This window comes from Halomonas sp. AOP7-B1-5, assembly GCF_052353045.1.
GTDB classification, from domain to species: domain Bacteria; phylum Pseudomonadota; class Gammaproteobacteria; order Pseudomonadales; family Halomonadaceae; genus Vreelandella; species Vreelandella colorata.
Genome location: NZ_JBQTDC010000001.1, coordinates 229,716 through 272,929 on the forward strand (window position 1 = coordinate 229,716; position 43,214 = coordinate 272,929).

A 43,214-nucleotide genomic window follows, 5' to 3' on the forward strand; every position below is an offset into this window, starting at 1 on the left:
AGCAGCTTAGTCAACTTGCCTGGAAAGCTTGCGGGAACAGCGGAAAGACTAGTATCCCCGGCCACGTCGTAACCGCTATCACCCGTATTGGAAATCACCCAGCGAGCCGTCTGAATAAAGTGACGTTCTAATGCCTCCCAGTCGTCTTGTGCCACAAGGCAGCCAGCGACACTGCTAACGGAAAGGTGCTCCTCAACGGGTACACCATTACGCAAACCCTTAATATGCAGCGGATAGCTATCCTGATGAGCTAGCGCATTTGCCTTGGCTTTGCCTTCAGGGCGCGCGGACGTCTGCACCACAAGCACCGCTTCACGGCTTCCTTCCTCCGCGATAGCGGAGCTTGCAAAGGCAGCGACGTGGCCGAGTAAAAACCGACTAGTACCGAACTGAACAATGCTCGCCTGGGAGAGAGGCTGCCTCACAATGACACCCCCCTCTTCCAGGGAATAAAGTCCAACTGAGCAAGACGTGCAGCCTTCGATATATAACGTCCAGACGCGGTTTCAATACAGAGCGTTAGCAATTCATCGGCCAATTGGGCAATGCTCGCTTCGCCGCGGATGACCGGCCCAGCATCGAAGTCGATCACATCGCTCATGCGGCTTGCGAGTTCGCTATTGCTTGAAATCTTAATCACAGGCGCCACAGGGTTGCCGGTTGGCGTCCCTAGACCTGTGGTAAATAGCACCAGGTTAGCGCCTGACCCCACCAGGCCGGTAGTCGACTCTACGTCGTTACCCGGCGTACATAGCAGGTTAAGCCCCTTACGCGTCATCGGCTCGGTGTAATCGAGCACATCAACCACGGGACTGTCTCCTCCTTTTTTGGCAGCGCCCGCTGACTTCATGGCATCGGTAATCAGGCCATCACGCACATTGCCAGGTGAGGGGTTCATGGAGAAGTCAGCGCCCACCGCGTGGGCATGACGCTGATAAGCAGCCATTAATGCGGTAAAGCGTTCAGCCACCTGCGGGTTACGACAGCGCGCCAACAGCTCGTGCTCCACACCACACAGCTCGGGGAACTCACTTAGAATACCGCTACCGCCCAGTGCCACCAGGCGATCCACAGCGGCACCTACCACGGGGTTTGCGGAAAGCCCGGAAAAGCCGTCTGAGCCGCCACATTCAACGCCCAGGGTAAGTTCAGAAAGCGGCGCTGGCTGCCGAGTCACTTGATTGGCCTGCTTGAGACCATCAAAAATCGCTGTCAATGCGTCACGAATCAGCACCTCTTCGCTTTCAGACCGCTGCTGTTCGAAGTAGCTGACTGGCTTGTAGCCGCTTGGGTCACGTTTTGCAATGGCCTCTTGCAACATGGTGATCTGTGCTTTCTGGCAGCCCAGGCTAAGCACCGTTGCGCCAGCAACATTGGGATGACAGATATAGCCTGCGAGCAGTTCACATAGCGCGTCAGCATCGCCGTCTGTGCCACCGCAGCCTTGCTGATGAACCAGAAAGCGCACGCCATCAACATTAGGAAACAGACGCTCCCCCGCAGGAGCCGCTGACTCGGCAATGTCTTGCCCATGTAACAGCTGTCTGGCCATGCGCTTATAATCATAAAAGGGGTCATCGCCCAAGGCATCGGCGACACACTGGCGCAATACTTCGATATTGCGGTTTTCACAAAAAACCAAAGGCACCACTAGCCAAACGTTGGCCGTTCCTACCTTGCCATCCGGGCGATGGTAGCCAGCAAATGTCGTCTTCTCGAACGCAGTTACCTCAGGTGGCTGCCAAGCTTTTTGCCTAGTCTCCGTGGATAGTTCGTCCGTTGCATGCACCACGTTTTCGGTCGTAATAGCGCCACCCGCCGCAATGGGCTGTGTTGCTTTGCCCACCCTTACGCCGTACATGGTGACAACATCGCCAGCCGCCATATCGCTTAGCGCAAACTTATGCTTGTGGCGAACGAAGCCAGGCAGCGTGATGTTAACGCCTTGATCCTCGATCACTGCGCCTGCTGGCAAGTCGGTCAAAGCAACTCGAACATTATCCAGTGCGTGAACACGCAGCGTGAGATGGGGCGTTTGAGTTGTAATCAGATCACTCACGGATGCGCTTCCTCAGTATCGATGGAAATCATCGCCTTGATGACCTGATTGGCGGGGTCACACCACTGAGGCATTTTTAAAGGAACATCGGCAAGCGCCGCCCGGTGAGTAATCATCGCATCGGCGTTGATAGCACCACTCTCCATTAGTGACACCACGCAATCAAAGTCTTCACGCGTGGCATTGCGGCTACCCATCAGCGTCAGTTCTTTTTTATGGAAGTCAGGATCGTTAAAGGTAATATCAGCTTTCACTACGCTAACCAACACATAGCGCCCACCATGGCCTGCAAGATCAAACCCCGCCTGCATGGCGCGGGGATTACCGGTGGCATCGAACACCACATCCGCTAACGCTCCATCATTTAGTGTGCTGATCAGGGCCGCCACCTCAACATCTTGTGGGTTCGCGACAGCATCGGCCCCCAGCACATCACGGCAAAACGCTAATCGCGAGGCATTGGTGTCCACCATCAATGTGCGTGCGCCTCGGCTTTTCGCTACCTGAAGAACACCCATGCCAATCGGGCCTGCCCCGACAATCACCGCAAGCTCACCCGCTTGCAGCGCGCTACGTCTTACCGCATGGGCGCCAATCGCCATGCACTCTACCAACGCAAGCTGATCGATAGAGAGAGTTTCGGAAACTATCAGGTGCGTAGTGGGAACAGCCAAGTACTCCGCCATTCCACCATCTTTATGCACCCCAATGACCTGCATACTCTGGCAGCAGTTTGTCTTGCCCTGCTGGCAGGCGCGGCACTCGCCGCAATGTAAATAAGGAATAACGTAGACCTGCTTGCCCAGCAGATGCTGAGCTGGGCTATCCGCCACCTCAACGACCTCTCCTGCGAGTTCATGACCAAGCACGCGTGGATATTCAAAATAGGGCTGATTGCCTCCATAGGCATGGATATCCGTGCCGCAGATGCCAATGCGCCGAATGCGTACCAGGGCATGCCCTGCCGGGCACTCAGGCTTAGCGTAGTGACGCAGTTCAAGGTGATGCGGCTTTGAACAAACAAGCGCTTGCATTAATGTGCTCCTTTCCGCCAAGCACAGGCCACTATCGAACCAGCCTGACAGGTGCTTTGGTCTATTGGTCAGTCCTTTGGAGGTATAAAAATCCCTTCAAGGCCTGCTGCTCTCGGTAAATGAGGTATTAGCGGCGAATAGAGCCGCCAATACCTATTTTCTTACGGTTTATATTTCCACTATCTATATTTCCACTATCTATATTTCTACTATCTACAATTCTACTATCTAAATTTTCTATGCCTGAACTACGCGCTGGGTCTGCTCGCCCAAGCCATCAATGCCTAAACGCATGCGCTGGCCGTCCCGTAGATATACTTGGGGCTGCTGGCCCATGCCGACACCGGGAGGTGTGCCGGTTGAAATGACGTCGCCCGGCTGCAGGCTCATAAAGCGGCTTAGGTAACTGATTAAAAAAGGCACTTGGTACACCATGGTCTGGGTGCTGCCATCCTGATAACGCTTGCCATCCACTTCAAGCCACATGCCCAATTGGTGCGGGTCCGCCACTTCGTCACGGGTTACCAGCCAAGGGCCTAACGGGCCAAACGTATCGCAGCCTTTGCCTTTATCCCAAGTGCCGCTGCGCTCAAGCTGGAACGCGCGCTCAGAGACATCATTCACAACACAGTAGCCCGCCACATGAGACATGGCGTCGGCCTCGTCGATGTAACGACCGCCCTTGCCGATGATGACACCAAGTTCTACTTCCCAGTCGGTCTTTTCCGAGCCGCGGGGAATTTCCACATCATCGTTAGGCCCGCAGATAGCGCTGGTCCATTTATTGAAAATGACCGGCTCAGGCGGCACTTCAGCACCGGTTTCAGCGGCGTGATCCGAGTAGTTGAGGCCAATGCAGATAAACTTGCCTACGCGAGCCACACAGGGGCCCAAGCGAACATCATCAGCTACTTCCGGCAACGTTGTTAAATCCATATCGCGTAGCTGCTGCAACTGGCTGTCGCTCAATACGTCGCCCGCGATATCATCAACGATAGAGGAGAGATCGCGTACCTTTCCCTGGCTATCCACAATGCCTGGCTTTTCCTGACCCGGCTGTCCAAAACGTAATAGTTTCATATTGTTATACCTCCTAAAGTAATCAGTTAGCCCAGCCGCCATCAATCAACTGTGCGGTACCCGTAATGAACTGTGATTCATCGCTGGCCAGAAAGGCGGCCAATGCCGCCACTTCCTCTACCCGCCCTAGCCTGCCCATCGGTTGACGCGCAATAAAAGATGCCAGCACGTCAGCTTCGCTGCGCCCTTCTCGACCAGCCTGCTCTGCAATACGCTGTTTCAACGAGGGAGACTCGACGGTACCTGGGCAAATGGCATTGCAGCGAACACCCTGGGTCATAAAGTCGGCGGCTACCGACTTGGTAAGACCGATAACCGCCGCTTTGGAGGCCCCGTAAGCACAGCGGTTGGCAACGCCTTTAACGCTTGATGCCAGAGACGCCATATTGATAATGCTGCCCCCGCCGTTTGATAACATGCCGGGTAAAAAAGCCTGGAGCGTATAAAACATGGAAGTGACGTTCAGATCCATTGACCGCTGCCAGGTCGCCTCGTCGCACTCAAGTACCGTGCCACCCGGCACCATCCCCGCACAGTTAAACAGTATGTCCAAGTCTGGCAGCGTAGCGGCCAATTCGTTGATTGCCTGACTATCCGTTACATCCAGGCAATAGGCTTCAACGCCCGGCATATCTTGCAAGGTAGAAATATCAATATCGGTGGCGAATACACGTGCGCCTTCGGCAACAAATCGCTCGACGCTTGCACGCCCAATGCCGTTCGCGGCGGCGGTGATTAATGCAGTTTTATTTTTAAGTCTCATGCGATGTCACTTCCCTAATAGCGATGGCACGCCTCTGGAAATCGTGGGAACATACTTAGGGTCAGGTCGTCCAGATATACAATGGCCTGACCAATGAATCGAGTATGAGCGAGAGATATTGACCCTGGCAATCCTCAAAAAGGCCAATCATGGACTTTTTGGGATGAACTTTAGTCGCAATGAATATTGATCGAGAATATTAAAGATACGGATAGGAACGACCAAGAATGCCCATTCAAGCCATCCGCTCACAACGACTTTATCGCCAGATCGCTGACCAGTTGCAGCAGTTGATCAATAATGGAGAGTTCCCCCCTGGAACCCTTCTTCCACCCGAGCGCGAGCTTGCACAATCCCTTGGCGTCAGCCGGGCGTCAGTAAGAGAAGCCTTGATTGCTTTGGAAGTGGTTGGTCAGGTTGCCGTGCGCGTCGGGCACGGTGTCGTTGTACTTGAGTCCCAATCAGTGCCTTTGGAGCCGGTGATGCGTGCAGCGGCACGTACAGAGCCGTGGGCACTGGATCCAGAATTCGAGAGTGAAATCGAGCTTAACCTAGACGAAGAAATCCCTCCGTTTTCTCTTCTTCAGACACGCCGTTATCTAGAGCCGGAAATTGCGGCGTTAGCGGCTATGAATGCGACCGATGACGAGATAAAGTCAATCCGACTAGCCCTTGAGCGCAATTTCTTTGATAACGCCAACGGTAGACGTAACTGTGCGGGAGACCGGTTACTGCATATCCGTATAGCAGAAGCATCAAACAATGCCGCTTACGCGCTTATCATCAAGCATCTGCTTGGTCACCAGTATGGCGCTATGTTCCGTCGTCTTCAGGATCTATACATGGAAACGGATATGCCAAAGCGCTCCCAGGGCGATCACGAGCAAATCGTTAACGCGATTGAAAATCGTGATCCGGCCGCTGCTCGCCATGCAATGGAAGCCCATTTAGACCATGTTCTAAATGTTTTCTTTGCCGAGTAATGCTCGATTAAAAATAAGCATTAACGGCCTGATTTACTTGCCCCATAAACCCGGAAACGCCGGTTATCGGCAAGTGCTCCAAAGCTTCCAAAGGCGTCCGTCAGAACATCTGGATAAGGCAAAAACACATTCGCCACAATGACCAACCGCCCACGGTTGGCAAGATGCTCCGGTGCCTGGCGAATCAGGCGTTGACTAGGCCCGTAGCTAACATCTCGCTCCTGGTGAAACGGCGGGTTGCTGATAATAAAATCAAAGGTCTGGCTTTCCAGCGCGCTATACACATCGCTTTGCAAAACGTGCCCATCGACCTGATTGGCCTCCAGCGTGCGGCGCGTCGCCTCAACGGCAAAGGCGCTGACATCCACCGCGGTTACCGCGTGGCCCCGCTTGGCAAGCCAGGCGCTGATAATGCCATCGCCACAGCCCATATCAAGAACACGCTGAGGCGTTTTGGGCAGCTCTTTTTCCAGGCATTCCAATAGCAGCAGCGTGCCTTCATCTACCTTGCCATGCCCAAAGACGCCAGGGTGGCTGACAAGCGTTAAGCCCAATGCCTCAAAGCGCTGCCAGGCGTCTTGCAGAGTGTTCTCAAGTGCGACGGTGCGTGTGGCAAACAGCGAACAGCGCCGCGCATTATCGCGCTTGTCACAGATCATCCCCCGCTCTGCGAGTACTTTCGGCACGCGTTTCACGCCGCCACTATGCTCGCCGACAATCTCAATAGCCGTACCCGCCGGCAAAACGCTGCATAGCCACTCAAGCCACCAAATGCCTAGTTGATGCGCCTTGGGCCAGAACAAGACTATCTCGCCGTGGGTAACGGCATTTTCAGGCAGCGCGAAAGGGCTATAGGCCTGTTTGCCTACCGCTTGCCACTCGCTTAGCACACCAAGATCACCGCTGATAACGCCTGAGGATTGCGCGATTAACCAGGCATCAGCCGGTGGCGCTACGACCATCAGTGCCGTGTAGTCATCCTGCTGGCGTTCCAGCAGTTGGCAGGCAGGAGTTTGAGCACTCATTGGGAAGTCTCCGGCTTGATCAACGTATAAAGTAAATAACGACCCAGCCGCCAGTGCGGGTCTTGTTGGCAGTGCTTTTTTTCAAGCGCCAGCAGCGTTTCACGCTCTTTGTCGCTGGCGGGTGGCTGGCGCAGGTAATCCTGAAACACGCGGATGCCCGCGACGCTTGCCACTTCAAGACTGTTTTCCGCTCCCCACTCAACTACCTCAGCGTGGGTTACCGGCGAAATAGGCGTTAAGCGCTGTCGCTTGCCCTTGCCTTCCAGGCGATCACTTAACGCCTTTTCCAGATTGCCCTTCACTGCATTGGAGAAGCGCAGCGCATCGCGATTGAATACCATCAGGCTTAACTGGCCACCGAGCGCAAGCAGGCTGGCCAAGTGAGCTATCGCTGAGCGCGGGTCGCCCAGCCATTCAAGCACCGCGTGGCAGGTAATCAAAGGCCAGGGCCCCGGCGCTTGCTGGCCTAAATCCTGTAGCGGGGCGTGCACGTAGGCCATCGCCTCGCAAGGCAACCGCTTAGCTTCACTGTGCCAGTGCCTGGCATAGGTGAGCATATCCAGAGAAGGCTCCGCCATGGTGACCGGGTGCTGGCGTTCGGCAAACCAGGCAGCCTGCTGGCCTAACCCGCCGCCGATATCCAGCACCGGCTGCTGGGTTAGCTCAAGCATTTGCGGCAATAGATAATCCAGCATCGCCAAGCGCAGCTCGCCGCGGGGCGCCTGATAGAGCGAGCGTGAAAATTTGTCGACCAGACCGTCGAAGTAGCGGTCCCCTGCGTCGGTTAATTCATAGGTTGGATGCATGCATAAGGCCAGGCGGCGTATTGAAGCCGCGTAGTTTAACCTGACTAAGAGCGGAACGCTTGCCGTGGTAATTGGTGCTGCCAGACATCTTGCAGCTCTAAGGCAGCGGCTAGCTGTAAGAGCTGTTTATCTTCACCAAACCGCCCGACTATTTGCACGCCCACCGGCAGCCCGTTGGCGGCAGTATGCAAAGGCACGGACATGGCGGGCTGGCCCGTCAAATTGGCTAATTGCGTGAACGGTGTGCGGCCAAGTGCATCCACTGCCAATCGTTTTAATAAGCCTGCCTTTAACGCCAGCGACGATGCCCCTGGAACCGCCAACACAGACATTAAGCGTTCACGTGCCGCTGATGGATAAAGTTCGCCAATTTTAGGCGCGGCATCGGCGGTTACCGGCATCACCAGCGCGTCAAAGCGTTGATGAAAATGGCTCATCTGTTCAGCGGCCACGTGCCAATAGCGTTTGGCCAGCTCGTAATCCTGCGCCAAAAGTTTGCCGCCCAACCGGCCGATAGCGCGTGTGGCAGGCTCGATCGCCAAGCGTCGAACCGGCACGCCAGTCTGTTGGCTAATCCAGCGAAGGTCCGCCGCTAAATGGCCAAGGTAAAGCGTCAGGTAGCTATCCGCCAAAGCTTCTCCATCTACAGGCGGGTCGCACCACTCCACCTCATGGCCCATGTCCGTTAACGCGGCGGCCGCTTTATCAACCGCTGCGTTGATCTCCGGATTCAACTGCGTGCCCAAACCACGGCTTAAGGGATCACCAAGCGACACGGCAATACGTAACCGTTTAGGCGGAGCAGCCAGCGCCGCCACATAACCCGTTTCACGGGGCACCGGGTAAGGACCAGAAGGCGCCAAGCCGTTCACCTGCTCCAATAGTGCCGCGCTATCGCGCACGCTGCGGGTCACTGCATGCTCAATAACCGCGCCTTGCCATACTTCACTATGGCCAGGAGCAAGGGGCACCCGGCCACGAGTAGGCTTAAACCCAAATAGCCCGCAATAGCTAGCAGGGATACGGATCGAACCACCGCCGTCTCCGGCTAACGCCAGAGGTACTATTCCGCTAGCCACGGCGACAGCGGCACCACCGCTTGAACCGCCGGGCGAATACCCTGCTCGCCAGGGGTTAACCGGGTGCGGAAAGGCCTTAGGTTCGGTTATTCCCATCAACCCCAATTCAGGTGTCGCCGTTTGCCCAACGATTACCAGGCCTGCGGCTCTTGAGCGCTGGATAAGCAAAGCGTCCTCTTTGGGACACCACTGCGATAGCGCGGCACTGCCGAAAGCCAATGGCTCTCCGGCCAGCCCCATCAACAGGTCTTTACTCAAGGTGGGCACGCCGCTAAAGAGCGCGTCATCGGAGACGTCCCTGCTTTCCTTCAGGGCTTTCTCAAAACGCGTTCTGACGACTGCATGCAGAATAGGATTCAGCGTTTCAATGGCGGTAAAGGCAGCCTCTAAAACGTTTTCCCGACTCACCTCACGACGGCGGATCAGCTCGGCCAAGCCAGTGGCATCGTACTGCTGGTACTCATGTAGCTGCATTGCGTGCGCCTTTTATGCTTTTCCCCCAGCCTAGCAGAGGGCTTTAATTAATTTTTCTTAACGCTCTCATTTTCTCTGCCCTTTCTCACTGAGCCTTAAGGCGTATTGCCTTTAAATTCAAAACTCACTATGTTGGAAAACAGATTGGGAACGTTCCCATTTTAATTGTTAAACGGATTACTCAACGGATTTCCCCATGCCCGTTACCTCATCTCGCACCACGCTTATTGAAGTCGCCAAATTGGCGGGCACTTCTAAAACCAGCGTATCGCGTTTTTTTGGCCCAGAGCGCGAACGGCTAACGCCCAAGCTTCAAACGCGCATTGCCGAAGCCGCTAATACCTTGGGCTATCAGCCCAACTTAATGGCACGGGGTCTTAAAGGCGGTGGTTCACGCTTATTGGGGATGCTGGTAGCCGACATCCGTAACCCTTTTTCAGTAGCCGTTGTTCACGGCGTGGAACAGGCTGCTCGCGCAAGCGGCTATTCGTTGATTGTCTGCAATACTGATAACGACCCAAAACAAGAGCAACAGCATTTACGCCTGCTGTCGGCCTATCAGGTAGAGGGCTTGATTATTAATGCTTCCGGGCAGCCTGAAGCACAGCTACAGGCAATAATGCGCAGCGGGGTGCCACTGGTACTGCTTGACCGCGATATTCACCAGCTAGACGCCGCGGTGATTGGGCTTGATAACGCCTTGGCCATTGATATGGCGCTGGAGCATTTGGTGGAGCAGGGGTATCGATCGATTCTCTACGCCAGTGAGTCACCTGATTACGCCAGCGCCCGCCAAGAGCGGCTGCAGCGCTTTACTCAACAGACAGCAACTTTAGGTATAAACGGCCAGACGTTGATACTGAACAATGCCGTGGATCACACACAAACGTTAAACGCATTTGCCAGGCGTTCTGCTTCAGCCCCGGGAGCCGTGCTGTGTGCTAACGGCAGCGTTACGCTCGCCATGACGCGCAGTTTTCAAAAGCTGGGTATCGCCATAGGCCCGACCGGTTTAATGGGCATTGATGAGCTGGCGTGGTGTGAGCTGATAACCCCCGGCATCACTACACTGGCCCAGCCTACTGATGATATCGGCCAGGCGGCGGTCAGCTGTTTGCTCAACCAGCTTAATGGCCTAGCGCAGACATCGCCCACACGCTACCGCCACATACCGCGCTTGCAGGTCCGCGGCAGCACGACCCAAAACACGTTTAAACAAGAGAATAACGCTATGCCACATGCACCAACCTCCTCCCCCCAGATACTCACCTTTGGCGAAGCCATGGCCATGTTAGTGGCCGATTTACCAGGCGACCTGGTTGACGTAGATCGTTTTCATCGCCGTTTGGCAGGCGCTGACAATAACGTCGCCATTGGCCTCTCACGCCTGGGTTTTCACGTTGGCTGGTTGAGCCGGTTAGGCAGCGACAGCCAGGGCCGCTTTATTCAGCAGGCCTTAAAAGCCGAAGGTATCGATGACCGATATATTCACCTTGATGCGCACCACCCCACCGGTCTGATGTTCAAGGAGCGCGCCGAGGGCGGTGCCGACCCACGGGTTGAGTATTTCAGGCGCGGCAGTGCCGCCAGCCACTTGAGCGTGGAAGACGCCGCTGCCATCGACTTTCAGTCGCTCACTCATCTGCATGCTACCGGCATTACCCCCGCGCTTTCTGAAAGCGCCCTGGAACTAACCCGCCACGTGATGCAGAAGGCGCGCGAAAGCGGCGCCAGTATTTCCTTCGACCCCAACTTGCGCCCGTCACTTTGGCCCAGCGAAGCCGTCATGCGTGATACCTTGAATGAGCTGGCAAGTCTTGCTGACTGGGTACTGCCGGGGCTTTCTGAAGGGCGGCTTTTGACCGGCTGCGATACACCTGAAGCGATTGCCGATTTTTATCTCGCTCGAGGTGCCAAGGCCGTTATCATCAAGCTGGGGCCAGAAGGCAGCTATTACCGTGGCACTCTGGGCGGCACGCTGGAAAGCCTTCTGGCACCCGGCCAGCCGGTCGCTAAAGTTGTTGATACGGTCGGTGCAGGCGATGGCTTTGCGGTGGGCGTGATTAGCGCTTTGCTGGATGGCCGTACGCCGCAACAGGCGCTTGATCGCGGTAATCTGGTAGGTGCTCAGGCCATCCAGGTCGTTGGCGATATGGAAGGCTTGCCAACCCGGGATAAGCTTCGTGAGCTTGAACAGTAGAATCTGTTAATGTTTCATTTAATAAAAATATCAACACAACAGGAGACAAAATGAAAAAGAATATCATGGTAATGGGTCGACTCAGTGACTCTCAGCAGGAAGAGCTAGCACAGCACTTTACGTTACTTGAGCATTCAGGCTCACTGGATCTGACCCAGCCGGGTGTGGCTGAGGTACTTGCCAAAGCGCATGGCATTATCGGCTCCGGGCTACCCGTCACCCCCGAGCTGCTGGACGCCGCGCCCGCGCTTGAAGTTATTTCGACCGTCTCTGTGGGTTACGACAGCATCCCCGTGGATGAGCTAACCAAGCGCGGCATCATGCTGTGCAACACCCCAGATGTACTTACCGAAACAACGGCTGATATTGGCTTTGCGCTTATCATGGCGGCTGGCCGACGCGTGATCGAGCTTGCGGAAGTGGTCAAACAAGGCAAATGGAAGTCCAGTATCGGTCCTGATTTATTCGCCAACGATGTACACGGCAAAACGCTCGGCATGGTCGGATTTGGCCGTATCGGTGCGGCGATTGCTCGACGCGGCGCGCTGGGCTTTGGCATGCCGATTCTCTACTCAAACGCCTCACCGAAGGCTGAGCTTGAAAAAGAGCTGGGCGCAAAACGCTGTGAACTAGACACGCTTTTAGCAGAATCCGATTATGTATGTATTACCGTGCCCCTCACTCAGGAAACGGAAAAGCTGATTGGCAAGCGTGAGTTCTCGTTGATGAAGCCCTCAGCGGTTTTCGTCAATATTGCGCGCGGTAAAGTGGTTGATGAGGCAGCCCTGATCGAGGCCTTGGAAAACGACACGATTCGAGCGGCCGGTCTTGACGTATTCGAGCAGGAACCCCTTCCCACCTCATCACCGCTTCCCCATATGCATAACGTGGTCGCGCTACCGCATATTGCCTCAGCCACCCATGAAACCCGCGAGGCAATGGCCCAACGCGCCGTGGATAATATTCGTTTAGCGCTTCAAGGTGAGCGTCCGATCAACGTCGTTAACGAAACGGTGCTTAATGCATAATCCGCCCGCGGCATCTGCACCGCTTTGCCTGCTGTTTGATTGCGATGGCACGCTCGTCGACAGCGAAATTCTACTCGCCGAGGTGCTTGGGGAAGTCTTGCCTGAGTTCGGCTTGCCGTTTTCAGCCCGGCAATACATGGAAGAATTTCGCGGCATTCGCTTTTACACCATTGTCCAAATGCTTGAAGAGCGTTTTGGCGTGTTGGTAGAAGATCAATTTCCGATACTGGAGGCTCAAATGCGCGCCCGCATGGAGGCGCGCATGCGCGCAGAGCTTGAGCCGATAGCGGGCATTCCTGAGGCACTGGCAGCCTTAAGCGCCTACCCCAAGGCGGTGGTATCCAACGGGCCAGAGCACAAGATTCGCTGCGCGCTGGAAAGCACGCGCTTAACGCCGCATTTTGGAGAGCAAATCTTTAGCGCTTACACGCTGAACGTGTGGAAGCCCGACCCTGCACTTTACCTTCAGGCAGCCTCGGCAATGGGCTACGCCCCCGAGCAATGTATCGTGATCGACGATGCGGCGGTGGGCATAGAAGCAGGCTTGGCGGCGGGCATGCACGTTATCCATATCAACCACTTTCCCGCAGAGGAAACCACGCCTGAAGGCGCGATTGGTATACAGCATGCTCACGAACTACCTGACGTGATTTCCCGCCTTGATACACCAGTCACTAGTTAGCACAACACGTAAGGCGCTGATACAGCCTCCTTGTTGGTATACACAGCAGTTGAAGGGAGCGAGACGATGAAACTATTTTCGCTGCACGGCCAGGTCGCCATGGTGACCGGCTGCAATAAAGGCCTGGGGCAAGGTATTGCCCTGGCGCTGGCTCAAGCAGGCGCGGATATTGTCGGTGTTAGCCGACGCCCTGCCGATGATACAAAGCACCAGGTCGAAGCGCTGGGGCAGCGCTTTTACGCGGTTGAGGCGGAGCTTGGCCAGCATGCGCCAAGCGAGATTGTAAGCCAGGCCATCACACAAGCAGGCAAGCTGGATATCCTGGTCAACAATGCTGGCATTATCCGCCGGGCACCGGCCATTGAGTTTTCTGAAGAAGACTGGGACGCAGTGCTAGACGTTAACTTAAAGGCCGCGTTCTTTCTGGCTCAACACGTTGCCAAGCATCTTATTGAGCGCAAAGCGCCCGGCAAAATTGTCAATATCGCCTCACTGCTCTCTTTCCAAGGCGGCATTCGCGTCCCCTCTTACACCGCCAGCAAAAGCGGGCTTCAAGGCCTCACTCGCCTACTAGCCAACGAGTGGGCCGCCCACGATATCAACGTAAATGCGATCGCCCCTGGGTACATGGCAACCGATAACACCCAAGCGCTGCGCGACGACCCCCAACGTCATGACGAAATACTCGGCCGTATTCCGGCTGGCCGATGGGGAACGCCTGACGACTTGGCGGGCGCTGTCATCTTTTTGTGCTCTGACGCAGCCCGCTACGTTCATGGCCACACGCTAGCCGTGGATGGTGGTTGGCTTGCGCGCTAGAAGCAGGTAGTCAAATGCTCTTTAACGTTTAAGTCATTATCGACTAATAACAGCTGGCGCCATTTATCGAACGTTAAACAGGGGTGAGAGGCGCCAAACGCAACGATATCACCCACCTCAACATCCTGAGCCTCTTTGGGAAGCCTCACGAACGTGTGCTGATCCATGATATTCGTCACTTCCCAACCAGTCACCGACAACAGTTGCTCTGGGGTACCGGCTTCCCTGTAGCGACGCAGGGGAATGGGTAACTGATCATGGCCGATATCGCGCTTGCCTAATGCGATGATGGCAAGCCCCGGTTCAGGAAGCGACTGTACCTGTGCAAAGACCTCCAGGGCAGGCTCAAGGCCTTCCGGCAAATCAGGTCGACGAGCAAGCACGGCGGATTGCGCCTCACGATACAGCCCATGGTCGTGAACTACGTAACACCCTGGGCGTAATACGGCTGTAAATTGATCTTGAAGCGGCGCTCCTTCAAAAGCTTCTGCAATCACGTCATACCAGGCAGAACCCGATGCCGTGACAATGGGCTCAGGCTCTGAAAAGCGCTTTGCTGCCTCAAGCTCTACCGCCACATCTACTAGATATTTAGCGTAAGCACGAATACCGGCTTCTGGATCAGCGCCGTGCACGACGCCTTCATAGCCTTCCAACCCCGCCAAGGACAGCGCGGGTTCTTCAGCAATAGCCTCGGCCAGAGAGAGTATCTGTTGCTGGGTACGGCAGCCGCACCTTCCACCTGGAACACCTACCTCAATCAAAACCGGTAAGATCAGGCCTCGCTGGGCAAAAAAGCGCCCAAGCTGGCGTACGTTTTCCTGGCTGTCTACGACACAGTAAAACGTTGCACCTTGTTCTATCAGGCTAGCGACAATGGCCATATTCGCCTGCCCCACCAACTGGTTAGCCATCAATAGCCGGGTAATCCCATGAGCAAAAGCTGCGCGGCACTGTGGTGCCGTCGCCAAGGTAATCCCCCATGCCCCCGCCTGAATCTGACGATGAAAAAGCGCTGGCGTCATAGTGGTTTTACCATGAGGCGCCAAGCGGGCGCCGTGGGCTTCGGCAAAACGCTGCATCCACGCCACGTTATGCAGAAGCGGGCCTTCATGCACCACGGCGGCAGGCAGACTGACGCCCCCCAACAGGTTAGGGCCTAACTCCACACTGCCTTTATCTACTGCTGACGCCATTGATTGCATGTACCCATCTCCTGGAGTTTTAAGCGCATTTAATCATATCAGAACAGGTGCCCGAGCCAACTCTTGCGAACACTGGAGCACCCTCTACACTTCGCTAATTGCTAGCCATTAGTGCGCAAATAGCCCCGCTGATTTAACTCATCAGCGGGGCTATTCTATTGTGAAGAGAAATACATGGAAGAGTAATGGGTTATCTAGCAGTTAACTGCCCCACCGCCTGCTCTACACCGAGTAATTCGGTCAGGCCTCGCATACACCCATAAAACGGGTAATTAAATCACTTCCCTCCCGGACGTTCCGTATTGAGCAATCTCAACTTCGCGCAAAGGAGCCGAACGCGAAGTCGACTGGAACTGGACTATCGATAATATGGATGGGGCCTTCGAGTTGGCCGTCATCCGACTTGATACGAAACACCACGATGGTGTCCGAGTTCTGATTGCCTACGTAAAGGAAAGTGCCCGAAGGCTCGATGTTCATACCTCGCGGGATCTGCCCTTGGCTCTGAACCCACCCTGCTGAGGTCAACTGCCCTGATTCGGGATCAACCTTGAACATGGCGATGCTATCCATCCCGCGATTGGTAGCGTAGACCCAACGCCCGCTCGGGTGAATCTTAATTCCCGCCGTCGTATTCGTTCCCGTCGGTACTTCACCTGGATTATTAGGATTGAATGAAGGGCGGGTGAAAGTGGTATCTTGCGGTAAAGTCGATATCGATTGGAGCCATATAAATGCTCCCCGGCGTGGCTCGAAATCGAATACATCAATGGTGGAAGAAAGCTCGTTGATTACGTAGGCTCGATTATCGTCAGGATGAAATACCAAGTGGCGGCAGCCACTGCCGGATGGCACGTGGGCCTGGGGCACAGGTCCCGGCATTAGTTTGCCAGTAGCTAGTTCGAGTTCCCAAGCAAGAATCGAATCTCCGCCCAAATCTATGCCGAAAACATGCTGAGCACCGGGGTTGGACAGCATCATATGGGCGTGTGGGCCTTCCTGTCGAACAGGGTCGGGCCCACTTCCATTGCCTGACGCCTGAAACTGGTCGCTCATGGGTTCAATTTCACCCTCATCACCGAGCGGGAATACAGAAAAAGTACCCGTGCCGTAATTGGCCGCAAATAGATAACGTCCGGAGGGGTGAACGGCACAGTAGCAAGGCCAAGTGCCTTGAGTCGAGCGTGTATTGATCAGCGTTAGTCGCCCACTCCGCTCATCAATTTCATAAGCACTGATACGTCCTAACGGCGCTCCTTTGTCGTCCTCGCCAAGCTCATTGACACAGTAGATGTATCGTTTTGACGGCGCCATTGCCAAGTAAGACGGATTGTCGGCCTTTACCGTCTGGACGGGACTCAGATTGCCGGTTTCAAGATTCATCTTGTAGACATAAATGCCTTCGGCCTGACTTGGAATAACGCCACCGGGCGCCGTATTTGGTGACGAATAAGTGCCGACGTATAAATACTGCTCATTGGCGGGCGAACCCATCGAGTCCGAGTTCTGTGCGAAGGCGCCATGTGCCGTTGCTACCCAGGCTGCGCTGACACCAATGGCTTGCAAGAACGAGCGCCTAGAGAGTTTGGAGTTGTGCTCTGGAATACCCGAGCTTTGTTTTTGTTGTTGCAGATCTTTTTTTATTTTCATTTTTGATGACTCCATTGAACAGTAATCAGACACTACCTTGGCTAGCCGTACGTTTTATTAGAGAAATCAGTTTCGCCAAGCCATAGCCAACTCTACGGAGATAAGCGACGAATCGCGAACTCCACGCCACGCAGTTCGGCAAGCCCACGCATACGGCCATAAAGTGGATAGCCCGGCGCGGTTTTACGCTGCTGATCGTCGAGAATATGGTGGCCGTGGTCGGGGCGTAACGGCAAACGCGCCCCGCCCTGTTTTTCACGGCGACGCTCTTCTTCGACCAGTGCCTGGATAACGCCGACCATATCAACGTTACCTTCCAGGTGCGGCGCTTCGTGGAACGAACGTGGGTCCGCCTCGCGCTTTGTAGCACGCAGGTGGATAAAGTGAATATGCGGAGCAAAGTGGCGAGCCATGGCAACCAGGTCGTTGTCTTCACGAACACCATAAGAGCCGGTGCAAAACGTTAGGCCATTGGCCGGGCTGGGCACATGCTCCACCACCCACTGTGCATCCTCATGAGTTGACACCACTCGCGGCAAGCCCAGAAGCGGCCGGGGTGGATCATCCGGGTGGATCGCCATACGAATGCCGACTTCTTCAGCCACTGGAATAATCGCCTGTAAAAAGTAGCCAAGATTTTCGCGCAGCTTTTCCGCATCAATCTCGGCATACTCCGCCAGCACATCCCGAAACTGTTCCAGCGTATAGTGCTCTTCAGCCCCTGGCAGTCCGGCGATCAGTGTGGTCACCAGCTTGTCACGGGCGGACTGATCAAGCGTCTCCAGGTAGCGTTGCGCCATATGCTTATCCGCTTCGCTATACTCAGCCTCGGCCCCTGGCCGCTTAAGAATAAAGAGATCAAAAGCAGCAAACGCGGTGTGATCAAAGCGCAGCGCCAGCGCGCCGTCCGGCAGTACATGGACGAGATCCGTGCGCGTCCAGTCGAGCACCGGCATAAAGTTGTAGCATACCGTGTCGATGCCACAGGCCGCCAAATTACGTAGCGTTTGGCAGTATGTGGCAATCAATGCATCGCGCTCGGGCAGGCCCTGCTTTATCGCTTCATGGACCGGAACACTCTCAACTACCGACCAGCTTAACCCAGCGGCCTCAATCATGGCCTTGCGCGCTTGAATCGCCTCGACCGGCCATACCTTATCGTTGGGTATTTCATGCAGCGCCGTCACAATACCAGTCGCGCCGGCCTGCCGGATTTCTTCAAGACGTATGACATCGTTAGGGCCAAACCAGCGCCAGGTATGTTCCATAGATAACTCCCTATTCTTCGATGCCTAGCGCTGCGAGCGCGGCGTTTAACCCGCTTTGCGTCAAGGCGCGATAAGCTGCTAGCACATCGTCAACAAATGACTGATTCGCCGCCAACGCAGATGGCACAATTTCATCAATGGCTAAAAAGGCGTTTACCAGCGCGACCGGGTGACCACCGTGAGTCTGGTGCAGCTCCGCAAACTGTTTGGCCATAGGGTCATCAACGGTATAGGGCTGGCCGTTTAGCGCTTGACCATCGGTATAACGAATCCATGCGGCCATGCCCAGCGCCACGCAGGGAGACGCCAGCCCGGTGCTAGCCCGCTCAAGCGCTCCGCTTAACCAGCGCTGGGGTAGCTTCTGGCTACCGTCCATGGCAATTTGCTGAAGCCGGTGGCGCAAGCTGTCATTGGCAAATCGCGCCAGCAGTGAATCCGCGTAGGCCGTCAAGTCAGTACCTTCGGGCATTTCAAGCGTGGGCGCGGCCTCTTCAAGCATATAGCGGCGCAATAGCGCACGCAGCGGCGTATGGCCCACACCGTCGAAGACCGTTTCAATGCCTTCTAGTGCACCAAGATAAGCAAGCAGTGAGTGGCTGCCGTTGAGCATACGCAGCTTCATGGTTTCAAACGGCGCTACATCGCTTACCATCTCGACGCCTTCAGCTTCCCAGCCAGGTCTTCCCAGCGGAAAGTGGTCTTCAACCACCCACTGTGAAAACGCCTCGCCCACCACGGCATTGGGGTCGTTGACGCCAAGCTTAGCAAGGCGCTCGAAGTCAGCGTCGGTCATCGCAGGCACGATGCGGTCGACCATCGAGCTCGGAAACGCCACCTGCTCTGCGATCCATTCAGCCAGCGCGGCACTGCGCTGTTCAGCAAGGCGCACAACCGCCATTCGGGTGCGCTGTCCGTTATGGGGCATATTGTCACAAGAAAGTACCGCAAACGGCTCGATACCCGCCGCATGACGTCTTGCCAGTGCTTCTACCAATAACCCAGGCGCCGTACGCGGCTGCTGAGGGGAGGCAATGTCACCCGAAACCATCGGGTCATCTACCCTTAGCTCGCCACTGGCCGGATTGAGAAAGTAGCCTTTTTCCGTCACGGTCAGGGTGACGATACGCGTACTCGGCGCCGCCAGACGGTCAAGCAGCGCATCTCTATCCCGCCCCCAGTTGCCCGAAGCATCGCGGCCTGAGAACAACGTTTCTTCAATCACGCCGATCTCGCGCAGCGTCAGCGTCTGACTATCGGCATATTCCGCCACCTGATAGCGGTAACCCGCCTTGCGCAGGTTATCTACCAAATCAACACTTGAGCGTAAATTGGCGCTACATACGCCCCACTCGCCATCGCCTGTGCGCTGGCGATAGCGCTCAAGATAAACCGCTTGGTGAGCACGGTGAAATGCGCCCAAGCCAAGGTGGACGATACCGATCTGACCGCTTTGCGACACGGCCTCAATACGTTGCACACTCATACCTAGTTACTCCCCATCAGCAGATTAGGCAGCCACAGCGAAATAGCTGGTACGTAGGTCACCAGCATAAGTACTGCCAGGTTGCACAGCAGGAAAGGCACGATTGCGCGGGCAACCGTCAGCATAGGCAGCTTGCCAATACCGGCCACCACAAACAGACATACGCCCACAGGCGGTGTAGTCAGACCGATCATCAGGTTGAGCACCGCGATTACGGCAAAGTGCACCGGATCCACGCCGACACCTGTGGCCACCCCCACCAGCGCGGGGAAGAGAATGATCAGCGCGGCGATGGTTTCCATAAAGGCGCCAACGAACAGCAGGATCAGGTTGAGAATCAGCAGCACGATCAGCGGGTTTTCGCTGATGGAGAGAATCAGCGTGGCGATCATCTGGGGTATCTGCTCGCTGGTCAGGATCCAGCCGAACAGGTTGGCCAGGCCCACCATCAGCAAAAGCGCTGACGAGGTCAGAACGGTGTCCACCAGAATGCCCGGAAGCTTGCGCCAGGTAAGCCCCTTGTAGACATACATGCCTACCACCAAGGCGTAAAGACTGGCCACAATCGAAGCTTCGGTAGGCGTAAAGAAGCCGCCGATGATGCCGTAAAGAATGATCACGGTCATCAACAGTGCCCAGAAGGCTGTTTTCGCTTCACGCAGAAGCTGCAGGACCGGCACCCGTTTCTCTTTTGGATAGCCCCGGCGCACGGCGAGAATGTACACCGTGATCATCATGGCCAAGCCCATCAAAAGGCCGGGGACCGCGCCTGCCAGAAACATCCGTCCAACCGAAATACCGCTTAACGAGCCTGCAATAATCATCGGCACGCTGGGAGGAATAATCGGCCCAACGGTAGATGAGGCGGCGGTAACGGCAGCGGCAAACGGCTTGTCGTAACCCGAGCGCGCCATGCCGGGAATCATCACCGAGCCGATACTCGCCGAGTCCGCCACGGCGGTGCCGGAAATACCGCCAAAAATCATTGAGCCGCCCACGTTGGCAAGGCCCAGGCCGCCGCGAATATGTCCAAGCAAGGCATTGGAGAAGCGCACGATGTGCTCGGTAATATTGCCCACGTTCATCAAGTTACCGGCCAGCACGAAGCCCGGAATACACAGCAGAACGAAGGTGTCGATGCCCGCGTACATGCGCTGGGGCACGATGGTCAGCGAAATGCCTTCCATCAGTAGATACGACATTGAAGCGATACCGAGCGCAAAGGCGATAGGCATGCCCACCAACAGTAGTATCAGGAAAACGCTGAATAAAATAATGACTTCCATGCTTACGACTCCTGTTCACGAGAGGCAGAGGAGCGACACATTGCGATGATTCCCTCAAGACATCCCAGTACGCTATAAACCAGGAGCAGCGCAAAGGTGACTACTGTTGAGAAAAAGATGTACAGCATGGGCACCCGCAGTGTGGGGGATGTCTGCCAAGTGCCGTTCTGGGCGTACTGCCAGGCATAAGGCAGCACCAGAAAAGCAAACACGCCGATCATCAGACAGATCAGCGCTTGAAACGCCGCTTTCATGCGCGGGCCAAGCATATGATGGAAAAGCTCGACGCTGATATTACGGTGTTGGCGCATGACTACCCCAACCGACAGCGCCACCATATAGATAAACAGATAGCGCGAGAGCTCTTCGGTCCAGGCGATGGAAAACGGCAGGAATAACCGTGAACTCACCTGCAGCAGCACCGTAGCGGCAATCGCGACCAGCGCCAGTACTGAAAGAGTAAGAAAACAGGCATCCACCCAGCCTATCAGGCGCCCGATGGGGCCTTGCAGCTTGGGCACCGCCGACATCGAATCCAGACTCTCCAACGCTTCTTGTTCAAGCGCTTTTTGATCCGAGCTCATAAACGTATCCTCATGGGACAGACTGCTCTTGCAGACAGAACTTGCAAACTGAGAATGGGCTGGCACGCGGCCAGCCCATTCTCACTACCAACCGTCTTACAGGTCTTGAATGGCGTCGAAGATTTCACGCTGTTCAGGTGTCAGGGCTTCCAGCACCGCCGGACGGGCCGCTTCAGCGAAGGCATCCACGTCTACTTCGATGAATTCCATGCCACGCTCTTGAAGGGCTTGCTCCAGGCGCTCCTGGTCTTCTACAAACAGCTCGGACTCGTAAGCCTGCATGGTATCAGCCGCGTCGCGCACTACCTGCTGAAGCTCTTCAGGCATTTTTTCAAGCTGATTACGGCCAATCACCACGTAGATCCAGCTGCGCACGTGACCGGTCATGTTCACGTAGTCCTGAACCTCATTGAAGCTGGCGCTTTCGATCAGGCTCAGCGGGTTTTCCTGACCTTCCAGGGTGTTCTGTTGAAGCGCGGTAAACACTTCGCTGAACGCCATTGGGGTAGGACGTGCGCCCATCGCCTGCCAGGTATCTACAAACAGCGGCACGTTAGGCACGCGCAAGCGTAAGCCGTCCAGGTCATCCGGCGTGCGGATAGGTCGATTGGATGTCAGCTCGCGAGGGCCACGTTCAAACCAGGCTAGCGGCACCAGATTGGTACGCTCGATGATCTGCTCTTCAATCTCGGCACCGACCTCGCCGTTAACGACGGCATGCAGATGCTCAGAATCCCGGAAGGCATAAGGCACGGCCATCATGGCCGCCTTGGGCGCCCAGTTTTGCAGGCTCTCGCCGGTAATCGTCATGTCCGCTGTGCCCAACTGAATGCTGTTGATCACATCCATTTCATTACCCAACTGCTCGCTGGGGTAAAGGCGAACTTCAATGCGTCCGTCAGAGTTGGCTTCCACCTCCTCCTTGAACTTCTCGGCGGCCTGGTGCCAGATGTTCTGCTCGTTGGCAAGATGCCCAAAACGCAGCGTGTAGTCGGCGGCCAGCGCCGATTGCGCGCTGAATACCATCGTTGCAAGTACTGCACTGGTTAACAGTTTCTTAATCATTTTATCGCTCCTGCACTTCTGCATTGTTGGTTGTTAGTGCGTGTGGTTAAGATGAGTTGGCGTGTCCTTCAGGGATTGATTTGGATCAACACCTTACGGGCTTCTTCAGGACGGTGATCAAGCATATCGATGGCGCCGGGCATCTCGCTTAGCGGCAGTCGATGGCTAACCAGCGCCAGAGGGTCCAGCTTGCCGCTTGCCATGAGCGCAAGCACCTCCGGAAACTTACGATTGTTGAGCCGCGAGCCAACCAGGGTCAGCTCTTTCTTGATCACTTCAAGCTGTATCAAATCGCTTGGCTGGACGCTGAAACCGAGCAGGCCGATGCGCCCGGCGGGCGATGCCAGGCGCAACATCTGAGGCAATAGCGCCGGCACGCAGGCGGCATCAGCAATCAGCGGCACGCCCTCGCCTTCGGTCAGTGCCAGAATCTCTTTTTCGACATCCTGAGTGCGGCTATTGAGCACGTGGGTCGCCCCCAGCTCCTTGGCCGCGGCCAGGCGCTCGTCGATCACGTCGGTAACGATAATCTCGTCGATGCCCATGGCGCGGGCCATCTGCAGGATAGTCATGCCGATCATACCGGCGCCTAGAATCAGAAGCCGATCACCGCGGTGCGGCTGCATGCGGTCCAGCACGTTCGCGGCGATGGTGTAAGGCTCCACCAGTGCGGCGGCGTCAAGCGCAATATGCTCGGGCACCTGGTGCACGTTGGCTGCCGGCACACAGACGAACTCCTCAAAACCGCCGTTACGGTGCACGCCGATCACTTCCAGAGCGCTACATACGTTGGGTCGATTAATGCGACACGGATAGCAGGTGCCGCAACTGATGACCGGGTCGACACAGACGCGATCGCCGACGCTTACATCCGCTACGCCCTCGCCCAGCGCCTCGATGACGCCAGCAAACTCGTGACCGGTGATGCGTGGAAAGCGTACGAAAGCGTTATCGCCGTGAATGATATGCATGTCGGAACCACAGATTCCGGCAAACGCTACGCGTACCAGTACCTCGCCCGCCGCCGGGGAGGGAATTTCAACCTCGGCAACCTTAAAATCGTGAGGCGCGTTGACCTGAAATGCTTGCATGGATGCGAAACTCCTTACCCGTTCTTTAGGTCACCAATGCCAGAGGGTGCCATCTTCCAACCGATTGACCGGCAGACTGGCGCGCTTGTAGGGGTACTGTTTGGCAAGCTCTTCGTCGATATCCACGCCGTGCCCCGGCGTTTCACCGACGATAAAGTGGCCATCCTCAAAACGATAATCGTGAGGAAACACTTCGTTAGTCGCGCTGGTGTGAGGCATGTATTCCTGAATACCAAAGTTAGGTACCCAGGTATCAAAATGGATAGCCGACCCCAAGCAAACCGGGGAGAGATCCGTTGGCCCGTGGAAACCGGTCCGCACATGATAAAGGCCGGCTAAATCAGCAATGCGGCGCACATGAGTGATACCGCCTGCGTGAGTGAGCGTGGCGCGAATATAGTCGATCCACTGGTTTTCAATCAGCGCTTTGGCGTCATGTATGCTATTGAACACTTCACCCACGGCCAGCGGTGTGGTGGTGTGCTGGCGTATAAGCCCAAACGCTTCCTGGTTTTCAGCAGGGACACAGTCCTCAAGCCAGAAAAGATGATAAGGCTCAACTTCCTTGCCCAGGCGGGCGGCTTCAATGGGCGTCAGACGATGGTGTACATCGTGCAGAATATGCAGGTCATCACCGAAGCGCTCGCGTACGGCGGCAAACAGTTTGGGCACGTGGTTTAGATATTTGCTGGTGCTCCACACATGCTCGGCGGGCAAATCGGCATCCGCAGGCTCGTAGGGCTCGCCATCTTTCTTGGCCACACCATAAATGCTCGCAATGCCGGGTACGCCTGCCTGCACACGCACGGCTTTGTAGCCTTCATCCACATGGCGGGCGACTTCTTCAAGACACGACTCGATATCGCGTCCCGTCGCGTGGCCATACACCATCACGCGCTCGCGGCTCTTACCGCCCAGCAGTTGATAGAGCGGCATACCCGCGAGTTTCGCTTTAATATCCCAAAGCGCCATGTCGACAGCGGCAATCGCGCTCATGGTAACCGGGCCACGACGCCAGTAAGCGCCACGATACAAGTAATGCCAAATATCTTCGATACGCTGCGGGTCACGGCCAATCAAGGCAGGAATGACGTGCTCATCAAGGTAGGCCACTACGGCCATTTCACGGCCATTGAGCGTGGCATCCCCGATACCGTAAGTTCCTTCGTCAGTCACAATCTTTAAGGTGACGAAATTGCGCCCCGGCGAGGTGACAATAGTATAGGCATGTTCGATTTTCATGGAGTTGCCTCCTCAATGAGGGATACCGTTTCCTGAGTATCGAACATCTCGGGAAACCGCTTTACTAAATCGGGTAGCGAAACAAAAATCTCACGCAGATGGCGCCGCATGGCCTGCTCGGCCATTGCTATATCGCGGTCTTCAATGGCAGACACAATATGGGCGTGCTGGTCGATCAAACGGGCGATGGGGGTGGTATCAGGAACGCTTAAGTAGCGTACGCGGTCCATCTGAGCTCTTACCTCTTCAATGACTTTCCAGGCGGCCTGCTGCCCAACTGCCAGCGACAACGTCTTGTGAAAACGCTCATCCAGCCGGTAAAAGCGAATGGTGTCGTGAGGCTCAATGCAGCGGCGCTGGCGCTCAAGTAAGTCATGCAGCTCTGTGAGCACATCCGGCGCAAGCCCCTTGGCCGTTGCCTGGCGCACCACGGCCACCTCCACCGCTTCACGTACAAAACGTGCTTCCAGCACCGCGCCTTGGGATATCTTGACAACATAGGTGCCACGCTGAGGCCTGACTTCGACAAGTCCCGCCTCCGAAAGACGGATAAAAGCTTCACGTACCGGCTGGCGGCTGACCGAAAAAGCATCCGCTACTTCTTTTTCAGAAAGCGCTTTGCCCGGGGGCAGCACCATCTGAATGATGGACTGGCGCAATACCTGGTAAAGACGCTGACGAACCGACTCGGTCTCCGACGTCTCCTGCCATAGCGCCTGTAGCGTAATATTGATATTGCTCATTTGCAGCAGCCTGAATTAAGGGGGCCTGTCGCCCTAACTGATATGACTAGTATGGTAGTATGGCAACGCAAACAAAAGCCCTTTAAACCTATACTTTGGTTGCAGGTGAATCACCATGAAACGTCCGCTTTACTCAGGCTCAAATTATAAAAAAGCCCTAAACATTCATGATTTAGAACGTATCGCCAAGAAAAAACTGCCGAACTTTGTATTCGAATATGTTTATGGCGGCAGCGATGATGAACATACGCTGCGTCATAATCGCGCCGTGTTCGATCAATATCTGTTTGAACCTAAAACGATGACTAACGTAGGTGCACGCGATTTAAGCACGACATTGTTTGGCCGCTCTTACCAAATGCCATTGGCGATTGGGCCAACGGGCTTTAACGGCATGCTGACGCGTGATGGGGATTTAAAACTAGCCTATGCCGCCCGTGATGCCGGCATTCCTTTCGTGCTAAGCAGCGTTTCAACTACACGCCTTGAAGACATCGCTGCCATCGAAGGGCTTACCGCCTGGATGCAGATCTATTTTTATCGTGACCGCGACTTTGTTAAATCGATGATACAGCGCTGTGTTGATGCAGGCTTTGAGGCCATCGTTGTAACGACAGACAGCGCAATTTACGGGAATCGCGAATGGGATGTACGCAATTTTAGCCGCCCCATGAAACCCTCCCTGCCCAACCTGCTTCACCTACTCACCAAACCAGGCTGGATGAGCGATGTGCTGATACCCGATGGCCTGCCTACGTTTAAAAACCTGGATGATTTGCTGCCACCCGATAAACGTAACGCTCAAGGTGCTTCACAGATAATTGGCCCGCAGCTAGACCCATCGCTCAACTGGGAAGACATCGCCTGGCTCCGTGATTTATGGCCAGGCAAGATCATTCTAAAGGGAATTATATCGCCGGAAGAAGCTGAACAGGCCGTACGGTTGGGTATCGATGGCATCGTACTTTCCAACCACGGTGGACGACAGCTTAATCACTCGCTCTCACCCATGGATACACTGGCCGAGGTTAAAGCTTTTACAGGCGAGCGCTGTCATTTATTCGTGGATAGCGGCTTTCGACGCGGCACCGATATTATAAAAGCGTTGGCGCTAGGAGCAGACGCCGTGTGGCTTGGAAGAGCCACGCTTTATGGTTTAGCGGCTGGTGGTCAGGCGGGTACGCAGCATGCGCTTAATCTACTGCGAGGAGAAGTAGACAGGACCTTGGGCCTGTTAGGGTTCACTACTATCCAGGATTTAACCTCTGCTTGCTTGAGCAAACGTAAACTTTGAGTTTATTCATCTATTCAAGATTGCAAGAGCGCCGCTGGACGACCGCTCTTGCCTTTAAAATCAGGTTACTTAAATATCCACTAAGTCGCCTACTTGGACGTTAGACCTATTTTTAAAAGCGCTTCAGAAAATAACAACAAACAAAATCATTGAATTTAAAACAAGTTAAACATTATTTAATCTTCTGCAAACATCTAACCCAGCCCCTATTATTAACTGACTTATAGAATGAAAAACTAGCCCCTTATTATTTTATAAACGGCGCCCGGCTTAAGGACGTATATTTAACAGGAGAGGTTTACTATGAGCATACAGAATTTTAAAGAGTGCATTGAAGCCTGCAATATATGTGCGGTCTATTGCGATAATTGCGCTACTTCCTGCCTTCAGGAACCCACTCTTGGCAACATGGCGGAATGCATTCGCCTGGATATACAGTGCGCACAAATTTGTCGCCTGGCCGTCGCCTTTATGGCCCAAGGCAGCGAGTATGCTCAGGACATCTGTCAGCTGTGTGCGGATATCTGTCAAAAGTGCGGCGACGAATGTGGGCAACATGAAGCTGATCATTGCCAGGAATGCGCTCAAGCGTGCCACCGCTGCGCCAGTCTATGTGCATCAATGGTGGCCTAAACCGAAATCTCAGCCAGAACCCACATACCGTTCTGCTTTAGCAATTAAGTTGAAAAACAGTTCAATACGCCTAACTTATGAGGTGAGCAGGGCTTGAGCGAACCCATGCTCACTTTTTTTATAGGTTTTATTTATTAGCTATTATATAGATTCCCTCTTAACGGAAGCGGCTTAACGATGCAAAGCAAGGACAGCTTTATAACATTCGTTTTTCGGCCCAGCAGACTGATCATTTTGGCGGTGTTAGCTTTGGCCGGTTGCCGTTACCCGGTCAATATTGAGCGCCCCATGGCAGATATGCAGGGCGGCGAGCTGAACATTGGTCTTTCTGAGAATCCACCTTGGGTCATTAATACCGACCAGGGTCCGGCCGGGCTGGAAGTCGAAATAATCCAGGCGCTTGCGGAAAATATGGACGCCACCATCAACTGGCACTGGGATAGCGAGGGCAATCTGTTAGCAGCGCTATCTCACTACCAGCTGGACTTGGTGATCGGTGGCCTTACCCAGGATTCAAATGTAAGCGCGCTCGCCGCGCCCACTAAGGCTTACTATAAGAGCCGCTATTTAGTCGGCGTGCCCGAGGGCACCCCAATACCCAGCAACCTGGAAGGTGTTGAGGTGACCGTTCCGGTTGTTAACCATATCGCTCGCGCGCTTAAAAAAGAGGGTGCAATCCCTCGCCCTACCCCAGACCTTGGCACTCAAAATGAAGCGGTCGCCAACCCATCATGGTGGCTTCATGCGCATAACTACCAAATAGGCGACTGGGAAATCGCGACCGATCAACATGTCATGGCGCTGCCCAAAGGCGAAAATGCCTGGATGCTTGCCGTGCAACGGCATTTAAATAGCTACCCTGATATTGAACAACGCCTTCAACGCCTGGAGGCAGGCCGATGAAAATACGCAAGCTATATCACCTGCCACCGGATAAGCAGCAGGATCTCAACTATCTCATTCGCCTTGAATGGTGGAATTTAGCATTTCGTATTTCCATTGTATCGGTGCTCGCGCTGGTACTGGGAAACAGCCAGGCAATGAAAGTCGCGTGGCTGGAAGACATGCTGTCGCTCATTCCGCCTATTGCCTTCTTGTTGGCCGTGCGGTTTCGCAAACGTCCGCCTAATGAGACATACCCCTATGGGTATCAACGCGCCACTATTATTGCCTTTTTATGCACGGCAACTGCGCTAAGCGCGATGGGACTGTTTCTACTGGGTGATTCGTTGCTTAAGCTTGTCCATCAGGAACACCCGAGTATCGGCGCCATTACCTTGTTTGGTGAAACGATATGGATGGGTTGGGTGATGGTTGGCGTGCTGATTTACAGCGTTATTCCACCTGTCATTATCGGGCGCTTACAGACCAAAGCCGCGGCAAAAGTGCATGAGAAGACCGTGTTTGCCGATGGGAAGATGAGCAAAGCCGACTGGATGACAGGGATGGCTGCCATCGTTGGTGTACTGGGTGTGGGAGCCGGCTTTTGGTGGGCGGACGCAGCGGCTGCGGCCATTATCGCCCTGGATGTTACCAAGGATGGTATTACCAATTTAAAAGAAGCCGTAGGCGACCTACTTGACCGCCGCCCTCACTTTACCTCTCGCGAAAAACCGGAATACATGGAAGAAGCGCTGGAAGCCGAGCTTCGGGCCATGCCCTGGGTAGCCGCCGCCTCAGTACGCTTACGCGAAGAAGGCCCAATCTTCAGCGGAGAAGCCTTTGTAACCCCGCATAGTAACGATGACCTGGCGCGCCATCTTAAAGAGGCCTCACAGCACCTTAATAATTACGACTGGCGTATTTATGAAGTCGTCGTTACTGCCTGGCCTAATGAGGAACACATACCTTCTCCTGCCAACGCCACCCCGCCATAAACCAATATGGCCGACTAACGTCGTTATAAATGATCGAAAGGACGCTCTATATGACAGAAAGCACACTGGCTGGCGTGATAGGCGTTCTTCTTGTTGCGCTGGCCAATTTTGATGCCATTCGTACCACGCTTTCCGCCTCTCACTCAGGGCCCGTCACCAATCGCTTGATTAGTGGTGTTTGGTCGATACTGCTATTGATTCATCGAACCCGGCGCTGTCATTGGTTACTCGCCGCCGCGGGCCCATGGATAACGATCGGGCTTCTTTTAGTCTGGGTAATAACGTTATGGCTGGGCTGGCTATTGGTTTTCTGTGGCGGGTCAGATGCTGTTGTGAATGCCAACACCCAGGCATCGGCCAGTTTGGTCGAACGTATCTACTTTACCGGTTATACCCTTACCACACTGGGCTATGGCGATTTTGTGCCGGGTAATGATCGCTGGCGCCTGGTCCCCACCTTGGCAGCAGCCAATGGCTTTTTCCTGTTTACGCTGTCGATTACTTACATGCTTAATATCGTTTCTAACGTTACCCAAAAACGTCACTTAGCGCTGTCTATCAGTGCGCTAGGCGAAAGCCCGCTAGAAGTTCTTAACACCACCCATGACAATGGGAAATTTACCAGCTTAAGCCAGCAGCTATCGCCTATTCAGCAAACTATCAGCACACTTGGCCAACAGCACCTCGCCTACCCTATTCTTCACTATTACCACGCGGGCAGTAGCCAGAAATCACTCCCGTTAGCGTTAGCGCGGCTTTATCAGGCGCTCATACTGGCAACCATCGCCAATCCTGACCTTAGCGCTGCCACCCACACTCAGTTCACTATAACGCTGCGCGTCATCGATCAATTTCTTGATACGTTGGATAGTGCGTTCATCCACGCCGCACCGCATTTGCCGCCTTTTCCAGCTCTTGAGGCCTACAAGACCTTACCGGGATTCGATGCATCACAAAAACAGATGCAGGAGGGATTAAGCGATCACTCTCAAAAAGTACTGCTCGCCTATATTCAGAAGGATGGCTGGGAGTGGGAAGATATCTGGCAGTTAGCCGAAGAGAAAAGTGCCTCATAAATTCGAGGCCGCCCCCCTCACACTAAGCTACATGTGAAAGGGGCGGTTTGGCTAAGCGGCGTTTAGCGCTTTGGCCGGGCCGAAATGCTCAAAGTGACGATGGGTCTCCGCGACACCCAAAAGCTCCAGACTCTGGTTGATCGCCGCCATGAAACCATGGGGGCCAACGAAGTAGCAGCGGCTGTTAGGTGCTAGATACTTGGCCAGCACGGCTTCATTTATCCGGCCCTGATGGTCCCCCTGGCTGCCCTGTTCAAGCACGGTAACTGCGGTCAACTGATCAGGGTTGGCGGCGGCCAGCTCATCAATAGTTTTGGCAAACGCACGGCTATCCATATCGATAGCCGCATGCAGGTAGGTAACCTGGCGACCCTGGCTAAGCGCCTGTTTGGCAATCGGCAACAGCGGTGTCTGGCCGATGCCGCCGCTGATCAAGAGCAGAGGCTCGTCACCTTTCTTGAGGGTCAACTCACCGGCAGGGGGTAATAGTTCGATCACATCACCTACCGTCAGCTGGTCATGGAAAAAGCGGCTGGCCACACCGTGCGGTTCACGCTTGATGGATAACCGGTAGGAGCGGCCGTTGGGCACATCAGAAAGACTGTAATGGCGGGACGCTTGTACGCCGTCGATATTCAGCTTCACCCCGATGTACTGCCCCGGCGAATAGTCGGCCACCGGGCCACCATCTTCAGGCTCCAGAATGAACGAGCGGATAACACGGCTCTCCTGATGCGTAGCGGCAATACGAAAACGCCGCGTGCCCCGCCAGCCGCCGGGCAGCTGTTCAAACTCCTGGTAACGCTTGGCTTCCAGGTCGATGAGAAGATCGGCAAGCTCTTGATAAAGCGCGCCCCAGGCATCGGCCACCTCTGCCGTCACGGCGTCGCCAAGCACCTCACAGATGGCAACCAGCAGGCACTCGCCCACGATCGGGTAGTGCTCGGGCTGGATATCCAGCGACACATGCTTGTTCACCACGGTTTCCATGATCTGGCGCGCCGTTTGCGGATTCTGGCGCACGCCCACATAGGCAAGAATCGAGGCCGCCAGCGCGCGCGGTTGCCCACCGTCTTTCTGGTGTGTCTGGTTGAACAGTGACTTGACCTGCGGGTAGCGTTCGAACATCAGCGGGTAAAAACGCGCGGTAATCGTGTTGAGATGTTCCGCTACCACGGGAGCCGTGGCGGCAATGATCTGTTCTTGTGCCTGTGTCAGCATAATGGCCTCTTTTCAACGTCCTACTAAAGATTCATATTGAATACACCTTTAAAATATCAGGTTTTGCCGAGCCAATGTATGAGCTGCGTCAATAAAACGCTTTTGCGTAAAAAGCGGTTATACCCCTTTTAACCACGGCACTACAGGCAAAACGAAATCATTAAAACAAGCGCTTCGCTAGTGCTTATAGCAGTGCTTTATTGTCGCTTGCTGTATTTACAGTGTCGCCTTAAGTCAATAATCAACCATCTACGCTCGCCATACTGATGTTCTTTACGAATATCAGTTTTAAAAGGAGCAGCGTATGAATCGCAACGTAATTCTGACGTGTGCAGTCACCGGCGCAGGCGATACGACCGGCAAAAATCCTAACGTTCCGATTACGCCCAAACAGATCGCGAACGACTGTATCGCTGCGGCAAAAGCAGGCGCCAGCGTTGCCCATATACATGTACGTGATCCGGAAACCGGTGGCATCAGCCACTCACTAGAGCACTTTCGTGAAGTGATGACGCGTGTGCGCGAGGCTGATGCCGACATTGTGATGAATATCACAGCGGGTGGCGGTGGTGATTGGATTCCCGACACTGAAGACCCCACTCGAGGCGGCCCAGGTACAGACATCCAAACACCTGCGCAGCGCCATGCTCCGGTAGGTGAGCTGCTGCCAGAACTGTGCACCCTGGACTGCGGCAGCCTTAACTTTGGCGATATGGTGTATGTAAATACCGCTGACTGGCTTCGCGAGCATGCCCGCCTGGTACAGGCTGCAGGCGTTAAGCCCGAATTGGAGTGCTTTGATCTTGGCCATGTATGGTTTGCCCGCCAGTTGCAGCAGGAAGGGCTTATAGATGGTGATCCCCTTTATCAGCTCTGCCTGGGCATTCCCTGGGGTGCGGAAGCAGACCCCGAAACAATGCTAGCCATGCGCAACAAATTACCCGGTAGAGCGCACTGGGCCGCATTTGGCATTGGCCGTCATCAAATGCCGATGCTCGCTCAGGCCATGCTTTTGGGCGGCCATGCGCGCGTCGGGCTAGAGGATAACCTCTATTTAGAGAGAGGCGTTATGGCGACTAATGGGCAGCTGGTTGAAAAGGCCGCCACGCTCATTGATAACCTTGGCGCCCGCATAATGTCTCCCGCCGAAACTCGCACCCAGCTTAAGCTACGCGACCCGAACACAGGCACCATCGTCACTGGAGGTGATGCATGAGCCACCAACTCGCGGTGATTGGTACGGGTGTTATCGGCAATGGTTGGATTGCCCGCGCACTTGCTCAGGGCTGGGAGGTCGTCGCTTTCGATCCTGACCCCAGTGCTGAAACGCGCACGCGCGTCTTTGTTGAAAATGCCTGGCCTTCCCTGACACGCCTCGGTCTGGCAGAAAGCGCCAGCCTTGACCGGCTGCGCTTTGCTGACAGCCTTGACGCCGCTGTAGCCAATGCAGATTTGATTCAGGAAAATGTGCCGGAACGCTTGGCACTGAAGCGCGATATTCTTGCCAATATCGACGCTGCTGCAGCAGAGAACGTTATCATTGGTTCGTCAACGTCGGGCTTCAAACCGAGTGACCTTCAGCAAGCCTGTACCAAGGCGCCGGGCCGAGTCATCGTTGCGCACCCCTTCAACCCGGTTTACCTGTTGCCGCTGGTGGAGTTAGTCGGTGGCACTGACACACAAGCAGATCAGATTGATACAGCCCAAGCGCACTACAAGGCGCTAGCCATGCGTCCACTGGTGGTGCGCAAAGAGATTGAAGGCCACCTTGCCGATCGCTTGATGGAAGCCCTTTGGCGGGAAGCCCTTCATTTAGTCAATGATGGCGTTGCCACCACAGAAGAGATAGATGCCGCCGTGGTTTACGGCTGCGGCCTGCGCTGGCCTCTGATGGGCACCTTTCTTACCTTTCACTTGGCAGGCGGTGAGCAGGGTATGCGACATATGCTTGAACAGTTTGGTCCGGCGCTTAAACTTCCCTGGACGAAGCTTGAAGCGCCAGAGCTTACCGATGAATTGATTGATCGTGTGGTTGAGGGCTGTGAACACCAGGCCGCAGGCAGGCCGGTCGTGGAACTTGACCGCCGGCGTGATGATTTTCTGGTAGAGCTACTTGATCTCGTTCAAAAATATTGGCCCGAAGCCGAGGGGTTGGAGGGACGCATTTAATGGTCATACTGGATACCAAGGTCGCCGCTGAGTGGGTTGATTACAACGGCCATATGAACGATGCAGAGTACGCCAGGGTATTCTCCCTGGCGGTGGACGCCTTGATGGTACACATTGGCTTGGATGCAACGGGGCGGGACCACCATCGCTATACGCTGTATACGCTGGAAACCCACCTCTGCTATCAGAAAGAAGCCCATGAAGGCCAATCCATGCAGGTAAAAGTGACGCGACTGGATCACGATGCCAAACGCCTGCATATCTTCTTCGAGCTAGTGGATGCAGACAATAATCTCTTAGCGACCAGTGAGCAGATGCTGATGGGCATCAACCAGGAAACCGGGCGTCCCAGTGGGTTTCCTGAGCCCATTTCCCAGGCAATTATCAACCTACCCAGCGCCGCAGCTGGGGAATGGCCTGGACTTGCAGGTCGTACGATTGGTATTCCTCGCAAAAATGCTTATTAGCGATTTTATTGCTCGCTTTGAGGCGGGCTTAGCCAGACTCGAACAGGCGTCGATCCAAGACGCGCGCCGTCACTACGATGATTTATGTCAATCGTTTGCGCCAGCCGACCCGAAGGGTATGACAGTGGCGGATGACTACGTGGCGGGCGTTCCCGTAAGGCGCTTCTGCCCTGCTGTTGCGCCGCCTGAACAAATCGTGTTTATTCACGGCGGCGGCTTTACGATTGGCTCAGTACGCAGTCATCATGGCGTTGCGGCCAGTTTGGCCGATCAATTAAACCGCGAAGTGGTCAGCATCAACTATCGGCTGGCCCCTGAGGCGTGCTACGCGGCTATGCTCAGCGACTGTATCAACGTAGCCCAGGTGGTTAAACCCATCGCGTTAGTCGGCGACAGTGCGGGCGGGCGTTTAGCCATGGACATGGCACCTTTACTTAATAAAGCCATGAGTAACCAACCGCTGCTGGGGCTGATCTACCCACCGGTTAACGGCCTAACCGAACAAACGCTGGGTCCCGATGGTCCGCTGCTCAGTCGTCAGGATGTAGTACTGTGTTTATTACCGCTGTGCCCAGCCCTTAACTCACCCTGTTTGACCCCTGCCCCGGCTTCCCAAGTGGAAGTCCTGGCGGTGGAACACGATCCACTCACGCTGCCGCTTGAAACAACCGTGGCGCGTTGGCGCGCAGAGGGAGTTCAGGTGGGTTATCACCATGCCGCTGCAATGGTACACGGCTCCCTTCACGGCCATGCCATGCTGCCTGAAATGCAAAACGCCTGGCAAGATTTCTGCCAGGCGTTACGATCACGGTTACCCCGTTAAACAGACCTGTTATTGGTAGGCGGCCCGCACGGCTTCAATCGCAGAAGTACCATCTTTTGCCTCAACGCCTTCTAGCCAAGCTGCAACGGTATCCAGGTTCTCGGTGATCCATTCCTGGGCCACCTTATCTGCTGGGAGATCGTCATAGCTATAGCTGTATACCCAGGCGTTTTGATCTTCGATATCGACCACGTACTGAGAAAGGAAACGATGTAGCTGCGGATCTTCTTCTGCCATGCTTGCTGGCACAACAGTCCAAACGGTACTCTCAATCTGGGCGATGCCCGCATCGTCAGCGTCATCAAGATACGCGAGATCAAAACTCACGTTCATCCAATGTGGCTCCCAACCCACAAAGGTAACCCACTCTTCATTGGCTATCTTCTGCTCAGCCTGCGCCAGCATGGCAGCGGTTGAGCTCTCACGCAGGCTCCAATCGCCCAAACCAGCAGCATCGTTGTCAATGGCTGCCAAAATAGCCGTATTAATTCCCGTGCCCGCTTCAATGCCCTGAATTTCACCGTCGAAACGCTCACGATGAGCGTCCAGGTCGGCGACTGACGTGACACCTGCGTCATATACGTATTGCGGTACAACCAAGCCTGAATTGGCACCCTGAATATTGGAAACCAGCTTTTCCACCTTGCCGTTCGCCACCAGCGGCTCCACCATCCCGGTCTGCACGGGATACCAGCCACCCAGATAGACATCGACATCGTTGCGGGTCAGCCCTTCAAGAATCACGCTGACCGCTAAATCTCGCTGCCGGGTTTGGTAGCCCATGGCTTCCATCAACTGTGAAGCTACTTCAGATTTAACCGTTACCCCCGGCCACGGCGGAACGCCAAAACGCACCTCATCCAAACCGGCCGTGGCCGAGCCAGCCATGAACAAAGCGACTAAGCCTGTAGTGCTTAGCGCATAGAAACGTTGTTTAGCCTGTAATGCCGTCTTCATCAATTTATCCTTATAGGGAGATGTATCTTACCAGTCTGCCCAGTAAGCCCCTCGACACACGACATAAAGCGACATATAGAAGACATTACACGACAACAAGACAAATAAGCGCTTAGTTGCCAGCATGGCGACGCACTTCAGCGGGCGAAAGGCCAAAGTGGGCACGAAATGCGCGGGCGAAGCTTGAACTGGATGTAAAGCCGCAGGCAATACCAATATCAAGCACCCCCATTTCCGTTTCGTTCAACAGTCGCTGGGCGCGTTTTAGCCGCAATTGCTGGTACCACTGCCGCGGGGAGGTATTCAGCTGCTGTTCAAAAAGCCGCTGCAATTGTCGGGAGGATACCCCGCTACGCTTGGCGATATCAGCTAACGGCAGTGGCGCCTCAAGATGGCGCTCCATTAACGATACAGCTTCGATAAGGGGACGATGATGAGTACCCAGCCTGCGCGCTAATGACATTCGCTGCTGATCGCTACGGCTACGTAACCGCTCATGTATAAGCTGCTCGGAGACATCAACTGCCAGTTTGGTCCCATGGCGTCGAGCGATAACTTCCAACGCCATATCCATTGCTGCAGCTCCCCCCGCGCAAGAGAAGCGACGCTCACCCAGCTCAAATAATTCATCAGAGGTTTCAATCATGGGATAGCGTTCACGAAAAGCTGGCAGGCTTTCCCAATGCAAAGTAATACGTTCGCCTTTCAGTAGCTTGGCGGCTGCAAGCAAAAAGCCGCCGGTGTCCAACCCGCCGAGCGCGCACCCGGCTTGATCCAAACGATGCAGCCAAGCCATCAACGGTCGACTTAGATGTGCCTCAGGATCAAAACCACCGCATAAGGCTAGTGAAGGTAAATCCAACGCGCTCCCTATCGGCTGATCCACCAATAATGCCATCTCATTGCTCGCGGTTACGGGTCCGCCATCAAGGCTAAACAGTGTCCACTCAAATAGCGTTTTACCACTGATGCGATTGGCAATCCGCAGTGGCTCCACTGCGGAAAAGAAAGCCATCATGGAAAAGCGTGGGAGTAGTAAAAAGCCGATGCGTTCAGGCAAAGGTCCTGAGTAGTGCAGGCGCAAGGTTATCCCTTATAGTTAATTAGTCGTTATCAAGGCGCTCTGAGCGATAAAGCATCCACTCGTTTTCGAGCTGCCCACCCGGTAAGCGGCAATAGCGACCGCTGCCCAAGCGTGTTTCCTGTACCTCGGATTGCCCGCCAATGCTTTCACAGTACTCAGTGGCCGCGCCCCGCATGCTGGTTTGCGTATCAGCGCGCTCTCCCGTGGCGCAACCGCCCAGCAGAAACATGCCAATCAGAATAGAGATATAACCGGCCCCTTTCACACCAGGGCTGATTGGTCTCGATCTTTTTAACCTTGCATCTACGAACATGGCAGCCTCCTTTGGCAGTCTACTTTGGTAGCCGTTTGCGAATTTTCACTTTAGCCCTGCCGGCTTGCTACTGCGAGCTCACCAGCATATTTGCCGATATCACCAATGCTGGCTAGGCTATTGTTAGTCCTACGGAAGGACTGGCTAATCAAAGTATTTATTCATAAGGAGAGTGACGCTATGTCCAGCCCGGAACATAAGCAGAAGATCTGGAAGATGATCAAGGATATCAAGGTAGGCATGCTGGTGACGCTGGACCACGATACCCCGCGCGCGCGCCCCATGCACCTGGTGCAGGAAGAGTATGACGGCACGTTGTGGTTCTATACCCGCCGTAGCGCCGAAAAAGTCTTTGAAGCCAAAAGTGATCACGACGTATGCCTGAGCTTTTCCGATCAGGAAGACGGTGTATACGTTTCGCTATCAGGCAAGGCCAACCTAAACGATGACCGCGAGCTGATCCATAAGTACTGGAACCCCTTCGTGGCCGCCTGGTTCCCGGAAGGCAAGGACGACCCGGACGTCACGCTTCTGGAAATCAAGGTAGAGATGGGCGAGCACTGGAAATCCAAGGAGAGCAAAACCTACCAGCTCTACGAGATTGCCAAGGCCAACCTCAAGAAAGATGCCAAACCGGATCTTGGTGAAAATGAAAAATTCGGTGGTTAATTCCGCTATAAAACGCCCTGCCCCCAGGGCGCTTTTCCGTTTAGCAGCCTTGATGCTACTGGGTACCGGAGCAGCCTGGGCCTCTGATGATGCGCCGCAAGGCGGCTCATCCAGCAACTGCGAACCTACCGAGCAGCAGCAGGAAATGCTTTCACTGGTTAACGAGGCGCGCAGCCAAACTCGGCAGTGCGGCAATCAGTCGTTTGATTCGGTAGTGCCACTGACCTGGAGCTGCAAACTTCATGCGGCAGCCAAGGCGCACTCGGAAGATATGGCCGAGAACGAGTATTTCAGCCATACCAGCCCTGAGGGCGTTAGCATCGAACAGCGCGTGGAAGAGCAAGACTATGTATGGCGCGCAGTGGGGGAAAATATTGCTGCGGGCCATATGTCAGCCACTGCCGCCGTCGACGGCTGGCTGGAAAGCCCCGGCCACTGCAGCAATATCATGAACGGCGCCTTTACCCAGATGGGCATGGCCAACGCCGACAACCCGGAATCCCGCTACACCACTTACTGGACCCAGGCACTGGGCCAGCCCCGCTAACCAAACTGAATGCGTCGGTTCACATGCCTGCACCAGGTTACTGAGTCGGCGCCAGATCCCCATAGTGAACCGCCGTTATCGCATTCTTCGGCGACCCATCCACCAGTTTGGTGCTGTAAGTCAGGTATACGAAGGTTTCGGTTTCAGCGTCGTGCATGCGCACTACGCGCATATTCTTGAATAGCGCTGAACGGCGCTGGGTAAACACCACTTCCTGCTCTTCTACCTCCGCCGGGTTAAACACGATCTCGCCCGTTTGCCGACAGGCAACGCTCGCCTCACTGGCCTCTTCGGCAAGCCCCACTGCACCGGAGATCCCGCCAATCTGAGAATAGGAAATATAGCAGGAGATACCCTGCACCTTGGGGTCGTCAAAGCGCTCAACTTCAATGGTGTTATTTGGCCCCAGCATGCGGAACTCAGTGCGCACACTGCCAATATGGGCATCCTGGGCCAGCAGCACCGAAGGCAATAGTGCCAACGTAAGCGCAAGCAGCTTGATGGCAATACGTTTGGAGAAAAGCATGGTTAGCTCCCTTTGCAAAGTTGGCTGATGAAAGAGCAGGTGGCGCGTGAATCTTCAAGCATCACAGCATCAGTGCCGCAATCCAAGCAAATATCAGCATGCCAAAATTGGCATGAATAAACGTAGGAATTACGCTATCGCTGATATGATCGTGTTGCCCATCGGCGTTGAGGCCAGCGGTAGCACCTAAGGTAATAGTAGACGCCGGGGAACCCGCATCACCCAGTGCCGCGGCAGCCCCTAACAGGGCAATCGTCGCGACCGGCGAGAAGCCTAGCGTGATTGCTAAAGGCACATAGATAGGCGCAAGGATAGGCACGCTAGCGAAAGAGTCACCAAATCCTATGGTGATAAACAAGCCAACAACAAGCATTAATGCCGCGCCAAGCACCATATTGTCGCCAATGAAATCAGCCGTCGCCGACACCAGGGGCGCAATTTCATTCGTTGCGTTTAAAATCCCGGAGAAGCCGGAGGCAAACGTAATAATCACGGCAATTTGCGCCATCATGCGTAAGCCTTCCGTGAAAACATCGTCCTGGTCACTCCAACGAAAGATGCCTGCCACACTCAAAATCATAAAGCCGATCATTGCCCCGATTAACAGCGAGTCAAACTGTAGTTGGCAAATCAGCGCCACTACCAGGGCTGCTACCGTAAAGATAATCTGTTTAAAGTTAAGCGGCTTTAAGGGTGTTTCAGTTTGCAGCGTGGTGGATGGCGCCTCCTGGTAACGACGCGGCTTACGATACGTATAAAAAACGGCCACGAGCATACCTAACAGAATGCCCATTACCGGCAGCGCCATTGCTTTCAGCACCATGCCCGGTGTTGCGGACATCCCATAGGCCTGGCCAACACTATTAACGTTGGCTAGCAGTATTTCATTTAAATAAATGGCCCCGAAACCCGTGGGCAGCAACAAGTAGCTAGCGCTCATCGAGCAGGCAAGAATGCACGCAATACCACGGCGATCCATACGCAGCTTGTTCATCACCCCGAGCAATGGCGGGATAAGGATAGGGATAAACGCTATATGCACAGGCACCAGGTTCTGGGACATGATGGAAGCGGCGACCAGCGCTAAAAGCAGCATCCACTTTACGCCTTTATTGGTGGCGCCCACGTTAAGGTCAAGCTGTGAGGCGATCTTATAAGCAAGCAGATCCACCAAACCACTGCGGGCAATGGCCACCGCAAAAGCCCCAATCATGATGTAGGTAACCCCAACCTGAGCACCCATTAACAGGTTGTCATTGAAGGTATCCACGGCCTCGCTCATGGATAGCCCGCTATGCAAGGCCCCCAGCAGTGCCGATGAAATCAGGGCTATCGCCACCGGGATTTTCAACAGACACAGCATTACCATCAGCAAGATAGCCAAAACGATCGCATTAATATGGTAACCAAACGCTATGGATACTAAATAAATAACCGCAAATACGCTTAAACAGGGAAGCGCCCTTCGGCTCATGAAGTTATCTTGCCCAGTTTGTTGGTTTAGCGTTATAGCGTTCGCCATTTGAAAAGGCTTCCTTTTATACAAGTATTATTGGAACAGTGGGCGCGCTTTTAACCCTTATTTTCTGGATCATTTTCCAGAAACGGCACGCCAAGACCCGCCCCACGATCACTGCCGGGCGACATCATACCGGCATCTGTACGACGCATCATCAATAAAGGGGGTACTGAGATGGGGATGTTGCTCGGTAATGCGAACACCCCGCACAAGGACGGGGCGTAGGTCACATACCAGCATCTTTTGCCTATGTGGCGTCGAGATCGTCCAGGTTGGGCACATACTCCATTTGCGCTTCAAGCTCTTTTAGCCGACGAGTGAAGCCTAGGCCGAATGCTTGCTGTGGTTACATATAGCGCCAAGGCTGCTACCGTAAATAGCCTCATCCACACTCTTCGTTCTTTCGTCGCTTAGCGTTAAGCCATCAACACTACGATACGGCTTGCAACTGCTTTCCTGCTAGAGCAAGCGACTCTCTGTATTCCCACGCCTCCGCGGCCATCGTCCAATGAACCTCGGCTTGCTGACTATCCACCACTTCTCGAACTTCAGTGATAGGGACTTGGAAAAACTCCTTACGTGCATTAAGCCGGTTTACTTGGCGGTTAGCGAATCTCCGGTGAAGCTCGCGTTCTAAAGAGGGAGCGTCGTCGGAATAAATCATCGCATGCACATCAAATGAGAATGGCACGCTGGCATCACCAAGCTCTTTAACGCGATCCAGGGGCTCAAGCCGCCGGGTCATGCCTATTTTGAAAACATTTTCGCCAAATGAGCCAATGTTTGAAATTACGTAAACGTGACCACGCCTTGTCTGCTGGGCCATTGAAATTGCACGCTGGCCGCGCGCCTCTGATTCTTGCAGTTGAAGCTCAAGCTCTGCCAAGCGAGCCTTATAACCTTCGCGTTCAGCCTCACTGGCACTCTCGAGTTGCTTTCGAGCCTCCGCCATCGCTTTGGCGAGCATTTTCTCTTCTTTTTCAGCCTGCTTTAGAGCCTTCTCGATATCCCTGCGGGCCTTTTCTTCTTCGCGCATTTGCTCACGGATTTCTCTCTGCTCCTCTTGCTCAATACGCTTCAGCTCCATTGTGGCTACGGCCCACTTCAACTCTTCTAGGCGCGCTTGCAAGTATAGATCGGTGATTCGAGCGTTTTTAAAGGGCTGTCCATTATGGTTTACCAGCGCAAACGCATCGAGAATGCCTTGTTTCAGTTTGCCGTAATTATCATGCTTAACTTTAGACAGGATAGAATCGACCTTGCCATTGAAAGCATCAACTGCAAAGTGGATGGCGTATTCTCTTCTTGTTTTCTCAACATAATCACAGCCGCCAGCCCGGCCATTTTTTGCCATGTCTGCACTATGCTTACGTGATTGCTTGAGTTTTTGCCCGGCATCTTTATGTGAAAAATCTTCGGCCAAGTCGTCCAGCAGGCTTGCGTTCGGAATGATGTAATCATCGTGATAGCCCTCGATGACATTCTTCATGGCCTTTGCTGTTTGCTCATAGAGCTTGGCGTTTTCCACCGCTTTCAATGCATTTCCAGCGGTTTCCTCGGCCTGAATGCGGGCATGAGAAATGATCTTTTCGGCTTTAGCGTGAGCCTCTTGGATGAGGCTTTGTGATTTAGATTCTGAAAGCCTGACTTTGTCACGAATTTCAGATGCTTCTCGCCGCGCTTCTGCAATTATCTGAGACCGCTTTTCATCAGCATTTTGCTTGATACTGGCGGCTTCGAATTCAGCGTTCTCTTTTCTGCTGAATGCGGCTTTTAAATGGTTTTTGCTTTCACGTTCAGCGTCTTGCCATAGCTGTCCGGCTTTTTTCTTTGCCTCAAAAACGATACGTTCTGCTTCTAACTCTGCATCCTCAATCGCTTGATACTTTGATAAGCGCTCAAGAGCGGCGTCTAGCTGGCTTATCTTATGGCCTCGTTCTTCAAGCGCTGACGTTATAACAGCCACTTGCTTATCTGCGCTTTTTTTCTTTCTCGCAATCACCAGGGCGGCAATCCACCCAGAGAGCACCAAGCAGCCGAGAATCACTAAAACAACTTTCGAAAATTCCATCCAAATCCCCTAAAAGCATTATCAGTTGCGCATCTACGGGCGCTCTAATCAATCTTAGCTTTAAAGGGGAGGATGGCGCTATTGCGACTGCTGTATATTTAACAGAAAGTTGAACCTATACCGCTATGCGGTATAACGGGTTAGCGAGGGGACTATATAATCGATGCATCAGCATCTGAGGCTGACTTGAGAGTGCCGCCCGGCAACCGTTTCGAGCACTAGAGCGGGAAACTGTCCCATTTGTGTTCGATCCAAGTAAACAAGCAATATCGCCTGATCTTCGCGTGGTCTAATGGTCAGGCTAGCGATATCTATCTAG

At 54.3% G+C, this 43,214-nt stretch carries 42 protein-coding genes and 1 pseudogene (1 of these 43 only partly in view); 18 read left to right on the top strand and 25 right to left on the bottom strand.

Annotation, left to right across the window (positions count from 1 at the left end):
• The 5 genes from ACT3XD_RS01095 to ACT3XD_RS01115 all read right to left on the bottom strand — a co-directional run.
• Positions 1-425, bottom strand: partial view of a mannitol dehydrogenase gene (locus ACT3XD_RS01095; RefSeq protein ID WP_192537057.1) — the beginning only. Its footprint begins 727 nt before the window's first position; 425 of the gene's 1,152 nt are visible here — the first part of the coding sequence; its start codon is at positions 423-425; the stop codon falls past the left edge of the window.
• Entirely contained in the window at positions 422-2,059 is a 1,638-nt protein-coding gene (locus ACT3XD_RS01100) for a UxaA family hydrolase (protein ID WP_192537056.1), read from the bottom strand. Before ACT3XD_RS01100 ends, ACT3XD_RS01095 begins: the two co-directional genes overlap by 4 nt.
• Positions 2,056-3,093, bottom strand: coding sequence for a zinc-binding alcohol dehydrogenase family protein (locus ACT3XD_RS01105; protein WP_192537055.1), 1,038 nt, complete (start codon positions 3,091-3,093; stop codon positions 2,056-2,058). Before ACT3XD_RS01105 ends, ACT3XD_RS01100 begins: the two co-directional genes overlap by 4 nt.
• Before the next feature lie 237 nt (positions 3,094-3,330).
• Positions 3,331-4,173 carry a fumarylacetoacetate hydrolase family protein gene (locus ACT3XD_RS01110; protein WP_192537054.1) on the bottom strand — a complete coding sequence of 281 codons (843 nt, stop codon included), beginning with the start codon at positions 4,171-4,173 and terminating at the stop codon, positions 3,331-3,333.
• Positions 4,174-4,195: 22 nt separating this feature from the next.
• Positions 4,196-4,936, bottom strand: a complete 741-nt coding sequence (locus tag ACT3XD_RS01115; RefSeq protein ID WP_192537053.1) for an SDR family oxidoreductase — start codon at positions 4,934-4,936, stop codon at positions 4,196-4,198.
• 227 nt (positions 4,937-5,163) lie between these two features.
• Here ACT3XD_RS01115 and ACT3XD_RS01120 point away from each other — a divergent pair, with 227 nt between their 5' ends.
• Positions 5,164-5,919, top strand: a complete 756-nt coding sequence (locus tag ACT3XD_RS01120; RefSeq protein ID WP_192537052.1) for a FadR/GntR family transcriptional regulator — start codon at positions 5,164-5,166, stop codon at positions 5,917-5,919.
• 20 nt (positions 5,920-5,939) lie between these two features.
• On the opposite strand, the gene ACT3XD_RS01125 is transcribed toward ACT3XD_RS01120, so the two are convergent.
• Genes ACT3XD_RS01125 through ACT3XD_RS01135 form a run of 3 tightly spaced genes read right to left on the bottom strand, consistent with a single transcriptional unit; the run spans position 5,940 to position 9,303 of the window.
• Entirely contained in the window at positions 5,940-6,944 is a 1,005-nt protein-coding gene (locus tag ACT3XD_RS01125; RefSeq protein WP_192537051.1) for a methyltransferase, read from the bottom strand.
• Positions 6,941-7,750: a methyltransferase domain-containing protein gene (locus ACT3XD_RS01130; RefSeq protein WP_192537050.1), complete on the bottom strand. Its 810-nt coding sequence runs from the start codon at positions 7,748-7,750 to the stop codon at positions 6,941-6,943. The genes ACT3XD_RS01125 and ACT3XD_RS01130 overlap by 4 nt, the downstream gene beginning before the upstream one ends.
• 44 nt (positions 7,751-7,794) lie before the next feature.
• On the bottom strand, positions 7,795-9,303 hold the full coding sequence (locus tag ACT3XD_RS01135) for an amidase (protein WP_192537049.1): 1,509 nt from the start codon (positions 9,301-9,303) through the stop codon (positions 7,795-7,797).
• Between the two features lie 196 nt (positions 9,304-9,499).
• Between ACT3XD_RS01135 and ACT3XD_RS01140 the strand changes: the two are divergent.
• The 5 genes and pseudogenes from ACT3XD_RS01140 to kduD form a co-directional block, all read left to right on the top strand.
• A pseudogene (locus ACT3XD_RS01140) lies at positions 9,500-10,489 on the top strand (LacI family DNA-binding transcriptional regulator); the annotation flags it as partial.
• 45 nt (positions 10,490-10,534) lie between these two features.
• Positions 10,535-11,503, top strand: a complete 969-nt coding sequence (locus ACT3XD_RS01145; protein ID WP_192537130.1) for a sugar kinase — start codon at positions 10,535-10,537, stop codon at positions 11,501-11,503.
• A 50-nt stretch (positions 11,504-11,553) separates the two neighbouring features.
• A complete protein-coding gene (locus ACT3XD_RS01150; RefSeq protein ID WP_192537048.1) occupies positions 11,554-12,531 on the top strand; it encodes a 2-hydroxyacid dehydrogenase in 978 nt (325 codons plus the stop codon).
• Positions 12,524-13,213 carry an HAD family hydrolase gene (locus ACT3XD_RS01155; protein WP_192537047.1) on the top strand — a complete coding sequence of 230 codons (690 nt, stop codon included), beginning with the start codon at positions 12,524-12,526 and terminating at the stop codon, positions 13,211-13,213. Before ACT3XD_RS01150 ends, ACT3XD_RS01155 begins: the two co-directional genes overlap by 8 nt.
• Positions 13,214-13,279: 66 nt before the next feature.
• Positions 13,280-14,032, top strand: a complete 753-nt coding sequence (kduD, locus tag ACT3XD_RS01160) for a 2-dehydro-3-deoxy-D-gluconate 5-dehydrogenase KduD (protein ID WP_192537046.1) — start codon at positions 13,280-13,282, stop codon at positions 14,030-14,032.
• Here kduD and ACT3XD_RS01165 read toward each other — a convergent pair.
• The 10 genes from ACT3XD_RS01165 to ACT3XD_RS01210 all read right to left on the bottom strand — a co-directional run bounded on the left by ACT3XD_RS01165 (position 14,029) and on the right by ACT3XD_RS01210 (position 25,649).
• Positions 14,029-15,237 carry an amino acid deaminase gene (locus ACT3XD_RS01165; RefSeq protein ID WP_192537045.1) on the bottom strand — a complete coding sequence of 403 codons (1,209 nt, stop codon included), beginning with the start codon at positions 15,235-15,237 and terminating at the stop codon, positions 14,029-14,031. The genes kduD and ACT3XD_RS01165 overlap by 4 nt on opposite strands.
• 312 nt (positions 15,238-15,549) lie before the next feature.
• Entirely contained in the window at positions 15,550-16,887 is a 1,338-nt protein-coding gene (locus ACT3XD_RS01170; RefSeq protein ID WP_192537044.1) for a lactonase family protein, read from the bottom strand.
• Positions 16,888-16,979: 92 nt separating this feature from the next.
• Positions 16,980-18,155 carry a mannonate dehydratase gene (gene uxuA, locus ACT3XD_RS01175; protein WP_192537043.1) on the bottom strand — a complete coding sequence of 392 codons (1,176 nt, stop codon included), beginning with the start codon at positions 18,153-18,155 and terminating at the stop codon, positions 16,980-16,982.
• A 10-nt stretch (positions 18,156-18,165) separates the two neighbouring features.
• On the bottom strand, positions 18,166-19,638 hold the full coding sequence (locus ACT3XD_RS01180; protein ID WP_192537042.1) for a mannitol dehydrogenase family protein: 1,473 nt from the start codon (positions 19,636-19,638) through the stop codon (positions 18,166-18,168).
• Between the two features lie 2 nt (positions 19,639-19,640).
• Positions 19,641-20,924 (bottom strand): TRAP transporter large permease, encoded by a 1,284-nt coding sequence (locus ACT3XD_RS01185; protein ID WP_172116236.1) that lies wholly within the window; start codon positions 20,922-20,924, stop codon positions 19,641-19,643.
• Between the two features lie 2 nt (positions 20,925-20,926).
• The gene (locus tag ACT3XD_RS01190; RefSeq protein WP_172116235.1) at positions 20,927-21,508 is read right to left on the bottom strand and encodes a TRAP transporter small permease; all 582 of its coding nucleotides are present in this window, start codon (positions 21,506-21,508) and stop codon (positions 20,927-20,929) included.
• Positions 21,509-21,604: 96 nt separating this feature from the next.
• A complete protein-coding gene (locus tag ACT3XD_RS01195) occupies positions 21,605-22,573 on the bottom strand; it encodes a TRAP transporter substrate-binding protein (RefSeq protein ID WP_192537041.1) in 969 nt (322 codons plus the stop codon).
• Between the two features lie 68 nt (positions 22,574-22,641).
• Entirely contained in the window at positions 22,642-23,664 is a 1,023-nt protein-coding gene (locus ACT3XD_RS01200; RefSeq protein WP_192537040.1) for a Zn-dependent oxidoreductase, read from the bottom strand.
• Positions 23,665-23,694: 30 nt separating this feature from the next.
• Positions 23,695-24,906, bottom strand: a complete 1,212-nt coding sequence (gene manD / locus ACT3XD_RS01205; RefSeq protein WP_018915609.1) for a D-mannonate dehydratase ManD — start codon at positions 24,904-24,906, stop codon at positions 23,695-23,697.
• Positions 24,903-25,649: a GntR family transcriptional regulator gene (locus tag ACT3XD_RS01210; protein WP_192537039.1), complete on the bottom strand. Its 747-nt coding sequence runs from the start codon at positions 25,647-25,649 to the stop codon at positions 24,903-24,905. Before ACT3XD_RS01210 ends, manD begins: the two co-directional genes overlap by 4 nt.
• A 115-nt stretch (positions 25,650-25,764) precedes the next feature.
• On the opposite strand from ACT3XD_RS01210, the gene ACT3XD_RS01215 reads away from it, so the two are divergent.
• The 5 genes from ACT3XD_RS01215 (at position 25,765) to ACT3XD_RS01235 (ending at position 30,529) form a co-directional block, all read left to right on the top strand.
• Positions 25,765-26,943 carry an alpha-hydroxy acid oxidase gene (locus tag ACT3XD_RS01215; RefSeq protein WP_192537038.1) on the top strand — a complete coding sequence of 393 codons (1,179 nt, stop codon included), beginning with the start codon at positions 25,765-25,767 and terminating at the stop codon, positions 26,941-26,943.
• 303 nt (positions 26,944-27,246) lie between these two features.
• On the top strand, positions 27,247-27,576 hold the full coding sequence (locus ACT3XD_RS01220) for a four-helix bundle copper-binding protein (protein ID WP_018915606.1): 330 nt from the start codon (positions 27,247-27,249) through the stop codon (positions 27,574-27,576).
• Positions 27,577-27,816: 240 nt separating this feature from the next.
• The gene (locus tag ACT3XD_RS01225) at positions 27,817-28,479 is read left to right on the top strand and encodes a transporter substrate-binding domain-containing protein (protein WP_318782737.1); all 663 of its coding nucleotides are present in this window, start codon (positions 27,817-27,819) and stop codon (positions 28,477-28,479) included.
• A complete protein-coding gene (locus ACT3XD_RS01230) occupies positions 28,476-29,453 on the top strand; it encodes a cation diffusion facilitator family transporter (RefSeq protein ID WP_018915604.1) in 978 nt (325 codons plus the stop codon). The genes ACT3XD_RS01225 and ACT3XD_RS01230 overlap by 4 nt, the downstream gene beginning before the upstream one ends.
• A gap of 50 nt (positions 29,454-29,503) precedes the next feature.
• On the top strand, positions 29,504-30,529 hold the full coding sequence (locus ACT3XD_RS01235) for a potassium channel family protein (protein WP_172116228.1): 1,026 nt from the start codon (positions 29,504-29,506) through the stop codon (positions 30,527-30,529).
• Between the two features lie 51 nt (positions 30,530-30,580).
• On the opposite strand, the gene hmpA is transcribed toward ACT3XD_RS01235, so the two are convergent.
• A complete protein-coding gene (hmpA, locus tag ACT3XD_RS01240; RefSeq protein WP_172116227.1) occupies positions 30,581-31,750 on the bottom strand; it encodes an NO-inducible flavohemoprotein in 1,170 nt (389 codons plus the stop codon).
• Between the two features lie 304 nt (positions 31,751-32,054).
• Here hmpA and ACT3XD_RS01245 point away from each other — a divergent pair, with 304 nt between their 5' ends.
• From ACT3XD_RS01245 to ACT3XD_RS01260, 4 genes are read left to right on the top strand one after another with little or no spacing between them, the layout of a single operon-like run.
• Positions 32,055-32,966 carry a 3-keto-5-aminohexanoate cleavage protein gene (locus ACT3XD_RS01245; RefSeq protein ID WP_172116226.1) on the top strand — a complete coding sequence of 304 codons (912 nt, stop codon included), beginning with the start codon at positions 32,055-32,057 and terminating at the stop codon, positions 32,964-32,966.
• A complete protein-coding gene (locus ACT3XD_RS01250; protein ID WP_172116225.1) occupies positions 32,963-33,919 on the top strand; it encodes an L-carnitine dehydrogenase in 957 nt (318 codons plus the stop codon). Before ACT3XD_RS01245 ends, ACT3XD_RS01250 begins: the two co-directional genes overlap by 4 nt.
• Positions 33,919-34,386 carry a thioesterase family protein gene (locus ACT3XD_RS01255; protein ID WP_172116224.1) on the top strand — a complete coding sequence of 156 codons (468 nt, stop codon included), beginning with the start codon at positions 33,919-33,921 and terminating at the stop codon, positions 34,384-34,386. Before ACT3XD_RS01250 ends, ACT3XD_RS01255 begins: the two co-directional genes overlap by 1 nt.
• Positions 34,376-35,209, top strand: coding sequence for an alpha/beta hydrolase fold domain-containing protein (locus ACT3XD_RS01260; protein ID WP_172116223.1), 834 nt, complete (start codon positions 34,376-34,378; stop codon positions 35,207-35,209). The genes ACT3XD_RS01255 and ACT3XD_RS01260 overlap by 11 nt, the downstream gene beginning before the upstream one ends.
• Before the next feature lie 9 nt (positions 35,210-35,218).
• Here ACT3XD_RS01260 and ACT3XD_RS01265 read toward each other — a convergent pair whose 3' ends face one another.
• The 3 genes from ACT3XD_RS01265 to ACT3XD_RS01275 form a co-directional block, all read right to left on the bottom strand.
• Positions 35,219-36,166, bottom strand: coding sequence for an ABC transporter substrate-binding protein (locus tag ACT3XD_RS01265; RefSeq protein WP_172116222.1), 948 nt, complete (start codon positions 36,164-36,166; stop codon positions 35,219-35,221).
• Positions 36,167-36,278: 112 nt separating this feature from the next.
• Positions 36,279-37,250 (bottom strand): GlxA family transcriptional regulator, encoded by a 972-nt coding sequence (locus tag ACT3XD_RS01270; RefSeq protein WP_172116221.1) that lies wholly within the window; start codon positions 37,248-37,250, stop codon positions 36,279-36,281.
• A gap of 19 nt (positions 37,251-37,269) precedes the next feature.
• A complete protein-coding gene (locus ACT3XD_RS01275; protein WP_172116220.1) occupies positions 37,270-37,563 on the bottom strand; it encodes a DUF333 domain-containing protein in 294 nt (97 codons plus the stop codon).
• 180 nt (positions 37,564-37,743) lie between these two features.
• Here ACT3XD_RS01275 and ACT3XD_RS01280 point away from each other — a divergent pair, with 180 nt between their 5' ends.
• Both ACT3XD_RS01280 and ACT3XD_RS01285 read left to right on the top strand, forming a co-directional pair.
• The gene (locus ACT3XD_RS01280; RefSeq protein WP_172116219.1) at positions 37,744-38,232 is read left to right on the top strand and encodes a pyridoxamine 5'-phosphate oxidase family protein; all 489 of its coding nucleotides are present in this window, start codon (positions 37,744-37,746) and stop codon (positions 38,230-38,232) included.
• 52 nt (positions 38,233-38,284) lie between these two features.
• Entirely contained in the window at positions 38,285-38,779 is a 495-nt protein-coding gene (locus ACT3XD_RS01285; RefSeq protein WP_225736051.1) for a CAP domain-containing protein, read from the top strand.
• Positions 38,780-38,816: 37 nt separating this feature from the next.
• On the opposite strand, the gene ACT3XD_RS01290 is transcribed toward ACT3XD_RS01285, so the two are convergent.
• The 3 genes from ACT3XD_RS01290 to ACT3XD_RS01300 form a co-directional block, all read right to left on the bottom strand.
• Complete coding sequence (locus ACT3XD_RS01290; protein WP_192537037.1) at positions 38,817-39,305, bottom strand: CreA family protein; 489 nt, start codon at positions 39,303-39,305, stop codon at positions 38,817-38,819.
• Positions 39,306-39,366: 61 nt separating this feature from the next.
• Positions 39,367-40,704 carry a Na+/H+ antiporter family protein gene (locus ACT3XD_RS01295; protein ID WP_192537129.1) on the bottom strand — a complete coding sequence of 446 codons (1,338 nt, stop codon included), beginning with the start codon at positions 40,702-40,704 and terminating at the stop codon, positions 39,367-39,369.
• A 550-nt stretch (positions 40,705-41,254) separates the two neighbouring features.
• Positions 41,255-42,895: a DUF4041 domain-containing protein gene (locus ACT3XD_RS01300; RefSeq protein ID WP_192537036.1), complete on the bottom strand. Its 1,641-nt coding sequence runs from the start codon at positions 42,893-42,895 to the stop codon at positions 41,255-41,257.
• Between the two features lie 231 nt (positions 42,896-43,126).
• Between ACT3XD_RS01300 and ACT3XD_RS01305 the strand changes: the two genes are divergently transcribed.
• On the top strand, positions 43,127-43,214 hold an 88-nt coding region (locus ACT3XD_RS01305), incomplete at its 3' end, for a type II toxin-antitoxin system RelE/ParE family toxin (protein WP_444280537.1).

Bases quoted from the DNA above. Each gene is read 5' to 3' on its own strand.
- ACT3XD_RS01180 (WP_192537042.1), bottom strand. From the start codon at position 19,638: ATGAGTGTGCAACGTATTGAGGCCGTGTCGCAAAGCGGTCAGATCGGT.
- ACT3XD_RS01110 (WP_192537054.1), bottom strand. From the start codon at position 4,173: ATGAAACTATTACGTTTTGGACAGCCGGGTCAGGAAAAGCCAGGCATT.
- ACT3XD_RS01265 (WP_172116222.1), bottom strand. From the start codon at position 36,166: ATGAAGACGGCATTACAGGCTAAACAACGTTTCTATGCGCTAAGCACT.
- ACT3XD_RS01280 (WP_172116219.1), top strand. From the start codon at position 37,744: ATGTCCAGCCCGGAACATAAGCAGAAGATCTGGAAGATGATCAAGGAT.
- uxuA (WP_192537043.1), bottom strand. From the start codon at position 18,155: ATGGAACATACCTGGCGCTGGTTTGGCCCTAACGATGTCATACGTCTT.
- ACT3XD_RS01115 (WP_192537053.1), bottom strand. From the start codon at position 4,936: ATGAGACTTAAAAATAAAACTGCATTAATCACCGCCGCCGCGAACGGC.
- ACT3XD_RS01250 (WP_172116225.1), top strand. From the start codon at position 32,963: ATGAGCCACCAACTCGCGGTGATTGGTACGGGTGTTATCGGCAATGGT.
- kduD (WP_192537046.1), top strand. From the start codon at position 13,280: ATGAAACTATTTTCGCTGCACGGCCAGGTCGCCATGGTGACCGGCTGC.
- ACT3XD_RS01215 (WP_192537038.1), top strand. From the start codon at position 25,765: ATGAAACGTCCGCTTTACTCAGGCTCAAATTATAAAAAAGCCCTAAAC.
- ACT3XD_RS01195 (WP_192537041.1), bottom strand. From the start codon at position 22,573: ATGATTAAGAAACTGTTAACCAGTGCAGTACTTGCAACGATGGTATTC.
- ACT3XD_RS01155 (WP_192537047.1), top strand. From the start codon at position 12,524: ATGCATAATCCGCCCGCGGCATCTGCACCGCTTTGCCTGCTGTTTGAT.
- ACT3XD_RS01255 (WP_172116224.1), top strand. From the start codon at position 33,919: ATGGTCATACTGGATACCAAGGTCGCCGCTGAGTGGGTTGATTACAAC.
- ACT3XD_RS01210 (WP_192537039.1), bottom strand. From the start codon at position 25,649: ATGAGCAATATCAATATTACGCTACAGGCGCTATGGCAGGAGACGTCG.
- hmpA (WP_172116227.1), bottom strand. From the start codon at position 31,750: ATGCTGACACAGGCACAAGAACAGATCATTGCCGCCACGGCTCCCGTG.
- ACT3XD_RS01230 (WP_018915604.1), top strand. From the start codon at position 28,476: ATGAAAATACGCAAGCTATATCACCTGCCACCGGATAAGCAGCAGGAT.
- ACT3XD_RS01125 (WP_192537051.1), bottom strand. From the start codon at position 6,944: ATGAGTGCTCAAACTCCTGCCTGCCAACTGCTGGAACGCCAGCAGGAT.
- ACT3XD_RS01135 (WP_192537049.1), bottom strand. From the start codon at position 9,303: ATGCAGCTACATGAGTACCAGCAGTACGATGCCACTGGCTTGGCCGAG.
- ACT3XD_RS01130 (WP_192537050.1), bottom strand. From the start codon at position 7,750: ATGCATCCAACCTATGAATTAACCGACGCAGGGGACCGCTACTTCGAC.
- ACT3XD_RS01275 (WP_172116220.1), bottom strand. From the start codon at position 37,563: ATGTTCGTAGATGCAAGGTTAAAAAGATCGAGACCAATCAGCCCTGGT.
- ACT3XD_RS01145 (WP_192537130.1), top strand. From the start codon at position 10,535: ATGCCACATGCACCAACCTCCTCCCCCCAGATACTCACCTTTGGCGAA.
- manD (WP_018915609.1), bottom strand. From the start codon at position 24,906: ATGAAAATCGAACATGCCTATACTATTGTCACCTCGCCGGGGCGCAAT.
- ACT3XD_RS01235 (WP_172116228.1), top strand. From the start codon at position 29,504: ATGACAGAAAGCACACTGGCTGGCGTGATAGGCGTTCTTCTTGTTGCG.
- ACT3XD_RS01120 (WP_192537052.1), top strand. From the start codon at position 5,164: ATGCCCATTCAAGCCATCCGCTCACAACGACTTTATCGCCAGATCGCT.
- ACT3XD_RS01260 (WP_172116223.1), top strand. From the start codon at position 34,376: ATGCTTATTAGCGATTTTATTGCTCGCTTTGAGGCGGGCTTAGCCAGA.
- ACT3XD_RS01150 (WP_192537048.1), top strand. From the start codon at position 11,554: ATGAAAAAGAATATCATGGTAATGGGTCGACTCAGTGACTCTCAGCAG.
- ACT3XD_RS01190 (WP_172116235.1), bottom strand. From the start codon at position 21,508: ATGAGCTCGGATCAAAAAGCGCTTGAACAAGAAGCGTTGGAGAGTCTG.
- ACT3XD_RS01245 (WP_172116226.1), top strand. From the start codon at position 32,055: ATGAATCGCAACGTAATTCTGACGTGTGCAGTCACCGGCGCAGGCGAT.
- ACT3XD_RS01290 (WP_192537037.1), bottom strand. From the start codon at position 39,305: ATGCTTTTCTCCAAACGTATTGCCATCAAGCTGCTTGCGCTTACGTTG.
- ACT3XD_RS01170 (WP_192537044.1), bottom strand. From the start codon at position 16,887: ATGAAAATAAAAAAAGATCTGCAACAACAAAAACAAAGCTCGGGTATT.
- ACT3XD_RS01200 (WP_192537040.1), bottom strand. From the start codon at position 23,664: ATGCAAGCATTTCAGGTCAACGCGCCTCACGATTTTAAGGTTGCCGAG.
- ACT3XD_RS01185 (WP_172116236.1), bottom strand. From the start codon at position 20,924: ATGGAAGTCATTATTTTATTCAGCGTTTTCCTGATACTACTGTTGGTG.
- ACT3XD_RS01220 (WP_018915606.1), top strand. From the start codon at position 27,247: ATGAGCATACAGAATTTTAAAGAGTGCATTGAAGCCTGCAATATATGT.
- ACT3XD_RS01285 (WP_225736051.1), top strand. From the start codon at position 38,285: ATGCTACTGGGTACCGGAGCAGCCTGGGCCTCTGATGATGCGCCGCAA.
- ACT3XD_RS01105 (WP_192537055.1), bottom strand. From the start codon at position 3,093: ATGCAAGCGCTTGTTTGTTCAAAGCCGCATCACCTTGAACTGCGTCAC.
- ACT3XD_RS01300 (WP_192537036.1), bottom strand. From the start codon at position 42,895: ATGGAATTTTCGAAAGTTGTTTTAGTGATTCTCGGCTGCTTGGTGCTC.
- ACT3XD_RS01165 (WP_192537045.1), bottom strand. From the start codon at position 15,237: ATGCAATCAATGGCGTCAGCAGTAGATAAAGGCAGTGTGGAGTTAGGC.